Source organism: Actinomycetospora sp. CA-053990 (genome assembly GCF_050948445.1).
Taxonomy (GTDB): domain Bacteria; phylum Actinomycetota; class Actinomycetes; order Mycobacteriales; family Pseudonocardiaceae; genus Actinomycetospora; species Actinomycetospora callitridis.
Map to the genome: position 1 here is coordinate 5154445 of NZ_CP192043.1, position 57504 is coordinate 5211948.

The 57504-nt window shown below is 75.7% G+C and carries 52 protein-coding genes (2 of these 52 cut by a window edge); 30 read left to right on the forward strand and 22 right to left on the reverse strand.

Annotated elements, in window-relative coordinates:
- Nucleotides 1-595, reverse strand: the 5' portion of a protein-coding gene (locus tag ACQPYN_RS26425) for an LCP family protein (RefSeq protein WP_433029417.1). Its footprint begins 476 nt before the window's first position; 595 of the gene's 1071 nt are visible here — the first part of the coding sequence; it begins with the start codon at nt 593-595; the stop codon falls past the left edge of the window.
- 240 nt (nt 596-835) lie between these two features.
- On the opposite strand from ACQPYN_RS26425, the gene ACQPYN_RS26430 reads away from it, so the two are divergent.
- The 3 genes from ACQPYN_RS26430 to ACQPYN_RS26440 all read left to right on the forward strand — a co-directional run bounded on the left by ACQPYN_RS26430 (nt 836) and on the right by ACQPYN_RS26440 (nt 2247).
- Entirely contained in the window at nt 836-1045 is a 210-nt protein-coding gene (locus ACQPYN_RS26430; RefSeq protein ID WP_433039165.1) for a hypothetical protein, read from the forward strand.
- Entirely contained in the window at nt 1042-1686 is a 645-nt protein-coding gene (locus ACQPYN_RS26435) for a DUF7002 family protein (RefSeq protein WP_433039060.1), read from the forward strand. Before ACQPYN_RS26430 ends, ACQPYN_RS26435 begins: the two co-directional genes overlap by 4 nt.
- Nucleotides 1687-1896: 210 nt before the next feature.
- Nucleotides 1897-2247, forward strand: a complete 351-nt coding sequence (locus ACQPYN_RS26440; protein WP_433029418.1) for a hypothetical protein — start codon at nt 1897-1899, stop codon at nt 2245-2247.
- A gap of 7 nt (nt 2248-2254) precedes the next feature.
- On the opposite strand, the gene ACQPYN_RS26445 is transcribed toward ACQPYN_RS26440, so the two are convergent.
- The 3 genes from ACQPYN_RS26445 to ACQPYN_RS26455 form a co-directional block, all read right to left on the reverse strand.
- Nucleotides 2255-3247 carry a potassium channel family protein gene (locus tag ACQPYN_RS26445; RefSeq protein WP_433039062.1) on the reverse strand — a complete coding sequence of 331 codons (993 nt, stop codon included), beginning with the start codon at nt 3245-3247 and terminating at the stop codon, nt 2255-2257.
- Between the two features lie 147 nt (nt 3248-3394).
- Entirely contained in the window at nt 3395-4993 is a 1599-nt protein-coding gene (locus ACQPYN_RS26450) for an aldehyde dehydrogenase family protein (protein ID WP_433029419.1), read from the reverse strand.
- A 139-nt stretch (nt 4994-5132) separates the two neighbouring features.
- Complete coding sequence (locus tag ACQPYN_RS26455) at nt 5133-6014, reverse strand: SAM-dependent methyltransferase (protein WP_433029420.1); 882 nt, start codon at nt 6012-6014, stop codon at nt 5133-5135.
- A 310-nt stretch (nt 6015-6324) separates the two neighbouring features.
- Between ACQPYN_RS26455 and ACQPYN_RS26460 the strand changes: the two genes are divergently transcribed.
- Nucleotides 6325-6666 carry a hypothetical protein gene (locus ACQPYN_RS26460; protein ID WP_433029422.1) on the forward strand — a complete coding sequence of 114 codons (342 nt, stop codon included), beginning with the start codon at nt 6325-6327 and terminating at the stop codon, nt 6664-6666.
- A 17-nt stretch (nt 6667-6683) separates the two neighbouring features.
- On the opposite strand, the gene ACQPYN_RS26465 is transcribed toward ACQPYN_RS26460, so the two are convergent.
- From ACQPYN_RS26465 to ACQPYN_RS26480, 4 genes are all read right to left on the reverse strand, one after another.
- Nucleotides 6684-7502, reverse strand: a complete 819-nt coding sequence (locus ACQPYN_RS26465; protein ID WP_433029424.1) for an N-acetylmuramoyl-L-alanine amidase — start codon at nt 7500-7502, stop codon at nt 6684-6686.
- Complete coding sequence (locus tag ACQPYN_RS26470) at nt 7493-8971, reverse strand: CoA transferase (RefSeq protein ID WP_433029426.1); 1479 nt, start codon at nt 8969-8971, stop codon at nt 7493-7495. The genes ACQPYN_RS26465 and ACQPYN_RS26470 overlap by 10 nt, the downstream gene beginning before the upstream one ends.
- Complete coding sequence (locus ACQPYN_RS26475) at nt 8964-10733, reverse strand: acyclic terpene utilization AtuA family protein (protein WP_433029428.1); 1770 nt, start codon at nt 10731-10733, stop codon at nt 8964-8966. The genes ACQPYN_RS26470 and ACQPYN_RS26475 overlap by 8 nt, the downstream gene beginning before the upstream one ends.
- A gap of 151 nt (nt 10734-10884) precedes the next feature.
- On the reverse strand, nt 10885-11652 hold the full coding sequence (locus ACQPYN_RS26480) for a hypothetical protein (RefSeq protein WP_433029430.1): 768 nt from the start codon (nt 11650-11652) through the stop codon (nt 10885-10887).
- Between the two features lie 150 nt (nt 11653-11802).
- Here ACQPYN_RS26480 and ACQPYN_RS26485 point away from each other — a divergent pair, with 150 nt between their 5' ends.
- Nucleotides 11803-12828: a DUF4185 domain-containing protein gene (locus ACQPYN_RS26485; RefSeq protein WP_433029432.1), complete on the forward strand. Its 1026-nt coding sequence runs from the start codon at nt 11803-11805 to the stop codon at nt 12826-12828.
- On the opposite strand, the gene ACQPYN_RS26490 is transcribed toward ACQPYN_RS26485, so the two are convergent.
- Nucleotides 12829-13614, reverse strand: coding sequence for a class F sortase (locus ACQPYN_RS26490; protein ID WP_433029434.1), 786 nt, complete (start codon nt 13612-13614; stop codon nt 12829-12831).
- 915 nt (nt 13615-14529) lie between these two features.
- Between ACQPYN_RS26490 and ACQPYN_RS26495 the strand changes: the two genes are divergently transcribed.
- From ACQPYN_RS26495 to ACQPYN_RS26555, 13 genes are all read left to right on the forward strand, one after another.
- Nucleotides 14530-15669 (forward strand): DUF5685 family protein, encoded by a 1140-nt coding sequence (locus ACQPYN_RS26495; RefSeq protein ID WP_433029436.1) that lies wholly within the window; start codon nt 14530-14532, stop codon nt 15667-15669.
- A 177-nt stretch (nt 15670-15846) separates the two neighbouring features.
- Nucleotides 15847-17754, forward strand: a complete 1908-nt coding sequence (gene pknB / locus ACQPYN_RS26500) for a Stk1 family PASTA domain-containing Ser/Thr kinase (RefSeq protein ID WP_433029438.1) — start codon at nt 15847-15849, stop codon at nt 17752-17754.
- 126 nt (nt 17755-17880) lie between these two features.
- Nucleotides 17881-18183, forward strand: a complete 303-nt coding sequence (locus ACQPYN_RS26505; RefSeq protein WP_433029440.1) for a hypothetical protein — start codon at nt 17881-17883, stop codon at nt 18181-18183.
- Nucleotides 18184-18481: 298 nt separating this feature from the next.
- Nucleotides 18482-21085: an FHA domain-containing protein gene (locus ACQPYN_RS26510; RefSeq protein WP_433029442.1), complete on the forward strand. Its 2604-nt coding sequence runs from the start codon at nt 18482-18484 to the stop codon at nt 21083-21085.
- Entirely contained in the window at nt 21082-22374 is a 1293-nt protein-coding gene (locus tag ACQPYN_RS26515) for a serine/threonine-protein kinase (RefSeq protein ID WP_433029444.1), read from the forward strand. The genes ACQPYN_RS26510 and ACQPYN_RS26515 overlap by 4 nt, the downstream gene beginning before the upstream one ends.
- Nucleotides 22331-22684 carry a hypothetical protein gene (locus ACQPYN_RS26520; RefSeq protein WP_433029446.1) on the forward strand — a complete coding sequence of 118 codons (354 nt, stop codon included), beginning with the start codon at nt 22331-22333 and terminating at the stop codon, nt 22682-22684. Before ACQPYN_RS26515 ends, ACQPYN_RS26520 begins: the two co-directional genes overlap by 44 nt.
- 178 nt (nt 22685-22862) lie before the next feature.
- The gene (locus tag ACQPYN_RS26525) at nt 22863-24824 is read left to right on the forward strand and encodes a protein kinase domain-containing protein (protein WP_433029448.1); all 1962 of its coding nucleotides are present in this window, start codon (nt 22863-22865) and stop codon (nt 24822-24824) included.
- Between the two features lie 57 nt (nt 24825-24881).
- Nucleotides 24882-25631, forward strand: coding sequence for a hypothetical protein (locus ACQPYN_RS26530; protein WP_433029450.1), 750 nt, complete (start codon nt 24882-24884; stop codon nt 25629-25631).
- A 320-nt stretch (nt 25632-25951) separates the two neighbouring features.
- Nucleotides 25952-26860 (forward strand): hypothetical protein, encoded by a 909-nt coding sequence (locus tag ACQPYN_RS26535; protein ID WP_433029452.1) that lies wholly within the window; start codon nt 25952-25954, stop codon nt 26858-26860.
- A 229-nt stretch (nt 26861-27089) separates the two neighbouring features.
- Nucleotides 27090-27617 carry a hypothetical protein gene (locus ACQPYN_RS26540; RefSeq protein WP_433029454.1) on the forward strand — a complete coding sequence of 176 codons (528 nt, stop codon included), beginning with the start codon at nt 27090-27092 and terminating at the stop codon, nt 27615-27617.
- A gap of 64 nt (nt 27618-27681) precedes the next feature.
- A complete protein-coding gene (locus ACQPYN_RS26545) occupies nt 27682-30189 on the forward strand; it encodes an ATP-binding cassette domain-containing protein (protein ID WP_433029456.1) in 2508 nt (835 codons plus the stop codon).
- 92 nt (nt 30190-30281) lie between these two features.
- Nucleotides 30282-30680, forward strand: coding sequence for a hypothetical protein (locus ACQPYN_RS26550; protein WP_433029458.1), 399 nt, complete (start codon nt 30282-30284; stop codon nt 30678-30680).
- Between the two features lie 304 nt (nt 30681-30984).
- On the forward strand, nt 30985-31218 hold the full coding sequence (locus ACQPYN_RS26555) for a hypothetical protein (RefSeq protein ID WP_433029460.1): 234 nt from the start codon (nt 30985-30987) through the stop codon (nt 31216-31218).
- Between the two features lie 23 nt (nt 31219-31241).
- Here the strand turns inward: ACQPYN_RS26555 and ACQPYN_RS26560 are convergent, their stop codons facing one another.
- The gene (locus ACQPYN_RS26560) at nt 31242-32702 is read right to left on the reverse strand and encodes a DUF222 domain-containing protein (RefSeq protein WP_433029462.1); all 1461 of its coding nucleotides are present in this window, start codon (nt 32700-32702) and stop codon (nt 31242-31244) included.
- 119 nt (nt 32703-32821) lie between these two features.
- On the opposite strand from ACQPYN_RS26560, the gene ACQPYN_RS26565 reads away from it, so the two are divergent.
- Both ACQPYN_RS26565 and ACQPYN_RS26570 read left to right on the forward strand, forming a co-directional pair.
- Nucleotides 32822-33487 carry a DUF4190 domain-containing protein gene (locus tag ACQPYN_RS26565; RefSeq protein WP_433029464.1) on the forward strand — a complete coding sequence of 222 codons (666 nt, stop codon included), beginning with the start codon at nt 32822-32824 and terminating at the stop codon, nt 33485-33487.
- A 13-nt stretch (nt 33488-33500) separates the two neighbouring features.
- On the forward strand, nt 33501-34085 hold the full coding sequence (locus tag ACQPYN_RS26570; protein ID WP_433029466.1) for a hypothetical protein: 585 nt from the start codon (nt 33501-33503) through the stop codon (nt 34083-34085).
- On the opposite strand, the gene ACQPYN_RS26575 is transcribed toward ACQPYN_RS26570, so the two are convergent.
- From ACQPYN_RS26575 to ACQPYN_RS26625, 11 genes are all read right to left on the reverse strand, one after another.
- Nucleotides 34082-35281 (reverse strand): erythromycin esterase family protein, encoded by a 1200-nt coding sequence (locus ACQPYN_RS26575; RefSeq protein WP_433029468.1) that lies wholly within the window; start codon nt 35279-35281, stop codon nt 34082-34084. The genes ACQPYN_RS26570 and ACQPYN_RS26575 overlap by 4 nt on opposite strands.
- A 70-nt stretch (nt 35282-35351) precedes the next feature.
- Nucleotides 35352-36503, reverse strand: coding sequence for a glycosyltransferase family 4 protein (locus ACQPYN_RS26580; RefSeq protein ID WP_433029470.1), 1152 nt, complete (start codon nt 36501-36503; stop codon nt 35352-35354).
- A gap of 2 nt (nt 36504-36505) precedes the next feature.
- Nucleotides 36506-37906 (reverse strand): hypothetical protein, encoded by a 1401-nt coding sequence (locus tag ACQPYN_RS26585; RefSeq protein ID WP_433029472.1) that lies wholly within the window; start codon nt 37904-37906, stop codon nt 36506-36508.
- A 179-nt stretch (nt 37907-38085) separates the two neighbouring features.
- On the reverse strand, nt 38086-39567 hold the full coding sequence (locus ACQPYN_RS26590; protein ID WP_433029474.1) for a polysaccharide biosynthesis tyrosine autokinase: 1482 nt from the start codon (nt 39565-39567) through the stop codon (nt 38086-38088).
- 58 nt (nt 39568-39625) lie between these two features.
- Nucleotides 39626-40345 (reverse strand): hypothetical protein, encoded by a 720-nt coding sequence (locus ACQPYN_RS26595; protein WP_433029476.1) that lies wholly within the window; start codon nt 40343-40345, stop codon nt 39626-39628.
- On the reverse strand, nt 40342-41586 hold the full coding sequence (locus ACQPYN_RS26600; protein ID WP_433029478.1) for a hypothetical protein: 1245 nt from the start codon (nt 41584-41586) through the stop codon (nt 40342-40344). The genes ACQPYN_RS26595 and ACQPYN_RS26600 overlap by 4 nt, the downstream gene beginning before the upstream one ends.
- Before the next feature lie 65 nt (nt 41587-41651).
- Entirely contained in the window at nt 41652-42335 is a 684-nt protein-coding gene (locus tag ACQPYN_RS26605) for an acyltransferase (RefSeq protein ID WP_433029480.1), read from the reverse strand.
- Between the two features lie 20 nt (nt 42336-42355).
- A complete protein-coding gene (locus ACQPYN_RS26610) occupies nt 42356-43147 on the reverse strand; it encodes a methyltransferase domain-containing protein (protein WP_433029482.1) in 792 nt (263 codons plus the stop codon).
- Between the two features lie 36 nt (nt 43148-43183).
- The gene (gmd, locus tag ACQPYN_RS26615; protein ID WP_433029484.1) at nt 43184-44239 is read right to left on the reverse strand and encodes a GDP-mannose 4,6-dehydratase; all 1056 of its coding nucleotides are present in this window, start codon (nt 44237-44239) and stop codon (nt 43184-43186) included.
- The gene (locus tag ACQPYN_RS26620; protein WP_433029486.1) at nt 44236-45573 is read right to left on the reverse strand and encodes a glycosyltransferase family 4 protein; all 1338 of its coding nucleotides are present in this window, start codon (nt 45571-45573) and stop codon (nt 44236-44238) included. Before ACQPYN_RS26620 ends, gmd begins: the two co-directional genes overlap by 4 nt.
- Before the next feature lie 19 nt (nt 45574-45592).
- A complete protein-coding gene (locus tag ACQPYN_RS26625) occupies nt 45593-47074 on the reverse strand; it encodes a sugar transferase (RefSeq protein WP_433029488.1) in 1482 nt (493 codons plus the stop codon).
- A gap of 450 nt (nt 47075-47524) precedes the next feature.
- Here ACQPYN_RS26625 and ACQPYN_RS26630 point away from each other — a divergent pair, with 450 nt between their 5' ends.
- Nucleotides 47525-48703, forward strand: a complete 1179-nt coding sequence (locus ACQPYN_RS26630; RefSeq protein ID WP_433039064.1) for an acyl-CoA dehydrogenase family protein — start codon at nt 47525-47527, stop codon at nt 48701-48703.
- The gene (locus ACQPYN_RS26635; RefSeq protein WP_433029490.1) at nt 48700-49821 is read left to right on the forward strand and encodes an acyl-CoA dehydrogenase family protein; all 1122 of its coding nucleotides are present in this window, start codon (nt 48700-48702) and stop codon (nt 49819-49821) included. The genes ACQPYN_RS26630 and ACQPYN_RS26635 overlap by 4 nt, the downstream gene beginning before the upstream one ends.
- A 7-nt stretch (nt 49822-49828) precedes the next feature.
- Here ACQPYN_RS26635 and ACQPYN_RS26640 read toward each other — a convergent pair whose 3' ends face one another.
- Nucleotides 49829-50179 (reverse strand): tautomerase family protein, encoded by a 351-nt coding sequence (locus tag ACQPYN_RS26640; protein WP_433029492.1) that lies wholly within the window; start codon nt 50177-50179, stop codon nt 49829-49831.
- A 152-nt stretch (nt 50180-50331) separates the two neighbouring features.
- Here ACQPYN_RS26640 and ACQPYN_RS26645 point away from each other — a divergent pair, with 152 nt between their 5' ends.
- The 8 genes from ACQPYN_RS26645 to ACQPYN_RS26680 form a co-directional block, all read left to right on the forward strand.
- Nucleotides 50332-52560: an FUSC family protein gene (locus ACQPYN_RS26645; RefSeq protein ID WP_433029494.1), complete on the forward strand. Its 2229-nt coding sequence runs from the start codon at nt 50332-50334 to the stop codon at nt 52558-52560.
- 20 nt (nt 52561-52580) lie between these two features.
- On the forward strand, nt 52581-53633 hold the full coding sequence (locus ACQPYN_RS26650) for an MBL fold metallo-hydrolase (protein ID WP_433029496.1): 1053 nt from the start codon (nt 52581-52583) through the stop codon (nt 53631-53633).
- Nucleotides 53634-53702: 69 nt separating this feature from the next.
- Nucleotides 53703-53918, forward strand: a complete 216-nt coding sequence (locus ACQPYN_RS26655) for a dodecin family protein (RefSeq protein ID WP_433029498.1) — start codon at nt 53703-53705, stop codon at nt 53916-53918.
- Nucleotides 53919-54121: 203 nt separating this feature from the next.
- Nucleotides 54122-54370 (forward strand): hypothetical protein, encoded by a 249-nt coding sequence (locus ACQPYN_RS26660; protein WP_433029500.1) that lies wholly within the window; start codon nt 54122-54124, stop codon nt 54368-54370.
- Nucleotides 54371-54485: 115 nt separating this feature from the next.
- Nucleotides 54486-55727, forward strand: a complete 1242-nt coding sequence (locus tag ACQPYN_RS26665) for a glycoside hydrolase family 88 protein (RefSeq protein WP_433029502.1) — start codon at nt 54486-54488, stop codon at nt 55725-55727.
- A gap of 109 nt (nt 55728-55836) precedes the next feature.
- Entirely contained in the window at nt 55837-56844 is a 1008-nt protein-coding gene (locus tag ACQPYN_RS26670) for an alpha/beta fold hydrolase (protein WP_433029504.1), read from the forward strand.
- Between the two features lie 32 nt (nt 56845-56876).
- The gene (locus ACQPYN_RS26675; RefSeq protein ID WP_433029506.1) at nt 56877-57326 is read left to right on the forward strand and encodes a MarR family winged helix-turn-helix transcriptional regulator; all 450 of its coding nucleotides are present in this window, start codon (nt 56877-56879) and stop codon (nt 57324-57326) included.
- Nucleotides 57326-57504: the 5' portion of an MFS transporter gene (locus ACQPYN_RS26680; protein ID WP_433029508.1), read on the forward strand. The gene runs 1222 nt beyond the window's last position; only the first 179 of its 1401 coding nucleotides appear in the window; it begins with the start codon at nt 57326-57328; its stop codon lies off the right edge, out of view. The genes ACQPYN_RS26675 and ACQPYN_RS26680 overlap by 1 nt, the downstream gene beginning before the upstream one ends.

The window sequence follows — 57504 nt, forward strand, 5'->3', positions numbered from 1 at the left end:
GGCCGACGTTGACGTCGATGCCGCCGACGGCGTCGGTCATCTGCGCGAAGCCCGCGAAGTCGATGACCGCGAAGTGGTCGATGTGTACGCGCGAGAGCTGCTCGACGGTCTCGATGAGCAGCGGCGGCCCGCCGAACGCGTAGGCCGCGTTGATCTTGTTCTTGCCGCGTCCCGGGACGTCGACCCAGGAGTCACGGGGGATCGAGATGATGCTCGCGCTCTGGCCGTCCTCCGCGATGGTGGCCACCATGATCACGTCGCTGCGCGTGGAGCCGAAGACCGCGTCGGGCGCGGCGTCGGTGCCGGTGGTCGCCTCGGGCGAGCGGGTGTCCGTGCCCATCAGCAGGAACGTCTGCCCGGCGGCGTCCGCGGGTCGCGACGACGGGTCGATCGGGGCGAACACCGAGGGATAGCGGCCGACCTGCGAGCCGAGGTGCTGGGTGACCAGCACGACGCCGGCCGCGGCCAGGAGCACCAGCACGAGCAGGGCGATGAGGCCGTAGATCAGCGCGCGCAGCCCCCGCCGCTTCCGGGCGGGCTCCTCGTCCTGGTCCGGACCCGGGCCCCCGGGACCCATCACGCTGCCGATGCTCATTCCCCGACCATCCCTGCTCCCCGGGTCGCCACCTCCGTCGGTGGAGACCTCACTCCCGTTCTCCTCGGACGACGAGCGGCTGCCGTTACGCGACACGCGGTGTCCGCCGTCACCGTGCGGCCCAGCGTGACAGCCCGCTCACGGGCGGTTCCGGGCGGCTCGTCGCGGCACACCTGCCGTCGCCCGCGCGAATGCCGGGGTCCGGCCCGCCGGACGGACGGGCGCCCTACCCTCGGACGGGTGACGCCCGATCGAGACACCGGCGACGCCGTCCTGGAGCGCGAGGCCGCCCGCGTGGCCCTGGGCCCCGTGCCCGCCCCGCGACCCGAGCTCCTCGAGCGGGTGCTCGAGGGTCTGCGCGATCTGCCTGCGGCGGCGCCCCCCACCCGCGACAGCACGTCCGACGAGGGCGGGGACCCCGCACTGCCGCTGCCGCGCCGCCGCTCCTGAGCTCCCCGAACACGACGGGCACCACGGCCGCCGAGCTCGCGGCGCGGCATCCCCGGCTCTTCCACATGACCGAGCCCGGCGCGTGGCCGTCGATCCGCGCCGAGGGCCTGGCGAGCGCCGCCGCGCTGGTCGAGCGGTTCGGGGCGGCGCCGGCGCTGGTCGCCGGACGCCGCCCGGCGGCCGTCACGCTGCACGCGCCCGGGCGCGACCCCGTGGTCCTGCGCGACAACGGTGTGCTGCACGACGGCCAGCTCGTGCGCTGCCTCGAGGGCATGGACGTCGCGGACTTCTACCGGATGCTCAACGCGCGGGTGTACCTGTGGCCGACGCGCAGGCGCGTCGCCGGGCTCCTGGCGGCGCGCGCCTACCGCCACCGCGCCCACCTCGTGCTCGAGCTGGACACCGCCGCGCTTCTGGAGCGGCACGCGGCGGCGGTTCGCCTGTCCCCCATCAACATGGGGGCGACGCTGATCAACCCGCCCCGCCGCGGCCCGGACACCGCGCGCCCGCTCGCGGCGTGGCCCCGCGGACGGACCGTCGCCGAGGTCACCGTCGAGCACGCCGTTCCCGACGCCGCCGACCTCGTGCTCGCCGCGGCCGTCCACCACCCCGGCGGGCGCGTCGAGCCGATCGATCTCTGACCCGCCCGGCGAGCCCGTCCCGGGTGATCAGCAGACCGGAACACACCCTGAAAGGCCCGCCGTGCGTGTCTTCCCGCCTGCTGATCACGGGGTCGGCGCGCGGCTGCGCCCTCCGCGAACGGGCCGACACCACCCGGCGGGCAGGCCTACCGTGGTCGGCACGCACCGACGCCGGCGCCGACGCGCCGCCGACGGGAGGAGGCTCCAGCGATGACCGTTCCCGACCCCGGCCACCCCGACGCCCGGCCCGGGGGCCGGCGACCGAGCAGCGGCATGGACCCCATGCCGTCCTCGGTGCCCCCACCGCCTCTGGGCGACCGGCCGGACACCGACATCCCCCGCAGGCCCACTCCCGGCGACCCGGCCCCGGACGGACGCCTCGAGCTCGTCGCCGCCGGCCGCGACGACCGTCGCAAGCACGTCGTCGACGTGGTCTCCGGCGAGCTCGGCGACCCGACGGGGCTGCGCGCGCGGTGCGGCGCCGCCGTCGAGCAGGTCGTGCCCGGCCTGCGGGCGGAGCAGGCGGACTGTCCCGGGTGCCTGCTCTCGGTGCACCGCTAGGAACGGCTCACTCGTCGGGCCCCGCCCGCCGCACGCACAGCAGGCGGTCGCCGCGCTCCAGGGCGTCGACCTCCGGGGCGTCGATGGCGTGCACGGTCCCGTCGCGCACGACACCCAGCACGATGTCGCGCATGTGCCGCGGCGAGCCGCCGATCTCGTTCTCGGTGACCGTCCGCTCGCCCAGGCTCAGGCCCGACTCGGGCGAGATGAGGTCCTCGACGACCGACACGACGGCCGGCGTCGTGGTGGCCATCCCGAGCAGGCGGCCCGCGGTCTCGGCGGAGACGACCACGGAGTCGGCGCCGGACTGGCGCAGCAGGTGCACGTTCTCGGCCTCGCGCACCGCCGCCGTGATCGTGATCTTCGGCGCCATCTCGCGGGCCGTCAGGGTGACCATGACGGCCGTGTCGTCGCGGTTGGTGGCGACGACCAGGGCCGTGGCGTGCGGCAGCCCGGCCGTGCGCAGCACCGACGACTGGGTCGCGTCGCCGCGCACCGTCACCAGCCCGAGCGCGGACGCCGCGTCGAGCCGGCCGCGATCGGTGTCGACGACGACGATGTGGTCGACGTCGTGCCCGTCCCCGCGCAGGGTGGTGACCGCGGCCTGGCCCTTCGTCCCGTAGCCCACGACCACGACGTGGTTGCGCACGCGGGACCTCCAGCGGTTGATGCGGAACGCCTGACGGGACCGTTCGGTGAGCAGCTCGACCGTGGTGCCGACCAGGACGATGAGGAACAGCAGCCGCAGGGGCGTGATGACGAGGATCGTCCACAGCCGCGCGGACTCGGTCACCGGCACCACGTCGCCGTAGCCGGTGGTCGAGAGCGAGACCGTCGCGTAGTAGAAGGCGTCGATCAGGCCGATGCCGTCGTCGTTGTTGTTGTCGACGTAGCCGTCGCGCTGGAAGTAGACGATCAGCGCGGCGGCGGTGAGCGCACCGAGGGCCAGGAACAGGCGCCGCAGCAGCGCGACGATCGGCCCGACCCCGGTCTCGGGCATCTGCACCGAGGCGCCGCCCTCGATGCGCGCCGGTGAGGCGTCCCGCGACACGCGGCCTCGCAGGACCATCTCCCGGCCCCTCCCGCGGCTCGTCGGTCACGACGGCGGGCCGCCTGGGGCGCGCGCCACGGCGAGGTTACCGGGGCACTAGGTGGGCGGGGTGCGCTGGTAGCCCGGGAAGTTGCCGAAGATGTTCTCCCCGGGCGGGCCCTCGGTGACGGCGTGGACGAGGTACTCGCCGCCCACGAACGCGCCCTTCCACGACTCGCCGCGCCCGCCGAACGCCTCGTCCTTGTCGCCGCGCGAGCGCAGTTTGTTGATCCCGACCTTGAACGCCTGGACCTGCTCGGCGAGCCGCTCGGCCTTCTCGGTGTCGTCGCTCGCGATGCTCGCCACGAGCGCGCCGTTCGACGCGTTCATCTGCGCGAGCAGCTCGGCCTCGGTGTCGACGACGATGATCGAGTCGACGGGCCCGAACGGCTCCTCGTGCATGAGCCGCGACGCCCCCGGAGGGGCGAGCATCGAGACCGGGGCGTGGTAGGCGGCGGTGTCCTGGCCGGGCAGGAAGCGCCCGCCCGCCTTGTCGCCGCGGAAGAGCGGCACGGCCCCGTGGCGCAGGGCCTCCTCGACGCTCTCGTCGAGCTCGGTCGCCTTCGCCGCGGAGATCAGCGGGCCGAAGTCGAGGGCGGGCAGGTCGTCGACCCCGTCGCCGCCCTCCTCGACCGCGAGCGGGTGCCCGAAGCGGACGCCCTCGAGCACCGGCAGGTACGTCCCGAGGAACTGGTCGACGAGCTTGCGCTGCACGACGAAGCGCGGGTAGGCGGTGCACCGCTGCTTGGCGTACTCGAAGCCCTTCTTGAGGATCCCCGAGAACGTCTCCCAGTCGGAGAACTCCCAGACGCCCCAGGTGTTGAGGCCCTCCTGCTCGAGCATGTGCCGCTTGCCGGTGTCGGCGAGCTGCGCGGCGACGCGGCCGCCGTTGGACCGCCCGCCGACGAACGCGAGCGCCCCGATCTCGGGCGAGCGGATCAGCGCGTCCGATAGCTCCGAGCCGTCGCCGGCCAGCAGCGTCACGGGCAGCCCCTCGCGGGCCATCAGGGCGTGGGCGACGGTCAGCGTCATCCAGCCGCCCTGGGTGGGCGTCTTCGCCACGACGCCGTTGCCCGCCAGCAGCTGCACCAGCTCGGCGTGCACCTGCACGCTCATCGGGTAGTTCCAGCTCGCGATGTTCGAGACCGGGCCCTCGAGCGGCGCACGCTTCGCCGGCGCCCCCTCGACGTCGCGGGAGAGCATCCCCTCGATCTCCTCGACGTACCAGCGCACGCCCGAGATGCACCGGTCGACGTCGGCGCACGCCATCGCCCACGGCTTGCCGATCTCCCAGGCCAGCAGCAGCGCGAGGTCGTCGCGGGCGCTCTCCATCGCGTCGAGGGACGCCGACACCCGGCGCCGGCGCTCGTCGAGGTCGACGTCGCCCCAGGAGCGGTGCGTGGCGGCCGCGCGCTGCACCGCGTCCGAGGCGGTCGCCGCGTCGACCTTGAGCATCGTGCCCAGAGACGAGCCGTCGACGGGGCTCGTCTGCTCGCTCGGCGTCCCGACCGCCTTCCACTCGCCGTCGATGAGGTTCGCGGGCCCGTCGTCGGCGAAGGCCTCCCCGACGAGGTCGCGCACCCGGCCCGTGACGGCCGACCAGCTGACGCTGTCGGGGACGTGGAGCCGGGCGGTGCCGTCGGCTGCGTCGCTCATGATCGTGGTCTCCCGGTCGCTCGGGGTCGGGACCCGACGACCATAGGCACCCCGGGCGCCCCACGGGAACCGTCCGACGGACGTGTCGCGCCCTGCTCGTGGCCGGGTCGGCACCCCGGGTGATTGGAGGGGGCAGCCCTCAGCGGGTCGCGGTCACGAAGTCCGCCCGCCCGTTGAGCCGCTGGGTCAGGGGGTCGAACGTCCGGCCCCAGCCCGCCGCGACGTCCGTCGCGTTGACGCGCTGGATCGTCCAGCCGCGCGCCGCGAGCTGGTCCCCCGGGTCGGGGCGGTCGTCGCTGTGGAGCAGCTCGGACATGTCGACGCCGATCCCGTCGGCCACCCGCCGGAACGCCGGGTCCTGCAGCTGCCGCGCGATGTCGGTGAAGTCCTCGAGTGCGACCCGCGAGCCCGGGGCGGAGCGCTCGTCGACGGCCCCGAGCAGCGCCTCCTGCGCCTCCGCGGGCAGGTACGGGAGCAGGCCCTCGGCGAGCCAGGCGGTGGGCGCGGACGGGTCGAAGCCCGCGCCGTCGAGGGCACCGGTCCAGTCGTCGCGCAGGTCGACCGCGACGGTGCGCCGGTCGCAGCGCGGCCGGCCGCCGCCGGGCGCCTCGCCCAGCACCTCGTCCTTGAACGCCAGCACCGCGGGCTGGTCGACCTCGAAGAGCGTGGTGCCGGGCGCCCACTCCAGGCGCTGGGCCCGCGCGTCGAGCCCGGCGGCGAGGATGACCGCCTGGCGGACCCCGGCCCGGCCCGCGGCGTCGAAGAACTCGTCGAAGAAGCGCGTCCGCACGCCCATGTAGCCCGACATCATCTGCCAGAGCTCGTCCTCGGAGTCGCTGCGCGGCGTGACCGGGCGCGTGGGCAACGGCGTCGGGGGTTCGGCGGCCGCGACGAAGCGCTCGGCGTAGGGATCGGAGATCAGGCCGTCCCGACGGTGGGTGTCGACCGAGCGCCCGGCCGCCACGACGAGGGCCGTCAGGCCGACGCTCGACACGATGTCCCACTGCTCGTACCGGTTCACGAGACGGCCTCCCGAGTAGACGTTAGTTCGCCTAACAATCTATCTGGAGATCGCTTGTATGCAACGGGGCGTGACGAGGCGGACACCGAATGTCACGCTATGCGTCGGCTTGGGAGATGAGTCGCCGAGCGGTCCCCCCGCACGGGTGAATAGTTGAAAACTTGAATCAGGAGTTGGGCATTCTCCCGTCACCACTCGTGACAGCGGCTCCACGCCCACGCCTCCCGTCCCCCGACGGTGGCGCCGGACGCCGGGGCCGGACCGGGACGGCATGGACCCCCTCGTGCCGGAACGTGGAGGAGAAGAACCGATGGAGAACGAGGCCCGGTGTCCCGCACGCCTGGACCCCGCCGAGCCGACCGCCGTCCCGACCGGTGGCCGTCCCGACGCCGACCCCGCGAAGGCCGCCCCGATCGGCCGGGTACCGCAGGTGGACTGGCTGACCGCGCAGGCGGAGCTCGACGAGTGCGACGGCTACATCGTGCTCGCCGTCGACCCGCAGACCGGCGAGGTCGACGCGCACGGCCCGTACCCCGGGTTCGACGCCCTGGAGGTCGCGGAGTCGCTGCGCAGGACCCTCGACCGCGAGGAGCTCGACGACGTCGTCGTGCGCGTGGTGCGCTGGCACGAGGAGTCGACGGGCGCCGCCTGAGATCGCCGCCTGAGATTTCAGCGTCCCAACGTCTGCAGGATGCCCGCGGCGATGCCGTCGGCGTAGCGCTGCCGACCCGCGGGATCGGTGAGCACGGCGGCCTCGCCGGGGTTGCGCATGTTCGCGCACTCGACGAGCGCGGCCGGCACGCGCGCGAGGTTGAGCCCCGCGAGGTCCGGGCGCGGGTCGACCCCGCCCTCGCCGCGGTAGGTCGACGGCGTGAACCCCTGGGCCTCGAGGCCCGCCACCAGGGCCCGGGCGAGGTCGAGCGACGGCCCGCGCTGCGAGGGGGCGAGCGCGGGGTCCGCGACGGCGACGTGGAACCCGCGGTCGTCGGTGGCGGGAGCGGAGTCGGCGTGGATCGAGACCGTCAGCGCGGCCCGGGCGTCGTTCGCGGCCGCGGCGCGCCGGTCGACGCAGGGACCGACGCCGGCGTCGTCGGGGCGGGTGGAGCGCACGACCACCCCGCGCTCGGTGAGCACGCGCGTGACCCGCTGGGCGACGTCGAAGGCGAAGGCGTGCTCGGCGTAGCCGCCCGAGGTCCCTCTGCCAGACGTCGCTGTGCCGGTGGTGTTGCAGGGCTTCGTGCCGCCCCGGCCGTCGGGCACCTCGCGCGCGATCTCGTCCGCGGCCTCGGCGTTGCCGCCGTTGTGGCCGGGGTCGAGGACGACGACGGGCGCCTCCGGAGCCGCCCGGGACCGCGCGTCCGGGGCCGGGGCCGGGGCCGGGGAGGGCGCCGGTGCCGCTGTCGCGGGCGGGGGCGGGGCCGGGGTCGTGCCGCACGCGGCGAGCAGGGCCAGCAGGAGGACCAGGACCGCGCGGGAGATCACCGCCACGCGCGCTCCGACGACCCGCGCGCCACGAGCACCGGGTCGTAGTGCCCGGGCGTCGCCGACATCGCCACCTGGTCGGTGACGCCCTGGTAGGCGCCGAGCCCGGTGTCGGCGGTGAATGTCTCGGGGTCGAGGTAGCGGTGCTCCTCGGTGCGACCGGCCGTCGCGTGCGCCCAGCCGTGGTCGAAGATCCCGAGCGACAGGATCCACAGCGCGACGCGGGTCAGCGACACGTGCACGTGGTACGAGCCGCCCTCGACCGCCCGGCGCCGCAGCGCGGACACGACCCCGGCCTGCGCGAGCCACGGGACGATGTAGTCGTTGACGACGAGGATCGGGGGCAGGCGCGGTGCCTCCCCGCCGCCCTCGAGCATCATCATCCCGGTCACCGAGCCCGCGGTCTGGTCGAAACCGGGCCGGCCCGCCCAGGGTCCCTCCAGGCCGTGCAGCGACACCGTCACCGACACGAGCCCCGGCCGCTCGGCCACCGCCTGCCCCGGCGCGAGCCCGATCTCGTCGAGGAACGCCAGGCGCCGGTTGTGGAAGAGGACGTCCGCGCCGGCGAGCAGCCGGGTGAGCTCGGCGCGGTCGCGGCGCGGGTCGAGGAACGCCGAGCGCATGCCGACGTTCGCCGACGCGTAGGTGGTCTCGTGCTCGGTCTCGCCGGGACGCCAGAGGTTGAGGACGTCGGCGCCGTGCAGGGCGAACGCGCGCCCGAAGCCCGCCCCGGCGATGACGTGGCCCATCCCGAGCGCCCGCAGGCCCGAGAACGGCTGCGCGCCGGGCGGCGGGAGCGGTTCGGGGTCGCTGTCGCCGATCCTCGTGACCTCGACCAGCGGCAGGTCGGCCAGCACGTCGGTGTACTGACGCTCCGCCAGCATCTCCGGCAGCGTCCGCACCCGCGGCATGACGACGCCGGCCGCGGCGGCGGCGTCCTCGAGCTCGTCGGCCTCCCACCGCCCGATCGCCTCGGTGACCGCGGCCTTCGTCAGCGGGATGCCGAGCAGCTCCTGGGCCCGCTCGCGCAGGTTCGGGTACATGTTCTGCGGCATCACCCAGCGCCCGTCGGCGCAGCGGAAGAACGCGAACCCCATCGCGTTGCCCTGCTCGACGCTCGAGGCCACGGGGTAGCCGCCGAGCAGCTCCCAGCGCCGGTCGTAGAACGGGCAGAGCCGGTGCGGTGACGCGCGCAGGTCGACGTGCACGTCCTGGCCGGGCCCACCGCGGTCGCGGTGCAGCGCGGCCGCCGCGACCGACTTGGCCAACAGGCCGATGCTCGCGGCCGCCCCGACGCGCACCGGGCTCGGAACGACGGGATCGCGGCCGGCGAGGGTCACCGCGCCGCCCGCGTCCGCCGCCGAGAGGCCCAGCGGGGCGAGGACGTCGTCGAGCTCGGCGAGCGGGTCGAAGCCGTCGTCGCCGGTGAGCGGGTTGTCCCAGGCGTGCTGGAGACGGCTGGTCAGGTCAGACATCCGGGCGCTCCGTCAACAGTGCCTCCGGCACGGCGACGTGTCGCGCCCGCAGGAACTCGGCCACGGCCTTGCCGGCGATGTCGGGCCGCCCGTTGGACGACGCACCCTTGCCGAGGACGTCGTGGACGACGAAGTGCACCGCCCGCAGCGTCGGGAACTCGTGGCGCTCGACGACGACGTCGGCGGCGTCGGGGAACAGCGCGCGCAGGCGCTCGGTCGACAGCGTGCCGCGCAGCCAGTCCCAGGCGCGCGGGTCCGTGTCGGCACCGATCCACAGCCCGATGTTCGAGTTGCCGCCCTTGTCGCCGCAGCGACCGTGCGCGACGAGGCCGAGCGGGGCGCGGCGGGTCGGTCCGAGGTCGGGGACCGGTGGCGCGTCGTCCGAGGGCCGCTGACCCGTCACCGGCGCGCGGACCGGCGTGTCCTTCACGGGCGTGCGCGTCCCGTCGGCGGTGACGACCACGTGGTCGAGGACGTCCATCGGCACGAGCGCGGGCCAGTACTCCACGACGGGCGCGCACACCTTGAGCGGGCTGACGTAGAGCCCGGGGTAGCCGGGGAGGAAGAGCCCGGTCATCGGCGCGACGAAGTGCTGCGCATCCACCTGGCTCCTCGTCCGCGACTGCGCGGTGACGAGGATCTGCTGGGCGGCGGCCCACTGGTCGGGCGGGTCCTCGACGGGCGTCCCGATGCGGTCGACGCGCAGCAGGCTCAGGTCGAGGCCGTCGGTGATCCGCTCGACGTGCGTGCGCAGCAGGGCGACCTTCGCCTCGAGGTCGAGCCCCGTGGCGTAGAAGGCGACGCCGGACTCGAAGCCGCCGGGCGCGGTCATCGCGAGCTTGGTGGTGGGGGGCGGCGGCGAGCCGGTGACCCCGGTGATCTCGACGCGGTCCGGGGCGACCTGGGTGAGGACCACGTCGTCGAGATGCACGGTGACGTCGGGGTTGAGGTAGGTGGGGCCCTGGATCTCGTAGAGCAGCTGCGCGGTGACGGTGTCGGTGGTGACCGTGCCGCCCGCGACCTCGTGCTTGGTGATCACGGCCGTCCCGTCGGCGGCGATCTCGGCGACCGGGTAGCCGAGGTCGTCGACGCGCGGGACCGTCGTGAAGCCCGAGAAGTTGCCGCCGGTCGCCTGCGGCCCGCACTCGATGACGTGGGCCGCGGCCACCGCGCCGGCCAGCGGACCCCAGTCCTCGGGACCCCAGCGGTGCCACCACGCCGCGACCCCGACCGTGAGCGAGGCGTCGGTGACCCGCGGGCAGATCACGACGTCCGCGCCGCCGGCGAGCGCGGCCGCGATGCCCCAGCCGCCGAGGTAGGCGTTCGCGGTGGTCGGCTCCAGGCCGGAGTCGGCGAGCGGCACGCCGGTGTCCAGGTGCTCGAGCGCGCCGAGGGTGTCGAGCCGCGCGGACAGGTCGTCGCCCTCGACGTGCGCGACGACGAGCGCGAGGCCCGCCTCGGCGATCACCCGGCGCACCTCGTCCGCCAGGCCCGCGGGGTTGAGCCCGCCCGCGTCGACCACCAGGCGCGCGTCGCGCTCGGCCAGCAGGCCCACCGCGTCGGTGAACTGGGCCAGGAAGCTGCGCGCGTAGCCCAGCGCCGGATCCTGCGCGCGCTCGAGGGCGAGCTGGCGCAGGGTCGGCTCGGCGAGGTAGTCGCCGGTGACGACGTCGACGGGCCCCGCCAGGGCGTCGCGCAGGCCGGAGAACCGGTCCCAGAGCCAGCCGGCGCAGTTGGCGATGCGGACCGGACGGTCAGTCAAGCGGGCCCCCGGAAGGTGATCGGGACGGGTCGGGCGGCCCGGAGTCTCCCCTTCCACCGGCGCGCTCGCTGAGTGATGCAGGTCACTTCACGATGAGAGCAACCTGAGCGCCAGCCACCCGTACGGCTCAGTGAACGTCCGGACCGTCGCTCTACGGTGAGCACGTGCCGGGCACCGACCGGACAGCACGGGCCCGGGCGAAGCGGGCCGTCCCAGGGGGGAACCACATGAAGACGATCGCGCTCGCCCTCGGCGGCCTCACCGCCGCCTGGCTGGCCGCACCGACGGTCGTCATGACCGCTCGCGGCACCCTCGACCAGCGGGCCTGTGCCGGCTGGCGGGCCCTCACGCCGGTGCCCGCGCCGCGGTCCCTGCCGACGATCCCGGCCCCGCGCCGCGGCGACCTGGACGACCGCGTCTCGGCCTGACCTGGGGGTCCGGGTTGGCGGGCGTCCCTCAGGCCGCGACCGATGGGCCGCGGCAGCGGCTCGAACAGCGAGCCGCCGAAGACCCCGCGCCCGGTGCCGACGCTCGCGAGCAGCGCGTCCTGACAACGGCGGGCGAGCCGCGCCACGGCCGCGCCGTCGTTCACCCCGCGGGCCCGGGCGATCTCGTCGAGCACGTGCTGCGGCCAGCCCGTGAGGTCCGCCCGGCCGGCCTCGCAGGTGGCCACGACCTCGGCCCACCGCGCCGCGTCGACGTCGCCGCGTCCGCGGTCGAGGAACATCGTGCCGAGGTGCTCGCTCACCGCGAGGACGTTGTGCGGCGTCGTCGGGAAGCCGGCGCGCAGGAGGAGCGCCTCCGCGAGGTCGGGCGAGAGCCTCGGCCCGGGCGTGACGCCGGGCCGGTGGCGCAGCGCCGCCACGACGGTGAACGCGAAGACGACGAGCAGCGCGACGGTGCCGACCACGGTGTCCACGACGAGGACCTCTCTCGAGCCGCTCCAGGTGGCGGGATGCCTCGGGAGTCGTCCCTCGAGACCTGATCGTTACGAGCCGATGCGCCCGTTCCGTCGCCGCCCGTTCGGACGTGCTGTGCCCGCCCACGGGTGAGTCGGTATACACCGGGGATGCGCACCCTCGAGGTCACCAAGCTGCGGGACCTGACCGGCCCGGGGCACACCGACGAGTACGGGATCGGCGGTACCGACCTCGGCGCGGCCGCCACCGCACCCGACGGCCGGATCGTCGCCGTCTTCGGTGACACCTTCGAGAGCACGAAGGCGGGCGGCCCGGGCTGGCGCTCCCCGGTGATCCTCTTCGGTGACGCGGACTCGGTGCGCTCCGGGCTGAGGTGGACGGGCGCGGCCGGCCCGTCGCGCGACTACGCGGACCAGGTCGTCAGCTACCGGCACAACGCGCGGATCGGCGGCCGCTTCGGCGGGCTGATCGGCGGCACCAGGATCACGACGCAGCTCCCCACGGATCTGATCACCGTCGGGGACACGATGTACCTGCACGTCATGGCCTGCGAGGGCCTCGGCAACGTGCACTGGACGGAGATCCACCGCTCCCGCGACAACGGCGTGAGCTGGGAGTCGACGGGGCTGTCCTGGCCGGGCGGGCACCTCGGCGGGCACTTCCAGATGCTCACCTGGGAGCTCGGCCCCGACGGCTACGTCTACGCGCTGACGACGGGCTTCCAGCGGGACAAGGGCCTGCTGCTGCACCGCGTCCCCGCCGACCACCTGCTCGACGCCGCCGCCTGGGAGGGCTGGGGGTTCGGGGACGGCGCGTGGGCGTGGGGCAACGCGCCGACGCCCGTGCTGCCCGGGGCGTTCGGCGAGCTCTCGCTGCGCCGCGTCGGGGACATGTGGTGGCTGTGCGCGTTCGACGCCGGGAACTACCGCATCGACCTCATCCCGATGCCCGATGGGCCGACGACCGACCTCACCACCGCCGAGCGCCTCACGGTCGTCTCGGGCTGCGGGTGGGGCGAGGAGGACCACGTCTGCGGACGCGTGGCCCAGCTCTACGGCGGCTACATCCTGCCCGGGTCCACGCCCGACGAGATGCACCTCGTCGTCAGCCAGTGGCACACGAACGAGAACTGGCCGTACCGGGCGATGCACTTCCGCGCCCGGATCGCCGTCTGATCAGGACACCGCGCGTGCGAAGACCACGGTGTTGTCGCGGTACGAGCCCGCGCCGCGGTCGAAGCTGCCGCCGCAGGTGATCAGCCGCAGCTCCGGGCCTGCGGTCGGGCCGTAGACGCGGTCGGTGGGGAAGGCGTCCTTCGGGTAGACCGCGATCTCGGTGACCTCGAACGTCACCGTCGCGCCGTCGGCGCGCACCACCTCGGTGCGCTCGCCCGGCCGCAGGCGCCCGAGCTCGAAGAACACCGAGGGACCGGCCTCCGCCGAGTCCACGTGCCCGATGATCACCGACGGTCCCTGCCGGCCCGGGGTGACCGAGTAGCGGAACCAGGCGGCGTGGTCGTAGCCGGGCGTGCCCTCGGCGGGCACCTCCATCGTGCGGTCCGGGTTCAGCCCGACCTGGTCGACCGGCGAGTCCACCCGGATCGCCGGGATCCGCAACCTGGCCGGGGGCGACGACGAAGCGATCGGCCCCGCCTCGGCGGCCCGACCGGGCGGGGGTGGCGGGCCGGCGGCGGCCGCGTTCGACGGCGTCGGCGACGGGGCGGGTGGCGCGCCGGTCTGGTCCACGAGCGCGTACCCCAGCAGCGCGACGCCCAGCACCGCGAGCACCACCGCGCCGGCGACGAGCGCCCGGCGGACCGGGTCGGGGCGGGCGGGGGCGCTCTCGTGCGGGTCGCCGGTCTCGGGGTCGGCGGTCTCGGGGTCGGGGGTCTTCGCGTCGGGGGTCTTCGCGTCGGCGGTCTCGGCGTCGGCGGTCTCGGCGTCGTCCTGCCCGGTGCTCACCGTGCCCGCCTCCTGCCGCTCGACCACTGCTCGCCGGCCCGTGTCCACGGCGTCGTCACGCCAGGCGCGCCGGCCGCCGTTCTACCCCGCCCGGCGGGACCGTCGCCCGGCGCGAGGGGCACGTTGCGCATGATCGTCGGGGCTGCGCGCCTGCCGAACGTGCCCCTCGTGCGGACGAAGCGCCCCGGCAGGCGACGACCCCGCACACCGCGGGGTGTGCGGGGTCGTCGGGTCCTGCCTCGTCCCGGTTCTCGTCTCAGTTCTCGCGGCGGCGCCGGGCGGCGGTCGCACCCAGCACGCCGGCACCCGCCAGCGCGAGCGCGCCGACCCCGATGAGGCCGGCGTGCTCGACGTCCGAGGTCGAGCCGCCCCCGGTGGCGACACCACCGGACGGGGTCTGGCTGGCACCCCCACCGGAGCCGTCGGAGCCGTCGGAGCCGCCGGAGCCGCCGGAGCCGTCGGAGCCCGACCCGCCGGGCGCACCGGTGCCGCCGGCGCCGCCGGCCCGGGCTGCGTGCCCGCCTCGCCGCCGGCCCCGGGCTGACCCGGCGCACCGGCCCCGGGCTGGCCCGGGGCGCCCGGCTGACCCGCGGCGTTGCTCGGCTGGCCCTGGCCGGGCGCCGGCGGCGGCGGTCCCTGCGGCTCCGCCTGCGAGCAGCCCGTCAGGATGCCGAGTCCGATGGCGCCCGCCACCGCCGGCGCCGCGAGCCGACGTGCCCTGTTGCTCGAGATCACGCGTTCTCCCCGATCGTCGTCTGCACACCCGCCCCGAGGGACGTGGCGCGGTCCCCGGCACCGTTCCCAGGCGCCCCACCGGTGACACGCGATCAGTGGAGGGCATTGCGACGAACGGCCTCCTTCCGGGCGGCGAACGGCCGTCGTGATCGACATCGTCGCCCGCACTACCGTTCCCGCGTGCTCGGCATCGTGAGGCCCTGTCGTCACCACCTCTCCCCCGCGCTCCACCGCCGCTGGGCGGCGCACCTGTGCGGCACCTGCCTCGCCCTGCGCGACGGTCACGGCCAGCTCGCCCGGGCCGCGACCAACGTCGACGCCCTGCTCGTCTCGGTGCTCACGTCGGCGCAGACACGCGTCCCCGCACGATCGACCGCCGCGACCGACCGCGTCGCCGGCCCCTGCCCCGCCCGCGGGATGCGCACCGCCACCGTGGCCACCGGCGACGGTGCCCGGCTGGCGGCGCACGCCGCGCTGCTGCTGGCGGCCGGCCACGTCGCCGACCACGCCGACGACCGGCAGGGCGCCTTCCGGCACGCGCCGGTCGCGGCGGTGGGCCGCCGGCTGGCCGACCGCTGGAGCGACCGGGCACGCGCCACCGCACCCGCGGGCTTCGACCCGACGGCGCTGCTCGCGGTCCCGGCGCGCCAGCACGCGATCGAGCACGGCGGGACGGCGACGCTCGAGGAGGCCACGGCCCCGACCGCCGACGCCGTGTCGGCGGCCTTCGCGCACACGGCGGTCCTCGCCAGGCGACCGGACAACGCCGGCCCGCTGGCCGTCACGGGCGCCGCCTTCGGTCGCCTCGCCCACCTCCTCGATGCGCTGGACGACCTCGACGACGACCGTCGCGCCGGCCGGTGGAACCCCGTCGACGCGACCGGGGCCGGTGTCGAGGCCACCCGGGGCCTCGCCCGCGCCCAGGTCGCGACCCTCGCCGCGACCCTGCCCACCGTCGACCTGGCGGGCCCGGATCTCGACGCGCGCCTCGCCCACCACCTCCTGGTGCACGAGACCGAGCGGGCGTGGCAGCGCACGCACGTCCGAACGGAGCAGCCGCCCACCGACCAGCCGCCGCACCCTGGCGACGGGGCGCCGGGACGCCCGCCCCGGGGCGTCCTCGCGGGCTGCGCGGCGGCCGCCGGGCTCTGCTGCACCGGCCAGCTCTGCTGCGCCGACGAGTTCCAGGGTCCGTGGAGCGGCCGGCCGCGGAACAACCCCTGCGCGAACTGCTGCGACTGCACCGAGTGCAGCTGCGACTGCTGTGACTGCTGCGGCTCCGACGGCTGCTGTTGCGACGGCTGCAGCTGCAGCGACTGAGGGCACACGACCCGACGAACGGGCGAACTCGCGCGCCGAAGGGGCGACCCGCCGTTCCCCACCCGGTCCCCGCACGTTGGACCCGACCGGGTGATGCTGGCGCGGATCGCGGCGGCCCGCCGTCGCGGCGGGGCCACGAGGGCCAGGCGTGGGTGACAGAGCGGAGGCACGGAGCGCATGTCGCAGGCGACGGTGGTGGCCGGCCGCTACCAGCTCGGCCCGACCCTGGGCCGCGGTGGGATGGCCGACGTGCACTCGGGCCTCGACGTGCGCCTGGGGCGCGAGGTCGCGATCAAGGTGCTGCGCTCCGACCTCGCCCGCGATCCGTCGTTCCGGCTGCGGTTCGAGCGCGAGGCGCAGAACGTGGCCGGGCTCAACCACCCCGGGATCGTCGCGGTCTACGACACCGGCGAGGTGCCCGGCGAGCAGGTCGGGCTGCCCTACATCGTCATGGAGTACGTCAGCGGGTCGACGCTGCGCGACCTGCTGCGCGCCCACGGCCCGATGCCGCCCGAGCACGCCTGCGCCGTCATGGCGGACGTCTGCGCGGCCCTGGGCTACAGCCACGAGCACGGCGTCGTCCACCGCGACGTCAAGCCGGCGAACATCATGATCACGCCGGGCGACGTCGTGAAGGTGATGGACTTCGGCATCGCCCGGGCCCTCACCGAGACCGGGCCGGGCCTCACCGGTGACATGGTCATCGGCACCGCGCAGTACCTCTCCCCCGAGCAGGGGCTCGGGCAGGAGGTGGACGCCCGCGCCGACGTGTACGCCGCGGGCTGCGTGCTCTTCGAACTGCTGACCGGCGAGCCACCCTTCAGCGCCGACAGCCCCGTGGCGATCGTCTACCAGCACGTCCGCGAGGACCCGCCGATGCTGGCGACGCTCGCGCCGCCCGGCGTGGTGATCGACCCCTCGCTCGAGGCGGTCGTCCGTCAGGCGATGGCCAAGAACCCGGACAACCGCTACGCCACCGCCGCCGAGATGCGCGCCGACCTGCTGCGGGTGCTGGCCGGCGAGCGCCCGGACGCGCCCGCCGTCCTCGCCGAGTACGACCGCGTCACCGGCCCCGAGGACCCCACCGACCCCGGGCGCCACGGCGCGGCCGTCGAGACCACCGGCGAGATGAGCCTGACGCAGGAGGTCACGCGCGGGAGCCGACGGCGTGGCGCCGTCGAGCTCGACCACGGACCCCGCACCGGCGCCCACGCGGCGGCGCGGACCGGCGGCTCGCGGTGGCGGGTCGGGGCGGCGGTGATCGGCCTCGTGGCCCTGCTCGTGCTCGGTCTCGTCTGGATCGTGAGCCCGTCGGACAGCGAGGTGCCGCGCCTGGTGGGCCTCTCGCGCGACGAGGCCGTCCGCGCGCTCGCCGACGCCGGGCTCTCCCCGATCGTCGTGCCGACGGCGTCACCGCCCGAGCAGGTCGACCGGGTGATCGGCGCGTCCCCGGACGTCGGGGTGCGCGTCGACGAGGAGTCCGCCGTGACCCTGCGGATCGGGCGCGGGCCCGGGCTGGTCCAGGTCCCGCTGCTCGTGGGCCGCAGCCCCGAGGCCGCCCGCGTCGCCGCCGAGGCCGCGGGCCTCGTGCTCACCCCGGTGCCGCGCCAGCGCGAGACCTCCGACCCCACGGAGATCGGCCAGGTCGTCGGCCAGGACCCGGTGCCCGGCTCGCTGCGCCCCGCCGGCGGCGCGATCGAGCTCATCGTGGGCCAGCGCCGGGCCACCCTGCAGGTCCCCGACCTCGCGGGGCGCTCCCGTCAGTCGGCGGAGTCGACGCTCGAGGGCATCGGGCTCGAGGTCTCCTTCCGCGAGGTCGACGGCGCGGCGGGCACGGCGGCGGGCACGGTCGTCGGGATGCGTCCGAGCGCCGGCACGGCGGTCCCACGGGGCAGCACGGTCACCGTCGACGTCGCCCGGGGCTCCGGCTCGGCGCCGACCTCCGGGGCGCCGTCCGGGGACACGGGCAGCGGGTCGGACGGTTCGGAGACGGGCGACTCGGGCGGGGCCACGGACGGCGGCGACGGCAGCGGGGACGGCACCGGCGGGTCCGAGGGCGACGACGGGTTCTTCGACCTGTTCTGAGCGCCGGCGCGCGGCGGCAATGTACTCCGTCCGTGATCCACCGGACGGCGCATCAAGAACGGCCGTGTGGCGCTCGATGACAAGGGTGACAGTACGTCGGCCCGTCACCCAGGGACGTGATCCACGATGTTCCGCCGCTCCTCGAGCACCGCCACCGCCAGCTCCGCCGTCGCCGGGTCCCACCGTCGCCGGGCCGTCCGACGGGCCCGTCAGCGCGAGGTCGTCGACGACGCCGCCCTGCGCGCCCGCCTGGACCGGATGAACCGCCGACTCGCCGAGGTCAGCTCCGTGCAGGTCACTGCGCGTGCGCAGGGGATCGACAACGACGCCGCCCGCCGCGACCCGCTGACGCGCCCGTTCTCGGCTCCCGTCGACGGTCCGGTGCCGCCGCGCCGGGTCGACACCGCGGAGATGGCGCGCCCCGCCTGAGAGCCTCCCGGACCGACCCGGCCCGCGTTCATCACACCGAGTGATACTGCAGCGCGATTATCGCGAACCCCCTGGCAGGCACTCCGCTCGCGAACACACACTGTCACCGTCTCGGCCCACCACTGCGCCGGGAAGGTGACAGCGTCGTGTGAGGGGCCGGGACTCGGGCCGGCCCGTGAGGAGGTCGGCCGTGCACCCCGTGGAACCCGTGCCCCGGCCCGCGGCGGGACGGCGACCCGCCCGCGGCCGGCCGCTCACGGCTCCGCAGCTCGAACTCACGCACGGTGACCGTCGGCTGGTGGTCCCGCCGGGTCAACCGATCACGATCGGCCGCGACGAGGCGGCCGGGTTCCAGGTGGTGCACCCCCTCGTCTCCCGCATCCACGTCGAGCTGCGGCCGCTGCCCACCGGGTGGGAGCTGATCGACCACAGCCGCAACGGGGTGTTCGTCGCCGGGGAGCGTCTCCAGCAGCTGCGGCTCTCGCCCGGGGCGACGCCACGGCTCACGCTCGCGCTCGGGCACGGCGGGCCCGAGGTGCAGGTCGCACTCCGGGCGGTCGGCGCCGACCCCGGCGCCCCGCCGGTACCGATGGCCGCGCCCCTCGTCCCACCCTCGGCCCGTCCCGCCGGGCCCGATTCCCGTCCGGTCCCCGCCCCGCCCGGCTCCCCGCCCCGCCCCCGGCACGACCCGCTCGCCGGCCCGTCCCCCGACGACGTCGGTGCCGACGGGCCGAGCCGTCAGGGGCGCCTCTCCGCGGTGCACCGGTTGCCGTCGGCCGCTCCGTCCGGTGCTCCGTCCGGTGCTCCGTCCGCTGCTGCGTCCCCCGCCGGCCACCCCGAGCCGGCGCCCACCGCGCGCATCTCGACCACTCCCGCCCCGGCAGCCACCCCGGCAGCCCCGCCCGGGACCCCCGCCTCCCGCATCCGGATCGGCCGCGAGACCGACAACGACGTCGTCGTCAGCGACCTCCTGGTCTCGCGCCACCACGCCGAGCTCCGCGCCGACGGTGCCGGCGGCTGGGAGCTGATCGACCTCGGCAGCCCCAACGGCACCTACGTCGACGGCCGGCGCATCCACCGCGTGCCGCTGCGCCCCGGGATGCTCGTGGGCATCGGGCACGCGCTGTTCCACCTCGACGGCGCCGAGGGCGGGGTGCTCGTCGAGCGCGAGGACGCCGGCGCGATCGCGTTCCGCGCCGAGGACCTGGTGGTCCGCACCCCGAAGGGCCGGACGCTGCTCGACCGGGTCGGGTTCGCGCTCGAGGAGAAGAGCCTGCTCGCCGTCGTCGGCCCGTCGGGCGCCGGGAAGTCGACGCTGCTCCGCGCGCTCACCGGCTTCCGGCCGGCCGACGAGGGCACCGTCACCTACGCCGACCGCGACCTCTACGCCGACTACGACGAGCTGCGCCAGCGCATCGGGCTCGTGCCGCAGGACGACATCCTGCACCCGCAGCTGACGGTGCGCCGGGCGCTGGCCTACGCCGCCCGCCTGCGCTTCCCGTCGGACACCACGGAGGCCGAGCGCGACCACCGCATCGACGAGGTGATCGGCGAGCTCGGGCTCACCGGCCAGGCCGAGCAACGCATCGACTCGCTCTCCGGCGGCCAGCGCAAGCGCACCTCGGTGGCCCTCGAGCTGCTCACCCGGCCCTCGCTGCTCTTCCTCGACGAACCCACGTCCGGCCTCGACCCGGGGCTGGACAAGTCCGTCATGCGCACGCTGCGCGGCCTCGCCGACGACGGCCGCACCGTCGTCGTCGTCACCCACAACGTCGCCAACCTCGACGTCTGCGACCGCCTGCTGCTCCTCGCCCCCGGCGGGACCGTCGCCTACTTCGGCCCGCCCCAGGAGGCCCTCGCCTACTTCGGCGTGCCGGACTTCGCCGACATCTTCCTGCTCCTCGAGCGCGAGTCCGGCGCCGACTGGGGCGAGCGGTTCCGCCGCTCGGCTGTCGCCGAGCGCTACATCGGCACGCCCCCGCCGACACGGGCGCCCGGCCCGTACGGGGTCCCGACCCCGGCCCCCACGACGGCTCCCGCCGCGCCGCCGCGCCAGCAGTCGGCGCTCGCGCAGTTCGGCGTCCTCGCCCGGCGCTACCTGGCGGTGATCGGCGCCGACCGCCAGTACACGATCTTCATGGTGGCCCTGCCCCTGCTGCTGGCGGCGCTGTCGCACGCCCTGCCCGTCGACACCGGGCTGTCGCTGGCCGAGCAGCTGCGCGGCGTCCCGGGCGCGCCGCAGAGCCTGCTCATGGTGTTCATCGTCGGTGCCGCGCTGATGGGGTCGGCGGCGTCGATCCGCGAGCTGGTCAAGGAACGCGAGATCTACCGCCGCGAGCGCGCGATCGGGCTCTCGCGTGCTGCGTACCTGCTCTCCAAGGTCGTCGTGCTTGGGGTGATCACCGGCCTGCAGGGCCTGGTGCTCGGGGTGCTCGGCACGCTGGGCCGGCCGGGTCCCGACGAGGCCGTCGTCCTCGGCGACCCGCGCGTGGAGATCCTCGTCGCGATCGCCGCCACCACGATCGCCAGCATGGCCGTCGGGCTCGCCGTGTCGGCGTGGATCGACAACGCCGACCGCGGCATGCCGCTGCTGGTGCTGCTCGCGATGCTGCAGTTCATCCTGTCCAGCGCCCTGCTGCAGATCCAGGACAGCCCGGTGCTCGCCCAGCTGTCGTGGCTCGTGCCCGCCCGCTGGGGGTTCGCGCTCGGCGCCTCCACCATCGGCGTGCGCAGCGGGCCGGGCGTCCCGCCGCCCTACACCGCGGCCGAGCCCCTGTGGGACCACGACGCCGCCACCTGGCTGTTCGACCTCGGCGCGCTCGCGGGGGTCACCGTGCTGTTCGTCGTCGTCACCGCGCTGCTGCTGCGCCGCCTCGACCCGCGCGCCCGGAGGGTCGGATGAGCATCACCCTGCCGCCGCGGCGGCCCGCCACCGACGTCGAGTACTTCGGCCCCTATCGGCTCGAGGAGCGCCTCGGCGGCGGGGGCACGGGCGAGGTGTTCCGCGCCCACGACACGGTCCGCGAGCGCACCGTCGCCCTCAAGCGCCTGCGCCCCGACCTCTCCGACGACGAGGCCTACGCCGAGCACGTCCGCCGGACCACGCGCGTGGCCGCCCGGCTCGCGTCGCCGCACGTGATCCCGATCCACGACGTCGGCACGATCGACGGCGCGCTGTTCGTCGACATGGCGCTCGTGGCGGGGGTCGACCTCGGGCGGGAGCTCGCCGAGCACGGCCCGCTCGGGACGGCGCGCGCCGCCGCCGTCGTGCGCCGGGTGGCGGACGCGCTGGACGACGCGCACGCCGACGGCCTCTCCCACGGCGCCGTCACGGCGTCGAACGTGCTGCTCTCGCACCACTGCGGGCGCGACGTCGTCCACCTCACCGACTTCGGTGTCGCCGGCCCGGGCGGCACCCGCGCCGACGACGTCCACGCGCTCGGCTGCCTGCTCGTCGAGGCCCTCACCGGTCGCCCGGCCTTCCCCGACGACGACCCGTGGACCACGGCGGGCCGCCGGTACGACGAGCCACCGCGGGTCACCGACCGGCGTCGGGGGCTGCCGGCCGCCGTGGATGCGGTGGTCGCCCGCGCCCTCGCCCCGTCGCCCGCGGATCGGTACGCCTCGGCCGGTGAGCTCGCCGACGCCGCGCACACCGCGCTGACCGGCTTCCGGACCGCGGGTGCCCGCCTGGATCCCGGTCGCGGGAGCACGGGCCCCGCCACCGCACCCCGACCGGTGGGCAGACGGGCGGCACACCGGCCGTGCGCTACGTCCCGGCACCGGCGGGAGCCGCGGCGTGGCCCCTCACCACGGTGCCCGCCCCGCGCGGGGCCACCCCACCGGCGCAGGCTCCCGAGCACGCCGGGCCGCCGACGGGCCCGGCCGCCCCCGCGCCGTTCCCCGAGGCACCCCAACCGTCACGCCGGCCGTGGTGGATCGCGCTCGGCGCCGTGCTGCTGGTGCTCGTCGCGCTGCTCGCGTCGTGGACCCTGCTCGCCGGCCGCGACACGGCACCGGCCCCACGCCGCCCGTCGAGGCGCCCGTGACGAGCCGGCTCGCCGCGGCGTTCCCGGACATCGCTGCTGCCGACGCCTCTGCCCCCGCCGACACCTGCGCCTCCTACCCCGCCGGCGACGGCGAGTACGTGACGTCCACCGGCGCGCGGGCCCTGGCCGTGATCCGCTGTGACTACGGCGCGGCCGTGCCGGGCGGGTACGTCTACTACACGGAGTGGCCGACCGCGGCCGACGCCCGGCGGTGGCAGGCCGACCAGGCGAGCCGGGGGCCGGCGCTCGACGGCGTCACGCAGTGGCACGACGGCGCCGGTGCGCCGCAGGGCCCGCTCCACACCCACGCCTCGCCCGACGGCGCCGTCTACGCCACCGCCGCGTACGCCGAACGGCCGTACAGCTTCGACGTCGTCACCCGATCGCTGGAAGGAGTGCACCGCATGCTTCCGGCGATGCGCCTCCTGCCCGCGGCGCAGGTCCCGGCCTGACCCACCCCTCGTCCGAGGGCCAGCGCGTTCGCCGGACGGGTGCGGTTCTCACGTCGAGTAAGGAAACTCTGCGAAAAGTGTGAGCCTGCTGGCCTGTCCGAGGGCCATCGCGCATACTCTCGGTGACTTTCATCGGGGGGGTGGTCCCCCTGGATTCCCCGACGCAGGAGAGCGCCCCATGAGCACCGAGGCCCCGGGCCACTCGCCCTCGCCGTCCGCCGGCGACCCGGTGGAGATGTTCGGGCCCTACCGTCTCGAGGAGCGCATCGGGCGCGGCGGGATGGGCGAGGTGTACCGCGCGTTCGACACCTCCCGCCAGCGCACCGTCGCCGTCAAGCGCCTGCACGGCGGGCTCGCCGACGACGGCGACTACCAGGAGCGCTTCCGTCGCGAGTCGCGCACCGCCGCGCGCCTCTCGTCGCCGCACGTCATCCCGATCCACGACTTCGGCACCATCGACGGCCGTCTCTACATCGACATGCGGCTCGTCTCCGGCCTCGACCTGGCCGACGAGATCGAGCGCCACGGCCGGCTCGAGCCCCGGCGCGCGGCGGAGATCGTCCGCCAGACCGCCGACGCCCTCGACGCCGCGCACGACGACGGCCTCATCCACCGCGACGTCAAGCCGTCCAACGTGCTGATCACCCAGCACCGCGGCCGCGACTTCGTCTACCTCGTCGACTTCGGCATCGTCCGCGCGATGGGCGGCGACACCAAGAGCTCGCTCACCGGCACCGGCTCGGCGATCGGCACGCTCGCCTACATGGCCCCGGAGCTGTTCCTCGGCCGCGAGATGGACCGCCGCGTCGACGTCTACGCGCTCGGCTGCCTGCTGTTCGAGGCCGTCGCGGGGCGCCCGCCGTTCCTCTCCGAGGGCCCCGGGCTCATGTACGACCACCTCAACGAGACCCCGCCGCGGCTCTCCGAGGTCGCGCCCGGGTCGCCGCCCGCGCTCGACGCGGTGCTGGCGACGGCGATGGCCAAGGACCCGGCCCAGCGCTACGCGACCGCCGGCGACTTCGCCGACGCCGCCCTGCAGGCCGTCGGCGGCCAGGCGCCCACGGGCGAGACCGGAGCGCCGGACGACAGCACCGCCCGCCACGGTGCCGGCGGCGCGTTCGCCGCCGGTGCGGCCGGTGCCGGCCTGGGTGCCGGCCTGGGTGCTGCCGCAGCGTCCGGCCAGGGGTCGTCGGGCCCGCAGGGCGTCACCCCCACGTACGTGCCCGGGCCCCGGCCGAGCTCCGGCCCGCAGGCCCAGCCGTGGACGCCGGGCGGCCCGACGCAGGGACCGTCGCCGTTCGGCACGCCGCAGGGCTCGGGACCGCAGCCCGGCGTCGGGTCCGGCCCGCAGCCCGGCTACGGCACGCAGGGCTACACCGGCGGCCAGCCCGGGTTCCCCGGTGGCACGCAGGGCTACGGCCAGCCGGGTTACGGGCAGCCGGGCTACGGCACCGGCCCGTACCCGCCGCCCCCGGGCGGCCCTCAGACCGGGTGGTACGGCCAGCCCCCGCAGCCGCCCAAGAGCGGCAAGGGCAAGATCATCGCGATCGTCGCCGGCATCGCCGCGGTCCTGCTGCTCGTCGCGGTGGGTGCGGTCGTGCTGCTGAACCAGGACTCGGCGCCCCCGGTCGCCGCGCCGAACCCGGGGACGACCGCGGGCCCGTCGTCGCAGGCCGGACCCACCTCCCCGACGACGCCCACGCCGCCGGCCGGGCAGCCCGCGCTCTCGCAGGTCTTCCCGGACGTGACGAGCTCCAACTGCCAGCTCATGGACCCCGCCACGGCTCCCCTGCGGGCCCAGAGCGGCGCGACGTCCATCGAGTCCTACTCGTGCGACTACTCGAGCGTCGTCCCGGGCGCCACCGTGTACTTCGCACGGTGGTCGGACGCGGCGGGGGCCCGGGCCTGGTACGACGACACCGCCGCGCTCGGCCCGCGCATCGAGAACTTCGACGTCTGGCAGGCCGGCGGCGTCCAGCAGGGCCCGCTCTACACGGCGCAGTCCAGCACCGGCGTGATCTCGACCGGCATCTACGAGGGCCTGAACTACAGCTGGGAGATCCGCACCAGCAACCTCGAGCAGTCCAACCAGGTGTTCCAGGCGCTGCGCTTCCGCGCCAAGTCGACCTTCGGCGGCTGACGCCCCCGACACCACGGGCCCGGCCAAGAACTGGATCGGCGAGGACTGGACGGACGAGTGACCGACGGCGAGACGCTCTCGGGTGGGCACTACCGGCTCGGGGCGTCGCTGACGGGCGACGGTGCGGGCCGGGTGACGGTCCGGGCGGCCCGTGACGAGTGGCGCGACCGCGACGTGCTGGCGGTGGCGCTCGCCCCGGACGGTGGAGACACGCCACCCTCTCCCGACGCACTGAGCCGCGTCGCCCGCGACATCCGCCGTGCCGCGGCGGCGTCACACCCCGGACTCGCGCCGGCGGACGACGTCGCGGCGGGCGCGGACCGCGGGCTGTGGCTGGTGCACGACCTGCCCGTCGGCGTGTGCGGTCTCGCCGACGACGGCCCCGTCGCGCCGGCGGTGGCGTTGCGGCGGGCCGTCGTGCTGGCCGGGGCGCTGGGGGCGGCGCACGCGGCGCGGGTCGTGCACGGCCGGGTCGGTGCCGACGTCGTCCTGGTCGGCGGGGACGACGCCGTGTGGCTGGTGGGCGCGCCATCCGGGGTGCGCCCGCCGGACCGGCCGGCCGCTGAGGACGATGACACCCGCGCCCTCGCCGCGACGCTCCTGGACGCCGGCACGGACGGCAGCGAGCCGGAGCTCGCCGCGCGCCTGGCCGCGGTCCTCGAGCGCGTGGCGCACGCGATCCCCGAGGTGCCCGGGGCCCTCGGCGCGACCCTGCGCCGCGAGCTCGCCGAGCTCGCCGAGGTCGCCGAGCTCGGCGGGACTGAGCTCGGCGGGACGGAGGCCCTCCGGTCCGGCTCACCGAGGTGATCCCGACGGCGACGGCCACCGGCGCCTGGTCGCCGACGCGCCCGGTGGCCGTCGAGCCCGGGACGGGCCGGGAGCCGGCGCACGAGCGCACCACGACCCCGGTCCTGGTGTCGCCGCACGGGCGGGTGCCGGTCGTTTCCCGCCCGGCGCCGGGGATCCCCGGTAGGCGGCCCGTCGCGGTGGCCCCACCCCGTCCCTCTCCCACAGTGCCGGCTCGTCCCCCCGCGCCCGGGATACCGCCGCGGCGACCGGGCCCGGAAGACACGGGCCCGACGCGGCCCCCGACCCGCACGGGCCTCGTCGTCCTGACCGTCGCGGTCGTGGTCCTCCTGCTCGCCGGGGCTGTCGCCGCGGTGCTCGTGCTGGGGTCCGACGCGGCACCGGCCGGTCCGAGCGACCGCGTCGTCCCCGCGGCGATCGGCGACCCGCGCACCGTCGACCCCTGCGGTCTCGTCGACCCCGCGGCCCTCGCGGCGCGGACCGGCGGCGAGGCCCGGGTCGTCCCCGACCTCGGCAGCCCCGCCTCCTGCGTCGTCGACGTCGCCGCGCCCGGCGGGGACGTCGCGGTGATCGCGACCCTCGAGCCCGTCGCCACCACCGTGAGCGCCGCACGGGAGGAGCGGGTCGGGGCGCTGCTGGTCCGCCGGATGGCGCCGCAGGCCGGCTCCTGCACCCGCACCGTCGTCACCACCGAGGGCGTCCAGGTCTCGCTCGACGCGATCGTTCCCGCCGGCTCGGGCGCCGATCCCTGCGCCGCGGCCGACACCGCGACCGACGCGACGCTGCGGACGCTCCAGCAGGGCACGACGTTGCCGCGCCGCGCGACCGAGGACCCGCCGACGGCCCTGACCTCCGTGGACACCTGCAGCCTGCTGACCCGATCCGACCTCGGCGCGGTGCCGGGCCTCGACCCGGCCGCGGTCACCGCCGGTGTGGGCGGCTGGTCGTGCCGGTGGGGCACCGGCACGGGCGGCGTCGTCGACGTGGGTGTCGAACGTCGCCGGACCTTCGCGCCGACCACGGACGTCGCCGGCCGACAGGCCGCGGTCACCCCGCAGCGCTCCTCGTGCGACGTCGCCCTCGCCCAGCGCGCCGACACCGCCACGGACGGGACCCCGCGCGTCGAGCTCCTCGAGGTGACGGTGTTCGGCGCACGACCCGCCGACGCCCTCTGCGCCGACGCGACCCGCCTCGCCGTCGCCACCGTGCCCCGTCTGCCCGCGCCGTGAGCGGTCCCGTGACCGGTGCTGTGATCCGTCCCGGGAGGGCCGGGCGAGGGGATGCGCGTCCGCGTGGGATGTCCGACACTGCCCCGGCCGGCGGTAACGCCCGCCCGCGATCATCCCGATACTGCAGCGTCACGATCCGGGGCGTGGCCATCCGGGGCACCACGACCCCGAGGCCGATCGAGGAGGCCGACATGACCAGCGACCCGACCCTCGCGCGGAGCGCGGCGTCATGGCAGTGACCGCTCCCGCCGTCGGCGCCGGGCGCGGCCCCTGGATTGCCAGCGCCGCCCTCGCGGTGGCGATCGTCGTGGCCGCCGGGCTGGCGGTCCTGACCCTGGTGTCCGCGCCGCCGTCCACCGCGTCGCAGCCCGAGGCCGTGGCCCCCGCTCCGGCGGCGCCCGCCGCTCCGGCGTCGCCGGCCGCCGTCCCGCCGCCCGCCGGTGCCCCGGCCACCGCCGACACCGCCGGGCGCGCGCTGCCCGCCGCCGTCGCGACGGGCACCCGGGAGCTCTACACCGCGCTCGGCGCCGGCGACCTCCCGGCCGTCCAGGCCCGCTACCGCCCGTCGGCCGCGTTCGACGCCGCCCCGTGGGCGCGGGTGGCGCCGCTGCTGGCCGAGCCGGCCAACCGTGAGGCCCTCCTCGCCGCCCTGCGGGAGCCCCCGCAGCGCCGCTCCGGCATCTATCGGTTCGCGGCCGGCGGCGCCGTCGTGGGCGTGGACGCCCAGGGTCGGATGGGCTTCCTGCTGCTGCCCTGATCGCCGGCCCGACGACGTCGCCCCAGCCCGACGAACTGCCATCTGAACGGAGAAGGTCGCGTCCATGGCGTACGACCCCGTGCGCGCGGGTGCCCGACCCGGCATGTCCGGGCCGGCGCCGCTCGAGGTCCGCGCGGCCGGTCACCGGCGCACCCTGCGTCCCGGCGAGACGCTGGTCGTCGGCCGCGACGAGGCGTCGGACCTGCAGCTCGTCGGCCCCCGGGTCTCGCGCGAGCACCTGCTGATCCGGTCCACGCCGGACGGCTGGCAGCTCGTCGACCGCAGCCGCAACGGGTCGTTCGCCGGCGGCCGCCCGTTCCGGGAGCTGACGGTCGGCGCGCCCGTCACCGTACGGCTCGGGGACGCCCAGGCGGGCCCCGAGCTCTCGGTCGCGACGCTCACCCCGCCACCCGTGTCATCACCGCCCGTGCCCTCGCCACCGGTGCCCTCGCCACCCGGGCCGACGACGCCGCGGGCATCCGACGCCACCGTCTCCGTCCCCGCCGCCGCGCGCTCCTCCGCCCAGGGCCGGCTCTCCGCGGTGCACCAGCTGTCCACCGCCGGCGTCGCGCGCGGCGGCGGTCAGGCCCCGGCCCCGGTGCCCCGGGTCCGGATCGGGCGCTCGGAGGACAACGACGTCGTCGTCAGCGACCTGCTGGTGTCACGTCACCACGCCGAGCTGGTGCGTCGCGCCGACGGCGGGTGGGACATCGTCGACTTCGGCAGCCCGAACGGCACGTTCGTCGACGGCGCCCGGGTGCGGCGCGCGCCCGTCGGTCCGACATCGGTCGTGGGCATCGGGCACGCGCTGTTCCACCTCGAGGGCGGCCGGGACGGGGCCGTCAGCCTCGTGGAGCACGTCGACACCGGGGACATCGGGTTCCGCGCCGACGGCCTCGTCGTCCGCGAGGGCGACAAGACGCTGCTCTCCGGCGTCGGGTTCTCGCTGGCCCAGCGCAGCCTGCTCGCGGTGGTCGGCCCGTCGGGTGCCGGGAAGTCGACGCTGCTGCGCGCGCTGACCGGGTTCCGGCCCGCCGACGAGGGTGTCGTCGAGTACGCGGGGCGCGATCTCTACGCCGAGTACGACGAGCTGCGTCAGCGCATCGGGCTCGTGCCGCAGGACGACATCCTGCACCCGCAGCTCACGGTGCGGACCGCGCTCGCCTACGCCGCGCGGCTGCGCTTCCCCACCGACGTGTCGGCCGCCGACCGGGAGCGCCGGATCGACGAGGTGATCGGCGAGCTCGGGCTGACCGGCCAGTCCGAGCAGCGCATCGACTCGCTGTCCGGGGGTCAGCGCAAGCGCACCTCGGTGGCCCTCGAGCTCCTCACCCGGCCCTCGCTGCTCTTCCTCGACGAACCCACCAGCGGCCTCGACCCCGGCCTCGACAAGTCCGTCATGCACACCCTGCGCGGCCTCGCCGACGACGGCCGCACCGTCGTCGTGGTCACCCACAACGTCGCCAACCTCCAAGTCTGCGACCACCTCCTGCTCCTCGCCCCCGGCGGGACCGTCGCGTACTTCGGCCCGCCGCAGGAAGCGCTGCAGTACTTCGGGGTCACCGACTTCGCCGACCTGTTCCTGATGCTCGACCGCGAGAAGGGCGTCGACTGGGCCGACCGCTTCCGGCGCTCGCCGCAATGGGCCCGCTACGTCGGGGCGCCCGACGCCCACCGGCGCGCCGCCCTCGGCCCGACGGCGCCCGCGCAGGCGCCCCGACAGCAGCCGGTGGTCACGCAGTTCGCCGTGCTCTGCCGGCGCTACCTCGCCGTCGTCCTGGCCGACCGCCAGTACACGATCTTCATGGTGGCGCTGCCGCTGCTGCTCTCGGTGCTCACGCACGCCCTGCCGGGCGACACCGGCCTGTCCCAGGCCGCCCAGGCACGCGGCACGCCCGGGTCGCCGAACAGCCTCCTGCTCGTGTTCGTCGTCGGGGCGGCGCTGATGGGGTCGGCGGCAGCGATCCGCGAGGTCGTCAAGGAACGCGAGATCTACCGTCGGGAACGCGCGATCGGCCTGTCCCGCGGGGCGTACCTCGCGTCGAAGCTGACCGTGCTGATCGCCATCACCGGCGTGCAGGCCGTCCTGCTCGGCGTCCTGGGGATGCTCGGGCGTCCGGCGCCGGACGAGGCGGTGCTGCTCGGCTCCGGCACCCTCGAGATCGTCGTCGCCCTCGTCGGCGTGGCCGTCGCGAGCATGGCCCTGGGTCTCGCCGTGTCCGCGGCGATCACCAACGCCGACCGCGGCATGCCGCTGCTCGTGCTGCTGGCGATGCTGCAGTTCATCCTGTCCAGCGCGCTGCTGCAGATCGGCGGCAGCCCCGTGCTCGCCCAGCTGTCGTGGCTCGTGCCCGCCCGGTGGGGCTTCGCGCTCGGTGCCTCGACCATCGGCATCCCCAGCGGCCCCGGCCTTCCCACGCCGTACCGCGAGAACGATCCGCTCTGGGCCCACGACGCCCTGACCTGGGTGCTCGACCTCGGTGCGCTCGTCGGGCTCACGGTGCTGTTCGCGATCGCCACCGCCGTGCTCCTGCGTCGCGTCGAGCCGATCCGCGGGGGCCGCCGGCGCTGAGGGGCGCCTGCCAGCGTTCCCTCAGGAACATCGCTCACCGCTCCCGCCGTCAGAGGGTCGACAGCGATCGCGACCTCGGCGAGGAGAGCACCATGAGCGAGCCCGGTACGGCCGACAGCACCGACACCGCCGACGACGGCACCAGCTGGGGCCCGGACGGCGGACTGATCTCCTTCCCGGCCGGCACGCCGACCATGACCTCGTTCGACAGCGACCACGACGGCTACTACGAGACGTCGGCCACCGACGCCGACGGTGACGGCTACGCCGAGACGGCCTCGGCCGACGAGGACCGCGACGGCTACGACGAGTTCGCGCTCTCCGACCACGACCGCGACGGCGCCGTCGACGAGGTCGTCCTCGACACCGATGCCGACGGCTGGGGCGACGCCGCCATCACCGACGGCGCGCCCTACGGCGCGGCCGGGACGGTCGCCGTGGCCGACACGGACAACGACGGCTACGCGGACCTCGTCGTCCCGGGCCTCTGAGTCAGAGCTGCGCACGTCTCGGGGGACGACCGTGGACCACGTCAGGTATCGGGGTCACGCACCCGGCCGGAGCGGGGGGCGCCCGGGTGCCCCCGCCGCCGAGCCGCCGTTCGGGTCGCCGCCCTACGGCGTCCCGCCCTCGGGTGCCCCGGCGTCGTTCGACCGCTCGCCGCACCCTTACCGACCGGCTCCCTTCGTGCCCCCGCAGCGCGCGGCGCGGTCCAGGAACGCGTATCCCGGCACCGTGCCGTACTCGGCCACCAGCCCTCCCGGCGCGCCTTCGCGACAGGGAGGCGACCTGCCCTTGGTCGTGATCGTGGGGCTCGCGGCCCTCGTGCTGGCGGGGGTGGCGACGCTGGTCGTTCTGATCTCCCGTGCGGCGCCCGGTGCGGCCCTGGGGATCTCGGGGCCGGCGGCGGGCGAGCGCCAGGTCATCACCACGCAGGTCGGCAGCGACCGCGCGTGCACGTTCGACATCGACACCCAGGCGCAGGGCGACGCGGTGTTCGCCGCGATCCGGTTCCGGTCGGGCACCTAGATCACCCACTGACGCGGCCCGGGTCAGACGACGGCGACCGACCGGCCGCCGGGTCTGGGTTGTCGTTCGGGGTCGATCCAGGGTGGCGGGGTGAACCACGGGAGGCCGTCGATCATGTCGATCCGCCAGTGCCCGTGGTGGATCACTTGGTGGTGGTGTCGGCAGAGCAACGTGAGGTTGTCGAGGCAGGTGGGGCCGCCGTCGGCCCAGTACTCGATGTGGTGGGCGTGGCAGCGGCGGGGTCGGCGTGGGCAGCCGGGGAAGGCGCAGCCGCCGTCGCGGTAGTTGAGCGCCCGGCGCATCGCGTCGGGGATGAGCCGCGAGCGGCGCCCGATGTCGAGTGGCTCGGACTTCGAGCCCAGCACCATCGGCACGATGTCGGCGTCGCAGGCCCACCGTCGGACGGTGGCCGGGTCGCACAGCGCCCCGGAGTCCAGCGTGCCGTGTCCGGTCGCGAGCTGGAGCCAGCGGTGGTCCATCGTGATCGTCAACAGCGCCCGCCCTGGCCCGCGGGTGGTCTCCGGTGCCGGCGCTGGTGCAGCTGCCGGCTCAGCTTCGGGGCGGCGGGGCTCGGGGATCAGCGCGTCCTCGAGCGGCGCGTCGTCGCCCGCGTCGACGGTGTCGGCCTCGTCGGCGGCCGCGTCGTCAGCTCCCGCATCATCGGCTCCCGAGTCGTCGGACTCAGGGTCAGTGCCGTGGTCGGGCTCAGTGCCGTGGTCGGCCTCGGTGCCGGCCTCGTTCTGGCGGGTGTCGGTGACCAGTCCGTGGGGTCCGAGGGCGTCGGCGAACACCTCTTTGAACGCGCACGCCTGCCGATTGCCCAACGGGCGGTGGTCGTCCGAGCCGGTCGGGGTGGCCAGCACCCCGATGCCTTCGCGGATCATCTCCGCGTCGACCGCGTCGTGGATCCGGATCCGCATCTCCAACGTGCCGTCCGGGCCCGAGCTCATCTTCAGGTCGTCGAACAGATCCGCGTCCTCGTCCGGCGCCGCCCCCTCGGGATCGAGCCGGCGCAACAACGCGTCCGCGAGCCGCCGCAGGATCGCGGGCGGGAACAGCGTCGCCTTCTCCGCCAGATACGCATCCGCGGCCGGGACCTCGGCCGGGTCGACGTGCTCCATCTTGTCGATCTTCGTCATGGTGCGGCGGATGATCGCCACGTGCTCCGGGGAGATCTCCCCCGACGCGAGCACCGTCGCCGTGTACGGCAACCGGGGCGGCAGCGGCTGTCCCTGCAGCGTCATCCGCGGAGCGAGGTCCTCGGCCTCGGCGCACCACCGTCGCGCCGTCGCCGGATCGACCCGCCAGTTCTCCTGCAGCAACCGGGAGGTGCTGCGATCCCCGGTCACGTGAGCCACACCGAGCCGGTCGAGGTGAGCGATCCGCTCCAGGCGCCGGTAGTAGGCCTGATGAGCCGCGGTCTGCTCCGCGCGGGCAGCGTCGAGCGCCTCCCGCTCGACCAGCCCGGCACCACCTTCGCTCATGTGTTCGAGTCTAGAACCGACCCCCGACAGTCCTGGGCCGGTTCAGGAAGAACGCCCGAACCGCGCCGATCGGACCGGAACGATCAGGTCATCCGTTCGTCGCCTCTAGGATGCCCAGCGTGAGCTCGCCGTGGGAATCGCACCGCGACCGGTCGTCCGAGCCCGGCAACGGGCCGTCCTCCGGGTCGGGGTCGCAGGACGGACCGATGCCGTACTCCCCGCCGACGCCCCACCCGGAGCCGTCGGCGCCCGACTCCCTCGGGTTGGCGCCCTACAGCGACCCGTACCAGTCGGACCCCTACTCGTCCGGCTCCGAGCCGTACTCCTCGAGCGCCTACGGCCCCAGCCCGTACGGGCCGCCCACGCCGTACCCCTCCGGCAACCAGGGCCAGGCGCCCTACGGCCAGGCCCCGTACGGCCAGAGCCAGTACGGGCAGGGCCAGTACAACCAGTACGGCCAGAACCAGTACGGCCAGAACCAGTACGCCCAGAACCAGTACGCCCAGCCCTACGGGGCCGGCCCGTACGCCCAGCCCTATCCCCCGACCCGGCCGGTGTCCGGGCTGGCGATCGCGGCGCTGGTCTGCGGCATCGTCGGGTTCTTCACCGCCGGCCTCGCCTCCATCCCGGCCGTCATCTGCGGGCACATGGCCTGGCGCGAGACGAGCAGCGGCACCCACTCCGGCCACGGGATGGCGATCGCGGGGCTCGCGCTGGGCTACCTGCAGATCCTCGGGTGGGCCCTGTTCTGGCTCATCCTCATCGGCAGCGTCGCCACCGTCTGAACCGGCTGACCCCGTGCTCTTCGCCCTGCGTTTCGCCGAGCCGATCGCGCGCGGCGAGGTCGACCTGACGTTCCGGCGCTGGAAGCGCGCGCAGGTCCGGCCCGGGCGGCCGTACCGCACGCCGGTCGGCCGGCTGCAGGTCGACGAGGTCGACGTCGTGTCACCCGGCGACCTGCAGGATGCCGACGCCCGACGCGCCGGGTTCGACTCGGTCGAGGCGATGCTGGCCGAGGCCGACAAGCACGCCGCGCCGGGCGCCGAGCTCTACCGCGTCCGCTTCCACAAGCTCGACGAGCCCGACCCGCGCTCGGAGCTCGCGGCGAGCGTGCCCGACGCCGACGACCTCGCCGCGGTCCGCCGACGCCTCGACGCCATGGACGCCCGCAGCGCGCACGGGCCGTGGGCCTGGGCGACGCTCGCGGCGATCGCCGAGCGCCCCGCCGTGCGCGCCCCCGACCTCGCGGCGTCCTTCGGCCGCGAGACCGCGCCGTTCAAGACCGACGTCCGTCGGCTCAAGGCGCTCGGCCTCACGCACTCGCTGCCCGTCGGCTACGAGCTCTCCCCGCGCGGACGGGCCGTGCTCGACTCCAGGAGCTAACGCGCCCACGCCGGGTGCACCGTGCGCACGACGGCGATGCCGTCGAGGTCCGTGCCCGGCCGGCACGGCACCACCGCGCCCGCGGGTGACGACGACGAGATCTCGTCACCGACCGACCGCCGGGTGACCCCGTCCGATGCCCACGTCGCCACCGCCGGCGGGGCACCGTCGAGAGAGCGCAGGTCGACCACCGAATCCCGCGGGCCTGCGGCGAGCACCGCGGCCTCGAGCGACCCGTCCGGGGCGGCGGGCAGGCGCTGGACCTTGGACGTGCGCGACACCCCGAACAGGCGCCGGCGCAACGCGCGCGTCCTCCCCTCGCCCGCCGAGAGCACCAGCGGGCGGTAGGCGTCGCCGAGTCGTGCGCGCAGGTGGAACCCGGCGCTCGGCGGGTCCTCGCGGGCCACGACGTGGTCGGCCTGCGCCCAGAGGACCACCCGGCCGTCGGGACCCGCCGCGTCGAGGGCCTCGAGCACGCCCTCGGCCATCAGCCGCTCGGCCACCGCGTCCGCACCCTCGGGCGGCGCCGCGGCGAGCTCGGCGGCGCGGGCGAGGAACCCCGCGTGCCGCACGGCCTCGGCGCGCTGCTCGGGCGAGGTGGCGGCGACGAGCGCCGGCACGTCCTGGTCGAGCCGCGCCCGCACGCGGTCGACCGCGGCGCGCGCGGTGTCGTCGGCGTGCCCGAGCGCGAGGTCGGCGAGGGCGTCGGCGACGGTCGCGAGCAGGTCCGGGTCCACGGTCCGCAGGTAGGCGCCGACGACCCGGACGGCCGTCGCCGGCCGGCGGGCGTCCACGCCGACGACCCGGACGTCCGCCCCCGACAGTCCGCGCACGACCTCGAGCACCTCGCGGGTGTTCCAGCTCCAGGAGCCGAGCGACTCGAGCGCCTCCCCGGCCGACCCCGTCCCCTCCCGCAGGTGCGCGTCGAGCACCGTGGTGCCCGCGTCGCTCGCCTGCAGCGCGAGGGTGCGGACGCCGGCGTCGCGCACGAGGCCCTCGATCAGCCGGTGGGCGAGCTGCGCCAGCTCACGGGTGCCGACCACCGCGGGGCCGAGCGCGAGGACCCGCGCGTCGGCGGCGGCGTCGATCCAGGCCGCGACGCCGTCCTCGACGGCCGCGCCGTCCTCCAGGTCGTCCGGCACCGCGATCGGCCGCGCGTGCGCGGCGAGCCACTGCGTCACCTCGGTGTCGGTCACGGCGTGCACCCTGGCAGGCACCGTCACGCCGACAGCGGGAGGGCCGACACCGCCGGGGTCACCGCCGGGGTCACCGCCACCGCGGTCCCGTCGTACACCGCCGCGATCGCCGCGCCCCAGGTCGGCGCGGTGAAGCGCGCGCGGAACGACGCCGACGCCGCGCGGCGCAGCCCTCGCCGCGGGCGAGCACGTCGTCGATGCCGGCCTGCAGCTCCGCGGTGGTCGGCGAGGAGCTGGTGACCACGCCGAGGTCGTGGGCCGCGACGTCGTCGGCGGCGCTGTTGCCGTCGACGGCGAGCACGGGCACGCCCGCGGCGAGCGCCTCGAGGTACACCGTCGGCAGCCCTTCGAACCACCGCGACGGCACGACCAGCCCGGCGTAGCCGCCCATGGCCTCGCGCAGCGCGGCGTTGTCCATGCCGCCGAGCAGCCGGACGCCGTCCGGGGCCCCGACCTGGAGGAGGGCGTCCTCGATCTCGGCCCGCAGCGCGCCCTCGCCCACGATGTCGAGCCCGACGCCGGTCGGCCAGGAACGCACGAGCTCGAGCACACCCTTCTCGGGGGTGAGGCGGGCGATGCAGAGCCAGCGGTCGCCGACGGTCGTGGTCGGGGTCGCGCCGGCCGTCACGAAGTTCGGCACGACGTGCAGGCGCTCGGCCCCGACGCCGGCGTCGGCGTAGGTGCGGCGCGCGCGCTCGGAGAGGACGACGATCGCGTCGGCGCGGGCGAGCAGCGGGTCCGCCGAGACCCCGTGCCGGCCGCGCCACGCCAGCGGCAGCGACGCGACGCGCGAGCCGTGGAAGCAGCCGTGGCGCACCGCCCCCCAGCGGTCGCCCGACGGGCAGGCGGTGCACGGGGCGCCGTCGCGGAAGAGGTAGCCGTTGGCGCACATCGGCCGGAAGTTGTGCAGCGTCGCGACGATCCGTCCGGGCCAGTCGCGCAGCCACCCGGTGCCGAAGTTCGGGAAGAGGTTGTGCACGTGCACCACGTCGGGCACGAACGCGGCGAGCTCGGCCGTCGGGTCGGGGCCGACCCCGGTCGCCGTGGTCAGCGCGGCCTCCACCGGGTACGACGCACGCGCCAGGCGTTCGTCGGTGTGGCGGGCGACGAGCGCGACCTCGTGCCCCTCGGCGCGCAGGGCCTCGACCTGGGCCAGCACCACCTGGTTCTCGCCGCTCGGGACGCGGCTGGAGTAGAAGCTGTGGACGACGGCGATGCGCATGGTCAGGCCTTCTGGGGGTGAGGGAGGCGGCCAACGGGGGATCTGGCGGCGAGGGACCTGGCGCCGTCGAGCGCCCGGACGGCGAGCAGGACGACGGCCGTGTACATCAGCAGGCGCACGGCGGAGCGCAGGTTGTACTGCGTGATCAACACGGTGAAGACGAGCGGCAGGGCGGTGAGCACCAGCGCGACCCCGCGCCGGCCGGTCTCGAGGAGCACGGCGATCCGGTGGTCGACGGTGCCGAGGAAGAGCCCGACGACGAACCAGAAGCCGACCAGCACGCCCCAGCCGTAGTTGCCGAGCTCGCCGGCGCCCGCGAACGGCGTGAACTGGTTGATGCGCAGTCCCTGGTAGATGTCGTACCAGCCGGCCATCGACCCGGGCAGCGGGTTGATCTGGACGAAGAAGTACTCCAGGGGCAGCGGGGCCACCTGGAAGGCGGTGGCGCCGATCAGCGGGAACGAGATCAGCAGGTTGTCCGCGGCGCCGCCGAGCAGGTCGCCCTGCTGGGCGATGTCGGGCAGCGCCTCGAGGTAGGGCAGCAGCCCGTGCGCGCCGACGCCCCGCACGAACAGCGGGATCGGCAGCAGCAGCAGGCTCGCGACGAGTGCGGCGGCGAGCCCGATCCGCGTGCCCCGCGACGGCCGCGCGACGTGCGCGCCGACCGCGAGCAGCAGCGGGACCAGGGCGAGGCGGCGGCTGCCGAGCGCGAAGAACAGCAGGACGTAGCCGAGGGCGAGGGCGGCCGGGAGGAGCCGGCGGGCGCCGCGCTCGGCGCCGAGGACGAGGCCGCAGCCGACCACGCCGGCGAGGCCGAGCATCGAGATCGCGCCACCGGCGGACCCGGCGTCGCCGATCAGGTAGGAGCTGCGCGAGAGGAGCTCGGGGCCCTGCACGGCGATCGTGGCCGCGAGCGGCAGCGCGGCCGCGCCGAGCAGGAGCAGGCGCGTCGACGGCTCGCCGGTGAACACGCCGGCGTCGGGCAGCAGGGCCTGCGCAGCCATCCCGTCGAGGCCGGTGTGACGACGCCCGGCGCCGAGCCCCGCGAGCGCGGTCGCCCCGCCGATCAAGAGCGTCGTCGCCGACACGGCGAGCAGCAGCGCGGTGCGCAGCGTCTCGGAGTCGCCGAGCGCCAGGGTCGCGCTGACGCCGCCGGCGGCGCCGACGCTGCGCCCGAACGCGGCGCCGAAGCCGGCGGTGGCGAGCAGGGTCGTCGCGACCAGCAGCAGCGGCGAGACCCAGCCGTCGAGGAAGCGCCGGCGCACCGCGAAGGCGACCGCGCACGGGACGCCGAGCAGCGCGAGCCACACCAGCGCGTGCCCGGAGTGCACGGCCGCGAGGGTCAGCCCGGCGGTGGCGAGCACCCCGGCGCCGTACAGCGCGCCCCGCTGGGTGGTGGTCACGGCACGTCCAGCGCGGGGGCGTGATGCCGGGGAGGGCGCCGGTCCCGTGCGTCCGCCACGTCGGCGCGGGCCGGGTGCTGTCCTTGCGGTGCGCGCCGCGGCCGCGGGGACGCGAGGGTTCCGGCACGGCCAGGCCGACGGGCTCGGGGGTGCGCTCACGGGTCCGCTCCTGGGTGGCGTCATCGGGACGACGCGCGCCCCCGCTCGGTCCGGATGCGGGTGGTCGTCGGCTCCGGGGCGGGGGCCGGGGTGCGCTGCGAGCCGGGGGTGCGGTGCGAGCCCGACCCCGCCCCCGACCCCGACCCCGACCCGTAGGACCCGTAGGCGCCGTAGCCGTACCCCTCGCCGGCCCCGGAGCGCGGGACCTGCGCGAGCACGGTGCCCACGAGGTGGGCCCCGGCGGTCTCCAGCGTCGCGACGGCCTGGCGGACCGCGCCGGTCGAGGTGGACCCGTGGCGGGCCAGCAGGACGACGGCGTCGCAGCGCCGGGAGAGCACCGCGCCGTCGGTGACCGGCAGCAGCGGCGCGGAGTCGACGATCACCCAGTCGTAGCGGCCGCGCAGCTCGTCGAGGGTGGCCCCGAGCCGGCGGGACTCGAGCAGCTCGCTCGGGTTCGGCGGGACCGGGCCGGCGACGACGACGTCCAGGCGTCCCGTCCGCTGCACGACCTGGCCGACCGGGGTGCCGCCCGCGAGCACCGTGGTGAGACCGACCGCGGGCTCGAGGCCGAACATCGTCGCGAGCACGGGCCGGCGCAGGTCGGCCTCGAGCAGCAGCACGCGGCCCCCGAGGTCGGCGATGCTCAGCGCGACGTTGGCGGCCGTGGTGCTCTTGCCCTCGCCCGGCACCGCGCTGGTGATCATGACGACGGCCGCGCCGTCCTCGCGGTCGACGGTGACGAAGCGCAGGTTGCTGCGCAGCTTGCGGTAGGCCTCGGAGGTGGCCGACGCGGGCCGGTCGAGCACCGCGAGCGGGTTCGCGGCGGCGCGGGGGTCGTGGCCGACCTGCCCGAGGTCGGGGGCACCGGCGAGCGCGGCGAGCGCGGCCGCGTCGGTGACCGTGGTGTCCATCGCGGCCCGGGCCACCGCGACCGCGGCGCCGACGAGCAGGCCCATCACCAGCCCGAGGACCAGGTCGACGACGGGCCGCGGCGACACCGGGTTCGGGTCGGGCTGCGCGGCGAGCGCCGTGTGCACCGAGACCACCGGGGTGGCGCCGGCGGTGGGGTCGGCGGCGCGTTCCATGCCGGCGACGACGTCGCCGAGGACCTCGCCGTAGGTGGTGGCGACGAGCGCGGCGCGCTCGGGGGTGCGCTCGGTGGCCGAGACGAGGAGCAGGGTGGTCTCGGGCTGGTTGGTGACGCTCACCGCGGACTGCAGCTCGTCGGCGGTGGTGCCGCCGACGCGGGTGGCGACCTGCTCGGCGACGCGGTCGCTGGCGAGGATCTCGCGGTAGGACTTCACGCGCTCCTGCGAGAGCAGGCTGCCCTGGTAGGCGTTGGTCGCGTCGGACGCCCCGCTCGCGACGTAGAGCGTCGAGGTCGACCGGTACTCGCGCGGGCTCAGCAGGATCACGCCGACGCCGACGAGGACGCCGATCAGCGCGAAGACCACCAGGGTCGACCAGCGCGCGCGGATCGCGGCGAGGTGGCTGACGATCACGGGACGTCCTTCCGGGTGCAGTCGGGAGATGTCGCTGACGGGGCTGACGGGATGGCGCTCACGCGGCCCACGTCTCGTAGAGCCGGACCGCCGTCCCGCCGGGGGCGTGGCGGTAGAACTCCCAGCACGCGACGGGCGCGGGCAGGGCCGGGATGCGCGCGTCGCGCACCGTCGCGGGGGCGCCGTCCGGCAGCGCGATCTCGGCGCGGTCGCCGGTGAGGGTCACGTCGAGCACCAGCGGGGTGCCGTCGGTGGGCAGCGGCGGGTCGAAGCTCCCGGTGGCGATCTCGTGGAGCTGCGAGGCCTGGGCGACGCCGAGGATCCAGCGCCGCGGGGTGGCCACGAGGTGCACGGGCGCCTCGATCGTCCCGGGGCCGTCCGGGGGCAGCGCCCCGCGCCAGGCCGCGAGGCACAGCGACCCGTCGTCGGAGGTGCCGGGCCCGGGGACGAACCCGAACCGCGCGCCGAGCCGCGTCACGGGCGAGCCCAGGTCCTGGTTGACGTAGACGGCGCTGCGGCTGTCGCCGAGCTCCCCGTCCAGTGCGCCCGCGCGCACCACCGGCCCGCTGACGGGCCCCGACGCGCGGAGCACGAACGGCACGCCCTCGTCGCCGCGGGCGGGGATCGGGCCGTCGGCGTGGTCGCGCCACACCGTCCGGACCCGCGGTGCGGGCGGGACGACGGGCGTGTCGCCGTCGGTCGAGCAGCTGCAGGCCGCGGCCAGGAGCAGCGCGGCGGTGCCGCCGAGGAGGGCGCGGCGGGAGAGGCGGGTGGTCACCGGGCCACCTCGAGATCGCCCGCGGCGGCGGGGGCGGGAACTGTCGCGCGGTTGCCGTGACCGGCGTGCCGCGGGGCGGGGGTCGTGCACAGCAGGATCAGGTCGACGAGCAGCGCGGCGCCGGCGAGGCCCCAGGCGAGGGCGACGACGCCGCCGAGGCCCATGCCCGTCGTGGCGGCGCCGACCAGGACCGTCGAGCCCAGCACCTGCAGCCCGAAGAGCGTGCGGGCGCGGTGGAAGCCGCGGAGCTGGGCGTGGAACGGCACGCCGAGCACCCAGAACGCCGACTGCAGCGCGATCGGCACGACGAGCGCGGCGTAGCCGGTGTACTGCGGGAACAGCAGGTCGAGCAGGGTGTCGCGCAGCGGGATGACCATCAGCACCACGGCGGCCAGCGCCACCGAGGCGATCACCGCGAACCGCCGCGCGTGACGCGCGGCCTCGACGTCGCGGCGGGCCACCGCCCCCGCGACGAGCGGGGTGACGAGCACGAGCAGCGCCGCCGCGACCGTGGCGGTGGGCTGGAAGATCAGCAGCTGCACCGCGCGGAGCCCCGCAGCGTCGGTGGGCGCGAGCAGCGTGCCCGCGAGCACCAGCACGGCGTAGATCTCGCACTGCCCGAGCACCGAGGTGAGCACGAACCAGGCCGACAGCGAGCGCGTGCGCCGCGCCCAGGCCCGGGGGCAGCAGGGGCGCAGCGAGCCGCCCCCGATCGCCGCGGCGACGATCAGGCCGGTCAGCGCGCCGACGCCCCAGGACGTCGCGAGCCCGGCGACGCTGAAGCCGATCCCGCCGAGGGCCAGGACGCCGAGCACGACGACCTGCGCGGCGGCCCAGGCCCCGTCGGAGGCGAGCGCGTGGCCCGGCCGGCCCTGGCTGAGGAAGACGAACCGGCGGGCGTCCTGCATGAGCGCGATCGGCACCCACGGCGCGAGCCAGACCAGCCCGGAGAGGGTGTCGTGACCGAGGGCGCCGCCGACCAGGCAGACCGCGGAGCCGACGACGCCGAGCACCATCGCGGCCCCCGTCGACGACCGCACGATCGCGGCCCGGTCGTCCCGCGCGACGGTCGGCAGGTAGGCCAGCAGGACCTCGCCGATCACCGCGCGCCCCAGGGCGAGCACGACGGTGACCACGGCGTACGAGACGACGAACGTCGCGAACCCGGCCGGCGCCAGCGCCCAGGAGGCGACGAACGCGGTGAGGAAGTTGGTGCCGGAGCTGAGGATCTGGTCGGCCACCCCGAGAACGGGACGGCGAGCGGACGTGCGTGCGGCGGTCCCCGACACGGTCCCCGACGCAGGGCTCACCGGACGTCCGCGACAGCGCGGTGGAAGAAGGCGAGCTCGGGCTTCAGCGCGCGCTTGGCGACGGCGGGAACGCCCTCGTAGAGGGTGTGCCCCTCGGCGAGTGGCCCCTTGACGACCGAGCCCGCCGAGACGATGACGTTGTCCGGGATGACCGCCCCGGGCAGCAGGACCGAGCTCGTCGACACCAGCGAGTGGTCGCCCACGATCACCGGCTTGGCGACCTGCTTGAGGCGCACGATGTCGACGGTGTGCGTCATGATCTGCGAGCCGAATCCCGCGATGCCCGAGTAGGCGCCGATCTCGACGAGGTCGCAGCAGTCGATCATGTGCAGGCAGCTGATGAGCGCCGCGCGCTTGAGGCGCAGCACGGGCCGGCGCAGCGGCTGGTCGACGAAGTAGTGCTTGTCGCGGCGCACCGCGTTGACCCACACCAGCGGGCCGATGGCGGCCTCCTCGGCGAGGTTCACCTCCTCGCAGCCGCGGATCACCGAGCAGCTGGCGATGGCCGAGCCGGGGCCCATGACCAGGCGGTCGACGTCGACGAGGCTGCGCCCGAGGCGCGCCGTGGGGTCGATCTCGTGGCCGAGCAGGCCGGTGTGCACCCAGCGGCGCGCCCGCGACGGCAGCACCATCGCGACGCCCGCGGCGACGAGCCGGGACCGGCGGGAACGGAGCCTCATCCGGAGTCTCATGCGGAGTCTCATGCCACGGCCTCGTCCCCGGCGGTGGCCTGCGGGCCGGCCACGACCATCCACGGACGCGGAGCGGCGAGGTCCTTGCGGATCGTGAAGCCGAAGATGTTGCCCTGGCGGCGGGCGACGCCGTTGAGGGCGAGGTTGACCGCGCCGACGAGCGCCGCGCGGTTCGGGCGCCCCCCGCCGCCGAGGACCTGGCGCATGCCCGGGGTCAGCGCGCGGTCGGTGCCGATGAGCCAGCGGGAGTGGAACTCGACGGGGACCGCGCGGCCCGGGTCGAACGACGCGATCGTCTTCTCGACCTCGCGGCGGGTCCAGCGGTAGACGTGGTTCGGCACGCCGGTGCCGTCGACCCCTCCGGTGGTCCCGCCGCCGTCGGCGACGGCGTCGAGCTCGTAGGAGTTCGCGAGGCCGAGGCGCTGCGCGGCTCGCATCAGCGGCGAGTCCTGGTTCTCGACGGCCACGACGGTCTTCGCCGCGATCCGGTACATCTCGTGCAGCGCCTCGTGCGGGCGGCTGCAGTGGTGCAGGCCTGCGTGCCCGATGACGTGGTCGTAGCCGCGGTCGGGGACGTCCATGGCGTGGGCGTCGGCCGTGCGCGCCTCGGGCAGGCGGCTCGACACCGAGGTCGGCGCGAGGTTCGTGAACGTGCAGCGCGTCAGGCCGAGGCGGCGGGTGACGTCGCGGTCGAACTCCCCGGCGAACTGCACCAGGACGCGGTCGTGACGGTGGATGACCTCGCGGTCCATGAGGCCGGCGAGGATCTCCTCGTAGGTGCCGGCGCCGTTCTCGGCCATGACGGGTTCTCGTCTCTCTACAGCGGTGGTGGGGGATCAGCCGGCGAGGGAGCGCGGCGTGTGGTGCTGGAAACCGAGCACCGGCAGCGGCGTGAGGGAGGCGACCGGGCCCTCGAGGGCGCCCATCTCGGCGTCGACCATCACGCGGGCGAGCTCGGGGGTGTGGGTGCGCGCCGTCCAGCCGAGGACGTCGCGGGCCTTGCTCGCGTCGCCGATCAGCGCGTCGACCTCGCTGGGCCGCAGGTAGCGCTCGTCGAAGCGGATGTGGTCGGTCCAGTCGAGGCCGACGTGGTCGAAGGTGAGGCGGACGAAGTCGCCGACGGTGGAGGCGGTGCCCGTGGCGAGGACGTAGTCGTCGGGGGTCTCGGCCTGCAGCATCCGCCACATGCCCTCGACGTACTCGGGGGCGAAGCCCCAGTCGCGGACGGCGTCGAGGTTGCCCAGGTGCAGGTGCTGCTCGAGGCCCAGCGCGATGCGCGCGGCGGCGCGGGCGATCTTGCGGGTCACGAACGTCTCGCCGCGGCGCGGGGACTCGTGGTTGAACAGGATGCCGTTGACCGCGTACATGCCGTAGGCCTCGCGGTAGTTGCGGGCGACCCAGTAGCCGTAGACCTTGGCCGCGCCGTAGGGCGAGCGCGGGTGGAACGGCGTGGCCTCCGACTGCGGCGGCGCCGTCGCGCCGAACATCTCTGAGCTCGACGCCTGGTAGAAGCGCGTCTCCAGCCCGATCATGCGGATCGCCTCGAGCAGCCGGATCGTGCCCAGGCCCGTGGTGTCGCCGGTGAACTCGGGCTCGTCGAAGCTCACGCGCACGTGGGACTGCGCGCCCAGGTGGTAGACCTCGTCGGGCCGGATGCGCGAGAGCAGCGTGACCAGCCGCGAGGAGTCGGTGAGGTCGCCGTAGTGCAGGAACAGGCGGACGTCGTCCTCGTGCGGGTCGACGTAGAGGTGGTCCAGGCGGCCCGTCGAGAACGACGACGAGCGCCGCACCAGACCGTGCACCTCGTAGCCCTTGCCCAGCAGCAGCTCGGCGAGGTACGAGCCGTCCTGACCGGTGATGCCGGTGATGAAGGCGGTCTTGCGAGTGGTCACGACAGCTCCTTGACGGCGGATCGGGGCAGGGTGAGGACGTCGGCGTCGACGTCCGGGGCGGTGGTGATGCGGCCCGCGGCGAGGTCGCGCACCCAGGCGCCGTACCGCCGGTGCGCCTCGTGCTCGGTGTAGGAGCCGGCGGCGTAGCGGGCGGCCGCGGCGCCGTGACGGGCGGCGGCGTCGGGGTCGGCGACCAGGGCGAGCGCGGCCTCGACGAGGGCGGCCGGGTCGCCGGGGGCGACGATCGGGCCCGCGTGTGCGGCGCGGACCTCGCGGGCCGCCGCGCTGGTCGCGTTCGTCGCGGCGAGCACGGGCCGGCCGGCGGCGAAGTAGGAGGTCAGCTTGCTGGGCGCGCACATCTCGGCGACCTCGGGCCGCTCGTGCAGCAGGAGCACGTCGGCGGCCGCGAGGGCGGTGCGGAACGTGTCGGTGGGCAGCGGGTCGATCACCGTGAAGCGCTCGACGCCCCGCGCGGCGTCGACGAGCCGGGCGCGCTGGTTGCCGTCGCCCAGCAGCACGAAACGCAACGGCAGGCCCCGCGCGTCGGCCAGCCGCGCCGCGTCGACGACGCCGTCGAGGCCCTGCTTCGCGCCGATGTTGCCGGCGTGCAGCACCACGGCCTCGCCCTGCGGCCAGCCCAGGGCACGCCGGGCGGCGATGACGTCGTCGGTGCGGTGATCGGTCTGCTCGAGGTGGGTCCAGTTGCGGATCGTCGTCACGCGCTCCGCGGGCAGGCCCGCGCGCAGCAGCGCGTCGCGCAGGACGTCGTGCACGGCGACGATGCCGTCGGCCCCGCCGAGCAGGGAGCTCTCGAGACGGCCGACGGCACCGGCGCCGCGGCCGCCCAGGGCGCCGGCCTCGGCGACGGCGGCCCCGTAGAGGTCCTGGACGATGACGCCGACCGGGGCGCCCCCGCCGCGGGTGCGGGCCACCCAGCGCGCCGCGCCGACCGAGAGCAGCGCGGGGCTGACGGCGAGCACGACGTCGGGGCGGGGTCCGCGCACGAGCGCCGAGCGCATCGCGAACACGGCCTCCATCCCGATGCGCGACGCGCCGGTGGGGCGGGCCGGGACGGGGTGCGGGACGCGGGTGACGCGGACGGCGCCGTCGCGCTCGCGGCGGGCCCGGCGGGCGCCGCGGTAGTCGTCGGCCACCCGCCACTGCGGGTAGTGCGGCATGCCGGTCACGACGTGCACGGCGTGGCCGTCGGCGGCGAGCATCCGGGACAGGCCGGTGGTGTACGGGGCGATCCCGGTGGTCTCCGGGGCGTGGTTGAGCCCGACGATCAGGATGTCGAGGGGCGCGGCGCCGGTCTCGAGCGGTGCGGCGGACATGGGGCGGCCTCCTTCGGGTTCAGTACGCGCCGCGGGCGCTGACGACGGCGGTGAGGGTGCGGGCGAGGATCAGCAGGTCGAGGCCGGGCGACCAGTTCTCGACGTAGCGCAGGTCCAGGCGCACGGTGTCCTCCCAGGAGAGGTCCGAGCGGCCGCTGACCTGCCAGAGCCCGGTCAGGCCGGGGCGCACGAGCAGGCGCCGGCGGGCGTCCTCGGCGTAGTGCCCCACCTCCTCGGGCAGCGGCGGCCGCGGCCCGACCAGCGACATCGAGCCGCCGAGCACGTTGACCAGCTGCGGGAGCTCGTCGAGCGACCAGCGCCGCAGCACGGCGCCGACCCCGGTGACGCGCGGGTCGACGCGGAGCTTGAACAGCGGGCCGGCGCCGTCGTGCTCGCCGATCGGCCGGACGCGCTCGGCGCCGACGACCATCGAACGGAACTTGACCATCGCGAACGGCCGGCCGTCGCGGCCGATCCGGACCTGGCGGTGGAGCACCGGGCCGCCGTCGCGGCGCACGAGCACCGCGATCAGGGCGAACACCGGCGCGAGCAGGACCAGCGCGACCGCGGCGACGACGCGGTCGACCACGGCCTTGACCGCCTGCGGCCCGCCCCGGAACGACGGCGGGCGCAGCCGCAGCAGGGGCAGCCCGTCGACGGGGGTGACGTGCAGCCGCGGGCCGGCGACCTCCATGAGGCCCGGGTCGACGACGAGGTCGACGTCGAGGCCCTCGAGGCGCCACGCGAGCTCGTGGAGGCGTCGCGGCGTCCAGCCCGGGGAGGGCGCGACGGCGACGATCTCGGCGCCGGTGCGGTGGACCTCGGTGGCGACGGCGTCGAGGTCGCCGACGACCGGGACACCGGCGATGTCGGCGTCGACCAGGCGGCCGGCGCCGGTGGCCGTGCAGGCCGCGACGACCCGCCAGCCGTGCGCGGGGGCGCGGCGGGTGCGGGCGACGAGGTCGGCGACGGCGGCCGGGGAGCCGACCGCGAGCACCGGGGAGGTCCAGCGACCCCGCCGGCGGGCCCGGGCGACGGCCGCGCGCAGGGCGAGGCGTCCGAGCGCGGCGGCGACGCCGACGGCGGGGACGGCGAGCAGCGCCCAGGCGTGCCCGACCGGGTCGGCGCCCGACGCGGTGAGCACGAGCGCGAGGAGCGCGACCGTCACCGTGGCGGTGACCGTGCCGCGGGCGACGCGGGCGAACTCGGCCTCACCGGTGCCGAGGACCGCCGGGTCCCAGGCGCGGGCGACCGCGAGGCCCGTGAGCTCGGCGAGGACGGTCGCACCGGCGAGGCCGAGCGTCGTCGGGGTGGCGCCGACGACGGCGAGCGCGGCGACGGCGACACTTGCTACGGCGGCCACGTCGAGCGCGACCGTCGCGCGCCGCAGCACGGTGCGGTGACGACGCGCGGCGCGCGGGGCGACCACGACGGGCCGCGGGCCCGGCGTGGTGACCGCGCGGTCGTGCACCGACCGCACGACCTCCGTCTCGCTGCTCATCGACTCCCCCTCGCTGCGGGTGTTCTCCCGGTTCCGACCTTCTGGTGGTCGCATCGAGCAATCGGACGAGGCCGCTACAGCCGGTTGCCGTAACTGAACGCGCAACTTGACGCTCCACAGCGTCCATTCGGGGTAACAGAACGCCGACACGCGGACACGATCCGGGGTCATCGCGCCCTCCGGGTCGGAACCGACGCGCGAGGGCCGGAGTCGTGTCGCGAGATCTCCGGTTCTTCACCCGATCCGGTCGTGGGGCCCTGAACGGCGTCACGGCGGACGTCGTGACCGCGTGGCGCACCCGGGGCCGCGCCGGTGATCGGGGAAACACCCGGCCGGGTGACGGCGGGGCGACGACCGGGAGGGGTCGACACGGCCCGGCCGGCGACGCAGGGTGCAGGGGTGACTGCGACCGCCAAGTCTCCTGATGGCAGCCCCCCGGACGCGGGCTCCCTGGACGCGACGGCCCTGGCCGCCCGCGTCGAGGAGTTCCTCGCCGCCCACGACCCCTCGACCACCGAGCCCGGCGAGTTCCTGCGCGAACGCTTCGCCGCCGGCCTCGCGTGGGTGCACTACCCCGCGGGCCTGGGCGGTCTCGGCGCCGAGAACGGCCTGCAGGCCGCCGTCGACGCCGCGTTCGCCGCCGCCGGGTCACCCGAGAACCGGCCGCGCCTCAACGTCATCGGCCTCGGTATGGCCGCGCCGACGATCCTGCGCTTCGGCGACGACGCCCAGAAGGAGCGCTGGCTCCCGTCGCTGTGGACGGGCGAGGACATCTGGTGCCAGCTCTTCAGCGAGCCCGGCGCGGGGTCCGACCTCGCGGGTGTCGGCACCAGCGCGGTGTGGGACGGCGACCGGTGGGTGCTCAACGGGCAGAAGGTGTGGACCTCGATGGCCCACCACGCCCGCTGGGGCATCCTGCTCGCCCGCACCGACCCCGAGGCGGTCAAGCACCGGGGCCTGTCCTACTTCGTGATCGACATGACCGCGCCCGGGGTGGAGGTCCGCGGGCTGCGGCAGATCACCGGCGAGGCCGAGTTCAACGAGGTCTTCCTGACCGACGTGCGCATCCCCGACGACCAGCGCCTCGGCGAGGTCGGACAGGGCTGGGCCGTCGCGCAGTACACGCTGATGAACGAGCGCGTCGCGATCGGCGGCGGCACGCTACCGCGCGAGAGCGGCGCCGTCGGGTCCCTCGCCGCGCGGTGGCGCGAGCACCCCGAGGCGCACACCCCCGGCCTGCACGACCGGATGCTGCGGCTGTGGGTCGAGACCGAGGCCGCCCGCCTCACCGCGGAGCGCCTCGGCCAGCAGCAGGCCGCGGGCCAGCCGGGACCCGAGGGCTCGGGCGTCAAGATCACCTACGCGCGTCTGAACCAGGAGTGCTCGAGCCTCGAGCTCGAGCTGCGCGGCGAGGACGGCCTGCGCTACGCCGACTACACCGAGCGCCGACCCGAGGTCGAGGACTACGCGTCCCGTGACGCCGGCTGGCGCTACCTGCGCTTCCGCGCCAACTCCATCGAGGGCGGGACGTCGGAGATCCTGCGCAACGTCATCGCCGAGCGCGTGCTCGGCCTGCCCGCCGAGGCCCGTGCCGACAAGGACGTCCCGTGGAAGGACCTGCCCCGATGAGCGCCGCTGTTCCCGGAGGCACGCCCACCACCGGCGACCTCCTCTACTCCGACATCGAGGACGACCTGCGGGCGAGCGTGCGCGCGCTCGTCGACAAGCAGGCGCCCTGGGACACCGTCCTCGCCCGCACCGACACCGAGGACCCGGTCGACACCGACCTCTGGAAGCGGCTCACGCAGGAGATCGGCGTGGCGGGCCTGCCCGTGCCCGAGGAGCGCGGCGGCGCGGACGCCTCGTGGCGCGAGGTCGCCGTCGTCGCCGAGGAGCTGGGCCGCGCCGTGGCGCCCGTCCCGTTCCTCGGCACCGCCGTCGCGACGGCCCTGCTGCTCGGCACCGGCGAGGACGAGCTCCTCGCGGCCGTCGCCGCCGGTGAGCGCACCGCCGCCCTGGCCGTCGGGGCCACGCGCGGGGCGGGGCGCCCGGTCCCGCCGACGGTCGAGCGGCAGGGGGCCGGCGACCTCCTGCAGGGCACCGTCACCGCCGTCGTCGACGCGGTGACCGCCGACGTGCTGCTCGTGCCGGTCTCGGAGGGCCTCGCGATCGTCGATGCCGACGGCGACGGGGTCACCCGCACCACCGCCGAGTCGCTCGACATGACCCGCCGCCTCACCGACATCGCGTTCGACGGGGCGCCGGCCCGGCTCGTCGCGGGTGCCGGAGTCGACGGAGCCGTCGATCGCGCACTCCGGATCGGCGCGGCGATCCTGGCCTCCGAGCAGCTCGGGCTGGCCGAGCGCTGCCTCGCCGACACCGTCGCCTACCTGCGCGACCGCCACCAGTTCGGCCGGCAGCTGGCGTCGTACCAGGCCCTCAAGCACCGTCTCGCCGACCTCTGGGTGGCCATCACCCAGGCGCGCGCCACGGCCCGCTACGCCGCCCGGTGCGCCGCCGACGACTCCCCCGACCTCCCGATCGCGGCCGCCGTCGCCGGGGCGCACTGCTCCGAGGTGGCCCTGCTCGCCGCCGAGGAGGGCCTGCAGCTCCACGGCGGCATCGGCTTCACGTGGGAGCACCCGGCGCACCTGTTCCTCAAGCGCGCCCGCGCCGACGCCCTGCTCCTGGGCTCGGCGGACCACCACCGGTCGGTGCTGGCCGACCTGTGCGCGCTGCCCTCGTGAGCTCAGGTCACGGCTCGACCATCCCCTCGGCGGCGAGCTCCGAGAGGTAGACCCACACCACCTCCGCGGAGACGTCCGTCGCCGCGACCACCGCCTCGCGGACCGCGGTCGCGAGGGCCTTCGTCGTGGCCTCCTCGCCGCCGGCGGGCAGGTGCCCGCGGACGAACACCGACCCCACCGGCGCCAGGCGGCCCCCGACGAAGTGGTCGCGACCCTGCAGGTCCTCGATGATCACCTGGACCGAGGACGAGGATCCGCCCGTCACCCGGGTGTGCGTGTCGGTCAGCTGCTCGGCGAGCCGCGCTCGCCGTCCCGGTCCCAGCGTCTCGGTGCGCGCACGCACGAGGTAGGTCGGCACGTCGGGCTCCCTCTGATCGTCGGTGACGCGCCGAGCCTTGTCCCGAGACCGGCCCCCCGTCCAGCCCTGGCTTCATCCGGATGTCACGGCACGCACCACGACCCCCCGCGCTGTCCCTCGTGCTCGCGCCCGGCGGACGGCAGACTCGCCCCATGGCCGGACGGCGGGGCTTGCGATGGCTCCTGCGCCACGACCCGGGGCTCGCCGCGAGCCGGCGCGCGGGCCGCGTCGCCGTCGTCGCGACGCTCGCCTTCATGCTGACCCGGTACGGCCTCGGGAGCCCGACGATGGCGGTCTACGCCGTGTTCGGGGCGATCGGGTTCGGGGTGCTCTCCCAGGTGGTCGGCACGCCGCGGGAGCGCACGCGCACGCTCGTGGCCTGCTTCGCCGCCGGATCGGTGCTGGTGGCGCTCGGGACACTGCTCGCCGGGAGCACGGCGGCCGCGACGATCGGGATGCTGGTGGTCGGCGTCGTCGTCGCGTTCCTGCCCACCGGCGGACCGCGTGCCGCCGGCGTGGCCAGCGGCCTCCAGCTGCTCTACATCCTGCCGTCGTTCCCGCCCTACGCCCCGGAGACGCTGCCCGGGCGCCTGATCGGTCTGGCGATCGGGATGGGGCTGCTGGCGATCGCCGACCGCGTCCTCTGGCCGCCCCGGCCGATCGAGAGCTACGCCTGCCGCGCGGCCGCCGCGGCCCGGGCGATCGCGGACCTCGTGGACGCCGCGACCACCGGCGTCGGCGACCTCCCCACCCGCCGGGCCGTCGCGGAGCACGCCGACGGGCGCCTCAAGCTGCTCGCCACGCCGTGGGAGGAGCGCCCGACCGGTCCGGGCGCCGAGGACCGCGGGCTCGCCCACCTCGGGGCCGCGCTGCGGGCGGTGCGGGGACGTGTCGAGGTGCTCGTCGCCGGCGACACCGAGAGCGCAGGCGACGCGCCCGCCGAGTGCGTCAACCCCGACGTCCGGGCGCCGCTGGCCGCGACCGCGGCGTCCCTGCGGGGCACCGCCGACGCGCTGCTCGGCCACGGTCCGCCGCCGGAGGTCGCGGACGTCGACGCCGCCCGCGCGTCGTACACCGCCCGCCGCCTGGCCGCGCTCGCCACGGTGGGCGACGGCGAGGAGGCGATCGCCCGCGCCAGGGCGGCCGTCGCGGTCGGGCAGATCCTGTCGTCGGCACGGGTCGCCGTGCAGGCCGCGCGCATCGTCGTCGACCCGCGGGGACGCCCCCGGACGCCGGCCCCGGGCGACCTCGCGTGGTGGACGACCGCCTCCACCCCGCTGCTGTGGTGGCGGCGGATTCGTGCCCACCTCTCGCCGCGCTCGGTGTACCTGCAGAACGCGGTGCGCCTCGGTGTCGGGCTCGCGCTCGCGCGGTTCGTGGCGGGTGAGCTCGACCTCTCGCACGGGCTGTGGGTCCTGCTGGCGACGCTGACGCTGATGCGGACGTCGGTGATGACGACGCGCGCGACCCTGCTCCCCGCCATCGTCGGGACGACGGCGGGGGCGGTGCTCGCGGCCGGCCTGCTCGCGCTCGTCGGGCAGGCGACCGTGGTCTACGCCGTGCTCTTCCCGGTCCTGTGCGTCGCCGCCGTGGGCGCGGGGCAGGTGCTCGGGGTGATCGCGGGGCAGGCGTCGTTCACCTTGCTCGTCGCGGTCCTGTTCGCCCAGCTCGCGCCCGCGGGCCCGGCGCTGGCGGGCGCGCGCCTGCTCGACGTCGTCGTGGGGGCGGTGATCGGGATCGGGGTGGGCGCGGCGGTGTGGCCCGCGGGCGGCCACGGCGAGATGCGCCGGGACGCCGCCCGGTGCCTGCTCGCGAGCGCGGACCTCATCACCGCGATGGCGGCCTGGCTCTCCGGGGTGGGCGCGCGCGACGAGGTCGCACGGCGTCTCGCGTCCGCCGACAACCGGATGCTGCTCTTCGAGGCGACGTTCCTGCAGTACCGGGCCGAGCGCCGCGGGCGGTACGAGGACGACGTCGACTGGTTCACGGTGCTCGGCGTGGTGCACCGGGCCGTGCGGGCGGCGCGCTCCGCGCTCGACGACCCCGCCGAGCCCGAGACCGTCTCGCCCTGGCCCGACCTCGTCGAGGCGCTCCACCGCGACGCGGGTGTGCTGGCCGACGGGTACCGCGGGGTGGCGGAGGCGCTGCAGGCGGACCGCGATCCGGCCACCGACCCGGCCGCCCTCCTCGGGCTGCCGTCGGACTTCCTCGACCGCGCCCTGATGGCGATCACCGACGCCCCGGGGCGGCGCGAACACCCGCGCGAGGCGCTCTGGCTCGTCTACGCCTGGGGCCGGCTGGGCTGGCTCGCCGACGACCTCGCCGTCCTCGGGGCGGTCCTCGCGCCCGCGCCGAGCAGGAGACGCGCGCTCGTGGCGTGAACGCGCCTACGCTCCCCCGTGTGTGCCGGGAGCCCGCCAGTGCCGACGAGGTGCACCTCGCGGCGCCGCGCCCCGCGCCGGGCGGCGCCGTCGACCCGATCGCGCTCGCCCCGGTGGACGACGTCACCGTCACGGTGCTGACCGACAACGTCTTCGACGCGCTGCTCGCCGACGACGCCGTGGGCACCCGCGCCCGGCTCGGCACCGGTCGTCGCGTGCCCGGCGAGCAGTACGTCGACGGGGAGGCCGCGCCGGGTCTGGTGGCCGAGCACGGCTTCGCCGCCGTCGTCACCGTGCGCCGCGGCGACCACGAGCACACCCTGCTCTTCGACACCGGCGTCTCTCCCGAGGGCATGGCGTCGAACGGACGTCGCCTCGACGTCGACCCCTCGGCGTTCGCCGCGGTCGTCCTGAGCCACGGTCACGGCGACCACACCGGCGGCTTCCCGGGCCTCGTGCGCTGGCTCGGGCGCCACGACCTCCCGCTCGTGCTGCACCCCGGCGCCTTCACCCCGCGCCGCCTCGCCCTGCCCGGCGCGCCGCCGTTCGTCATGCCGACCCTGTCGCGGCGCGCGCTCGAGGGCGAGGGCTTCTCCCTCGTGGAGCGCCGGGTGCCGTCGGTCCTGCTCGACGGGTGCGTGCTGGTCACGGGCGAGGTCGACCGCGTCACCGACTTCGAGACGGGCATGCCGCACCACGAGGCCCGGGCCGACGGCGACTGGCGGCCGGATCCGTGGATCGTCGACGACCAGGCCCTCGTCGTGAACGTCCGCGACCGCGGCCTGGTGGTCATCACCGGCTGCGGGCACGCGGGCGCCGTCAACATCGCCCGCCACGCCCTGCGCCTCACCGGGGTCGGGCACCTGCACGCCCTCCTCGGCGGGCTGCACCTCAGCGGCCGGGGCTTCGAGCGCGTCATCGAGCCCACTGTGGCCGCCCTCGCCGAGCTCGGCCCCGACGCCGTCGTCCCGGCCCACTGCACGGGCTGGCGCGCACAGATGCGCCTCGCCACCGAGCTCCCGGACGCCTTCGTCCCCGGCTCCGTCGGCAGTCGGTACCGCTTCGCCGCATGAGGTGTGGCCTGCGTCACAGCGGGCACTCCTCTCGGTGACAGCGTGAACCGATCGAGGAGGCCCATCCCCATGTCCGACAGCGTCTACCGCGTCACCCAGCTCATCGGGACCAGCACCGAGTCGTGGGAGAAGGCCGCGCAGAACGCGATCCAGACCGCGGCGAGCTCCGTGCGCGACCTCCGGATCGCGGAGCTCGAGAAGTCCGACCTCGTGATCGAAAACGGGCAGATCACGCACTACCGCGTGCGGCTGTCCCTGTCCTTCAAGTACGAGAGCGACAGCTGATCGGCAGGACGGCACCGCCGTCGGGACGATCCTGCGGGTTCCGCACGCGCTACGGCGAACGGGTTCCCGACCGCCCGCCCGGAAGTTCGACGGTCAACCGAACGGGTGGTGTGGCACACGCCCGTTAACGACGGACCGCTGCGCTGCGAGAACCATCCAGAACGTTCCATCGGGGGAGCGTCGGGGATACATCGGGGGATGTCGTGGGCGTTCTGGCCATCGTGGGTGTCGTCGGTGCCGCGGGTGCGGGGGCGGGTGCGTGGATGGTCACGCCGCTCGTGTCGATGGTGCGCAAGGGCACCGAGGACCAGCAGACGGTGGAGGGTTGGCGCGTCGAGGCCGACCGCGCGGCCGCCGTGGTCCGCGCCCGCCGTCGCGCCGCGGTCGTCGCGAGCATCCCGGCGCCGCGGACCGCCGCGCACGACCAGCTCCGCTCGCCGCTCGCCGGCTGAGCCGCCCGTCGGCGCTGGTGGGGGCGGCTGTTGGCGTCCTGCGCCCGTACGGCCGCCGTGACGTCCGCGGCGGCCGGCGACCCGGGGGTTCGCGATGGGAGCAGGCCGGAAGACCGTGCGACAGGGGTTGGTGGCCGCCGCGCTCGCGGCGGTCGCCGTCACCGGGTGCAGCGCGCCCTCGGCGCCGACGGCCCCGCCCGCACCGAGCGGGACACCGGTCGCCACGGCCCGCGACGCGTCCGCCGCCGCCGCCGACCCGGCCGGCCCCGTCCTCACCTTCGCGGACGCGCGCCTGGCCGCGACGGCCGACGGGCTCGCGCCGCCCGCCTACCCGGTGCGCACCAACCCGGACGGCACCTGGCTGACCAAGGACGCCGAGGACTGGACCGCCGGTTTCCTGCCGGCCGCGCTCTGGCGGGTCTTCGAACGCACGCGGGACCCGGTGTGGCGCGACCGCGCCGAGCGCTGGCAGGCGCCGCTGGCGTCGGAGACGACGCACGACGACACCGACCTCGGCTTCAAGATGTTCATGACCTTCGCGGTCGACCACCAGCTCACCGGCGACGAGTCCGCCAAGCAGACGGCGCTGGCCGCTGCGGACACCCTCGCTGCACGCTTCAACCCGACCGTCGGACTGATCCGCGTCTGGGACGACCGCGACGACGAGGAGAAGTACCAGGTCAACATCGACGCGATGATGAACCTGGAGCTCCTGTACTGGGCCGGGCAGAACGGGCGTCCGCAGTACACCGACATCGCGAACCGGCACGCGCAGCGCACGATGACCGACCTCGTGCGCCCCGACGGCAGCACGTCGATGTTCGGTGGCTACGACCAGCGCACCGGCGCGCTGCAGCGGACGTACACGATGCAGGGCTTCAAGGACGACTCCACGTGGGCCCGCGGGCAGGCGTGGGCGATCTACGGCTTCGCGACGGCCTACCGCTACACGCAGGACCCGCGCTATCTCGAGACCGCGCACCGCACCGCCGACTGGTTCACCGGGCACCTGCCGCCCGACCGCGTGCCCTACTGGGACTTCGACGTCCCCCAGGCGCCCCCGCAGCCGCGCGACACCTCGGCGGCCGCCGTCGCCTCGAGCGCGCTGCTCGAGCTCAGCCAGGTCGACCCCGTGCGCGCCGCCGGCGACGTCGATGCCGCGCGCGGGATGCTCCGCTCGCTGTCGTCGCCGGAGTACCTGTCGCGGAACACCCCGTTCCGCTCGATCCTCATCCACGGCACGCAGAACCTGCCCGAGGGCCAGCAGGACTCGGGGATCATGTTCGGCGACTACTACTTCGTCGAGGCGCTGAACCGCTGGGAACGCCAGGTCGGGCCGTCCACCCAACTCGGCTGACCCGGCTCGGCCCGGGGTGACCCGGGTCGCTTGACGCGGCTCACCTCGCCCGACCGGGTCGGACCTGCGCGAGCAGGGAACCCTCGTGCTGAATCGAGGGAGGTCCCGCGTGACCGACACGGCCCCGAACGACCGGCCGCTGCGGCGTCGCACCCTGCGCCGCCGCGCCACCCTGCACGGCGACCAGGTCGCCTTCTGGGACTCCGGTCCCGTCGACGGCGTCGACGAGCGCGACGGCGAGCTCGTCCTGCTCATCCACGGCATCGCCGGCTCCGCCCACACCTGGAGCCCGCTGCTGGCCCAGATGGCGCGGCGCCGCGACCGCCGGCGCTACATCGCGCCCGACCTGCTGGGGCACGGGTCGTCGTCGGCACCCTGGGCGGACTACTCGCTCGGCGGCTACGCGACGGGCCTGCGCGACCTGCTGGTCTCGCTGGGCTACGAGCGCGCCACGATCGTCGGCCACTCCCTCGGCGGCGGGGTGGCCCAGCAGTTCGCGTTCCAGTTCCCCCAGCACACGAGCCGTCTGGTGCTCATCGACTCCGGCGGCCTGGGCCGCGAGGTCAGCCCGGCCCTGCGGGCGGCGACGCTGCCCGCCGCCGAGTGGGTGCTGCCCGTCATCGCGGGCACCGGCGTGGTGTCGGCGGCGCGACGCCTCGCCGGTGTCGCGGGCCGCTTCTCGCACCGCTTCTCCCCCTCGACGTGGGAGTCCGGGCGCGCGTACGCCTCGCTCGCCGACCCCGTCCACCGCCGTGCCTTCGTGCACACCGCGCGCAGCGTCATCGACAGCGGCGGGCAGCGGGTGCGGGCCACCTCGCGCCTCGACCTGGCCGCAGACCTGCCGTTGCTCATCGCCTGGGGCGCGGCGGACACGTTGATCCCGGCCGCGCACGGCAGGCGGGCCCACGAGCTGGTGCCGGGCAGCGAGCTCGCGCTCTTCGAGGGCGCGGGCCACTTCCCGCACGCCGACCAGCCCGAGGCCTTCGCCGAGCGCCTGCTGCGCTTCCTCGCCGAGCACCCGCCCGTCGCGCTCGACAGCGCGGCGTTCGCCGACCGGATCGCCGGACATGCCGACATGGACGGCGATCGACAGGACGAACTGAACAGCTCACATTGAACAGTTGAAACTGTCGACCTAGCCTGGACCCCGTGGCGGAGACCGGGGAGCTGAGCACGTCGGCGGTGCGGGCGGCGCACGAGGTGCGCGTCGCCGTGGGACGGCTGCGGCGGCGCCTGCGCGAGTCGCGCGACCCCGACGAGCTCACGCCGACGCAGACGTCGCTGCTGAGCCGCCTGGACCGCGAGGGTCCGCGCACGGCCAGCGAGCTCGCGGCCGCCGAGGGTGTGCGCCCGCAGTCGGTGGCCGTCTCGGTGGGCGCGCTCGCCGAGCGCGGCCTGGTGGAGCGCCGGCCCGACCCCGACGACGGGCGCCGGCAGACGATCTCGGTCGCCCCCGCCGGCCGGGCGCTGCTCGACAGCACCCGCGCCGCGGGCGAGGAGTGGCTGGCGCGCACGCTGCACGAGCAGCTCAGCGAGGACGAGCGCGCCACCGTCATCGCCGCCATGGGCCTGCTCGACCGGGTGGTGACCGCCCGCTGATGACGGCCACCCTGAACAGCTTCCGGCCCGGAGCCGCCCCCACCCCCGACCACTTCGACCGCCGGCTCGTCGCCCCCATGGTGCTCGGCGCGATCCTCAACCCGATCAACTCGTCGATGATCGCGGTCGCGCTCGTGCCCATCGGCGCGGCGCTGGGCGCGGAGCCGGCGCAGACCGC

Excerpts from the sequence above, each read along its gene's own strand:
- ACQPYN_RS26440 (WP_433029418.1), top strand. The coding sequence starts at position 1,897 with ATGACCGTTCCCGACCCCGGCCACCCCGACGCCCGGCCCGGGGGCCGG.
- ACQPYN_RS26445 (WP_433039062.1), bottom strand. The coding sequence starts at position 3,247 with ATGCCCGAGACCGGGGTCGGGCCGATCGTCGCGCTGCTGCGGCGCCTG.
- ACQPYN_RS26450 (WP_433029419.1), bottom strand. The coding sequence starts at position 4,993 with ATGAGCGACGCAGCCGACGGCACCGCCCGGCTCCACGTCCCCGACAGC.
- ACQPYN_RS26460 (WP_433029422.1), top strand. The coding sequence starts at position 6,325 with ATGGAGAACGAGGCCCGGTGTCCCGCACGCCTGGACCCCGCCGAGCCG.
- ACQPYN_RS26470 (WP_433029426.1), bottom strand. The coding sequence starts at position 8,971 with ATGTCTGACCTGACCAGCCGTCTCCAGCACGCCTGGGACAACCCGCTC.
- ACQPYN_RS26485 (WP_433029432.1), top strand. The coding sequence starts at position 11,803 with ATGCGCACCCTCGAGGTCACCAAGCTGCGGGACCTGACCGGCCCGGGG.
- pknB (WP_433029438.1), top strand. The coding sequence starts at position 15,847 with ATGTCGCAGGCGACGGTGGTGGCCGGCCGCTACCAGCTCGGCCCGACC.
- ACQPYN_RS26505 (WP_433029440.1), top strand. The coding sequence starts at position 17,881 with ATGTTCCGCCGCTCCTCGAGCACCGCCACCGCCAGCTCCGCCGTCGCC.
- ACQPYN_RS26515 (WP_433029444.1), top strand. The coding sequence starts at position 21,082 with ATGAGCATCACCCTGCCGCCGCGGCGGCCCGCCACCGACGTCGAGTAC.
- ACQPYN_RS26525 (WP_433029448.1), top strand. The coding sequence starts at position 22,863 with ATGAGCACCGAGGCCCCGGGCCACTCGCCCTCGCCGTCCGCCGGCGAC.
- ACQPYN_RS26540 (WP_433029454.1), top strand. The coding sequence starts at position 27,090 with ATGGCAGTGACCGCTCCCGCCGTCGGCGCCGGGCGCGGCCCCTGGATT.
- ACQPYN_RS26545 (WP_433029456.1), top strand. The coding sequence starts at position 27,682 with ATGGCGTACGACCCCGTGCGCGCGGGTGCCCGACCCGGCATGTCCGGG.
- ACQPYN_RS26550 (WP_433029458.1), top strand. The coding sequence starts at position 30,282 with ATGAGCGAGCCCGGTACGGCCGACAGCACCGACACCGCCGACGACGGC.
- ACQPYN_RS26560 (WP_433029462.1), bottom strand. The coding sequence starts at position 32,702 with ATGAGCGAAGGTGGTGCCGGGCTGGTCGAGCGGGAGGCGCTCGACGCT.
- ACQPYN_RS26580 (WP_433029470.1), bottom strand. The coding sequence starts at position 36,503 with ATGCGCATCGCCGTCGTCCACAGCTTCTACTCCAGCCGCGTCCCGAGC.
- ACQPYN_RS26605 (WP_433029480.1), bottom strand. The coding sequence starts at position 42,335 with ATGAGGCTCCGTTCCCGCCGGTCCCGGCTCGTCGCCGCGGGCGTCGCG.
- ACQPYN_RS26610 (WP_433029482.1), bottom strand. The coding sequence starts at position 43,147 with ATGGCCGAGAACGGCGCCGGCACCTACGAGGAGATCCTCGCCGGCCTC.
- ACQPYN_RS26620 (WP_433029486.1), bottom strand. The coding sequence starts at position 45,573 with ATGTCCGCCGCACCGCTCGAGACCGGCGCCGCGCCCCTCGACATCCTG.
- ACQPYN_RS26625 (WP_433029488.1), bottom strand. The coding sequence starts at position 47,074 with ATGAGCAGCGAGACGGAGGTCGTGCGGTCGGTGCACGACCGCGCGGTC.
- ACQPYN_RS26635 (WP_433029490.1), top strand. The coding sequence starts at position 48,700 with ATGAGCGCCGCTGTTCCCGGAGGCACGCCCACCACCGGCGACCTCCTC.
- ACQPYN_RS26645 (WP_433029494.1), top strand. The coding sequence starts at position 50,332 with ATGGCCGGACGGCGGGGCTTGCGATGGCTCCTGCGCCACGACCCGGGG.
- ACQPYN_RS26655 (WP_433029498.1), top strand. The coding sequence starts at position 53,703 with ATGTCCGACAGCGTCTACCGCGTCACCCAGCTCATCGGGACCAGCACC.